The following is a 55,597-nucleotide window of genomic DNA, read 5'->3' on the forward strand; positions in this document are numbered from 1 at the left end:
CTTCGTAACCAATGAACGAAGTCGCCACATCAACCTTTACCAGGGTGTTGTAGTCCAGGCCAAAGGAGCTGGCGGAACGGGCACGGACGCGCTGGGCTTCCATCTCACGCTCAAACCCGGCCTCGTCGATGGTCAGCTCGCGTTCGCGGGCGATGTCGGCGGTCAGGTCCATCGGGAAACCGTAGGTGTCGTACAGCTTGAACACGACGTCGCCCGGCACCACGGTGCCCTTGAGCTCGACCAGGTCCTGCTCGAGGATCTTCAGGCCGTGCTCCAGAGTCTTGGAGAACTGCTCTTCTTCAGCCTTGAGCACGCGCTCGATGTTGGCTTGCTGCTGCTTGAGTTCCGGGAAGGCATCGCCCATCTCGGCCACCAGCGCGGCAACGATCTTGTAGAAGAAGCTGCCGGTGGCGCCCAGCTTGTTACCGTGACGGCAGGCGCGACGAATGATGCGGCGCAGCACATAGCCACGGCCTTCGTTCGACGGCAGCACGCCATCGGCGATCAGGAAGCCGCAGGAACGGATGTGATCCGACACCACCTTGAGCGACGACTGGTTGTCGTTGGCACAGCCAATGGCCGCGGCCGAAGCGCTCAGCAGGTTGGTGAACAGGTCGATCTCGTAGTTGGAGTGAACGTGCTGCATCACCGCACTGATCCGCTCCAGGCCCATGCCGGTGTCCACCGACGGCGCTGGCAACGGATGCAACACGCCATCGGCGGTGCGGTTGAACTGCATGAACACGTTGTTCCAGATCTCGATGTAGCGGTCGCCGTCTTCTTCCGGCGAGCCCGGTGGGCCACCCCAGATGTCGGCGCCGTGATCGTAGAAAATCTCGGTGCACGGGCCGCACGGGCCGGTATCGCCCATGGTCCAGAAGTTGTCGGACGCGTAAGGCGCGCCCTTGTTGTCGCCGATGCGAATCATGCGCTCGACTGGCACCCCGATTTGCTGGGTCCAGATGTCGTAGGCTTCGTCATCGGTGGCGTAGACGGTGACCCAGAGTTTTTCCTTCGGCAGCTTCAGCACGCCGGTCAGGAAGGTCCAGGCAAAGGTGATCGCGTCTTTCTTGAAATAGTCGCCGAAGCTGAAGTTACCCAGCATCTCGAAGAATGTGTGGTGGCGGGCGGTGTAGCCCACGTTTTCCAGGTCGCTGTTCTTGCCGCCGGCGCGTACGCACTTCTGGCTGCTGGTGGCGCGGGTGTAGGCGCGCTTTTCCTGGCCCAGGAAGCAGTCCTTGAACTGGTTCATCCCCGCGTTGGTGAACAGCAGGGTTGGGTCATTGCCTGGGATCAAGGAGCTGGAGGCGACACGGGTGTGACCTTGCTCTTCGAAGAAGCGAAGGAAGGCTTCACGGATTTCTGCGCTTTTCATTAGGTTCTTCCACGGAGGCTGCGGCCAAAGGCCAGTGCTAAACGTCATCAGACGGAGCGACGGCAAAGGGCCGCATTATATCGGCCCTTTGCCCGTGGTACAGCGTGTTTATGTGATAGAAACAGTCAATTAGACGGTCTGCACTGTCATTTCCGGGAAAACTCGACAAATGTCGCGAGCACTTGCTCGATCTGCGCCCGGCTGACGTCCAGGTGCGTGACCATGCGCAGGCGCGGTGCCGCGCTCAACTTGATCCCGCGTTCGGCAGCAAACGCCTTCAAGGCCTGGGCTCGATCACCGATGTCGACGTAGACCATATTGGTCTGCACCGGCTCCACCGTATAACCCGCCTTGCGCAGTTCATCCCCCAGCCATTGGGCATTGGCGTGGTCGTCGGCCAGGCGCTGCACCTGGTGATCCAGGGCGTACAGCCCCGCCGCCGCCAGCGAACCGGCCTGGCGCATGCCGCCACCGACCATCTTGCGCAAACGGCGGGCCTTGGCGATCAACGCGGTGGAGCCGCACAGCACCGAGCCGATCGGCGCGCCCAGGCCCTTGGACAGGCACACCGACACCGAATCGAAGTGCTGGGCAATTTCCCGCGCATCCACACCCAGCTTGACCGCCGCGTTGTAGAGCCGCGCGCCGTCCAGGTGCAAGGCCAGGCCGTGTTCCCGGGTAAAGGCTCGCGCGGCCGCCAGGTATTGCAGCGGCAGGACCTTGCCCTGCATGGTGTTTTCCAGCGCCAACAAGCGGGTACGGGCGAAGTGGAAGTCGTCCGGCTTGATCGCGGCCAGCACGTGCTCCAGGTTCAGGGAACCGTCGGCCTGCACTTCCAGGGGTTGTGGCTGGATCGAGCCGAGAACCGCCGCGCCGCCGCCTTCGTATTTGTAGGTGTGGGCCTGCTGACCGACAATGTATTCCTCGCCACGCTCACAGTGCGCCATCAACGCCAGCAGGTTGCTCATGGTGCCGGTGGGCACGAACAACGCGGCGGCAAAACCCAGGCGCTTGGCCAGTTCGGCTTCCAGGCGATTGACGCTCGGGTCCTCGCCGTAGACGTCGTCGCCGCTGGCGGCAGTGGCCATCGCCTCGAGCATGCCAGGGGTCGGTTGGGTCACTGTGTCGCTGCGCAGGTCAATCACGTTCATCAAACTAGCCTCTAGCGTAGGAGCGTTTCTTGTGTTGACGATTACTGCGGGCAAACCCGCGGAATATCAAGCCCCGTGCTTGCACAATCGAATACCAACCAAACAAACCGATATAGGTTATCGATAAACCAACCGTGCAGTTTCTGAAAAACCATGATAAAAACTCTCCGCCGCCAGGGTTCTGGCGGCAACGTTCTCAGGGCGGGGTGTAATTCCCCACCGGCGGTAATTGCACGCAATGTGCATAGCCCGCGAGCGCTTGGCGCCTCGAACTGCCTCGGCAGGACGGCGACAAGGTCAGCAGACCCGGTGTGATCCCGGGGCCGACGGTCATAGTCCGGATGAAGAGAGAACGGGATTGGCACCTAAGGGCCGCGCTGACGTCATGTTCACATGAGCCCGCTGTGCGTACCCTTAAATCCCATTCGATTCATAACGCCCTGTTTTTTTCTTAAACAGGAGTCAGAACATGCAACCCACCGCAATCGACAGCAAAAGCAAAAACCATCACGGCGAGCGCGTCGCGTTTATCCAGGCCTGCTGGCACAAGGATATTGTCGACCAATCCCGTAAAGGTTTCCTCGCCGAAATGATCGCCCAGGGCTACCAGGAATCGGACATCGATTTCTTCGAAGTCGGCGGCGCCTTTGAAATGCCCCTGCACGCCAAGCTGCTGGCCAAGTCCGGCCGTTATGCCGGTATCGTCGCGGCCGCCCTGGTGGTGGACGGCGGGATCTACCGTCACGAGTTCGTGGCCCAGTCCGTGGTCAGCGGCCTGATGCAGGTCCAGCTGGAAACCGAAGTGCCGGTGTTCTCGGTATCCCTGACCCCGCACCACTTCCACGCGGGCAGCGAGCACCATACGTTCTTCTATGAGCACTTCGTGCACAAGGGCCAGGAAGCGGCACGCACCTGCGCCGACACCCTGCACAAGGTTCGCGCACTGCGTCGCAATGAGCCACGGGCTCTCGCGGTTTAAGCAACACTGCAAAGCAAATGTGGGAGCGGGCTTGCTCGCGAAAGCGGAGTGTCAGTCAATACATGTCTGACTGATACACCGCCTTCGCGAGCAAGCCCGCTCCCACATTTGACCGAGTCAGTCTCGGGATTCAGGCCAGGCCGGCATCCGTGGTCGGCACAATCAATATCCCTGCTCGCAAGCCATTCTTGACCTTCGGGTTCGGGAAGATGATGCGTGCGCCCTCCTCCTCGATCACCCAGCGGGTCTTGGCAATGTCCTCGGCCAGCAGATAACCCTTCTCCAACTCCGAAAAGTTTTCCACGTCCGCCGGCAAATGCAGGACGAAGGTATCGCTGTGCTTGATCACTTCCCGGGAGACGCTGAACAGCTGCAGGCCATCCAGGCTCTCGGTGGCCGGCTCGTTGCCTTCGATGATCTGCGTGAGGCGGGTTTCCAGGCGCGATACGTCCACGCCCTGGTTCTGCCCGAACGGCCGGGCCTTGCCCAACTCCAGGGTGAAGGACTCGGCCTCCAGCTGCTCGTAGGTAAACGCCGTGAAGGTGATCGACGTCTTGTTCTGCAACAGCACCGCCTCCAGGCCAGCGGCTCGCAGGCGCGCCAGTTCACGACGTGAATGCTGGCGACCGTCCTTCCACGGGTACAGTGCGAACTGCTCGATCTTCGAGCCACGGATGGCGGTGTGCAGGTCGTAGTGCAAACGGCTACGCCCAGGCACGCTGAAGAAGGTGCGGGCCAACTGCTCAAGCTCGGCGGCGCGCATGGCTTCGGGGCCGATGTTTTGTTCGTGACGGCCATTGAACAGCCGGTTGACGTCCAGTTCGAGGTAACGCTCGCCGCGGCGCATGGCCTCGGGGTTGCCGAACAGGAACAGAATACGGGTACGGGGCTTGATCTCCCCACGGGCGATGCCCTGCAGCAAGCGGTCGGCCAATTCGATCGGCGCGGTTTCGTTGCCATGGATGCCGGACGACAGCAGTACGTCGCTGCCGTTGTCCCGCGCCTCAGGAGGCCGCACTTCCAGCGCGCCCTCACTGAGCCAGCGCAGTTGCACGCCGTCGACAGTCAGTTGAATTTTTTGCGCCGGTTCGCGACCGGCGAGGGTCAGTTCAAGCAGTTTGCCGAGGGCGAGCATACGCAGCTTCCTTAGTGGTTGCAGCCAGGACCGTGGACGTGATCGTCGTCATCACCTTCAACGTCGGCCGGTTCCATTTCCAGTTGCAGGCTCATCAGGTTGGTGGCCAATGGGCGCATCAGCAGGTTGGCGTATTCCGCGTCGCCTTCTTCCACGTCCACGCCGATCAGCAGTTGGCCACGGCCGTCGTGCTGGATCCAGATCTCCTTGCCCTGCCACACCACGGCGACGCGGGTGCAGGAGGTTTCCAGCTGGGTGCCGTCGGTATCTTCAAGGATCAGTTTCAGGGTGTCGGTGGTCATAAATAGTTCTCAGCCGTGCGGCGTTAATTGATCTGGAAAGGATAAACCGAGCCCAGTTTAAGGATTTGCGTCAGTTCATCCAGTGCCGTCCGGCACTCAAGCAGCAATTGCGGGTCAGCCAGGTCGGTTTCCCGCAGGCTGTCGCGGTAGTGCTTGTCGACCCATTGGGTCAGCGTGTCGTACAACGGCGCCGTCATGATAACCCCTGGGTTGACCGCCGCCAGTTCGGTTTCATTCAAGGCTACACGCAAGCGCAGGCACGCCGGGCCACCGCCGTTCTGCATGCTTTGCTTGAGGTCGAAGACTTTGACTTCACGGATCAGCCCGCCGGAGGACGTCAGGCCTTGCAGGTACTGCCAGACACGCTCGTTGGCGCGGCATTCTTCCGGCACGATCAGCAGCATCGAACCGTCGGCGCGGGTCAGCAGCTGGCTGTTGAACAGGTAGGAACGCACCGCGTCTTCAACACCCACCTGGGCCCGTGGCACGCAGATCGACTGGAAATTGCCACCGAGCTTGCCGAGCTTGCCCTGCAATTCACCGAGCATCTGATCGGTATTGAGGAACGCGTCCTCGTGATAGAACAGCACCTCGCCATTGCCCACCGCGATCACATCGTTGTGGAACACACCGGCATCGATCACCGCCGGGTTCTGCTGGGCGTAGACCACGCCGTCGTCCCGCAGGCCGTGCAGGCGCGCGACCGCCTGGGAGGCTTCGAGGGTCTGGCGTGCCGGGTACTTTTGCGGCGCCGGGTAGCGGGTGTCGAACGCGCTGCGGCCGAACACGAAAAACTCTACGCCCGCCTCGCCATAGTCCCGGCAGAAACGCGTGTGGTTGGCCGCGCCTTCGTCGCCGAACTGCGCCACCGCCGGCAGCGCGGCGTGGTGGGCGAAGTGCTTCGGGTCAGCGAACATCGACCCCAGCACGCGGCTGGTGGTCGGGTGTTCGATGCTGCGGTGGTATTTGCAGTTGAGGTTGGCGGCGGTGAAATGCACGCGACCGTCAAAGGTGTCGGCGCTCGGGCTGACGGTCGCGGCATTGGCCACCCACATGCTCGACGCCGAGCAACTGGCAACCAGCAGCGGCATGGCTTGCTTGGCGGCCTGCTGGATGACTTGTGCGTCGGTGCCGGCAAAACCGAGGTTGCGCAAGGCGGCCACATCCGGACGTTCCTGGGGCGCCAGCACACCTTGCACAAAGCCCATTTCCATCAGGGCCTTCATCTTCGCCAAGCCTTGCAGCGCAGCTTCCTTCGGGTTGGAGGACTGCTGGCTGTTGCTTTGGGACGCGACGTTGCCGTAGGACAAGCCGCCGTAGTTATGGGTCGGCCCCACTAGACCGTCAAAATTGACTTCACAGGATTTCATCGGCGAGGCTCCACGAACATCTGTATTTTTATAGGCATCAAATTACTTGAACACACCACAAATCAAGTGTGGGAGCGGGCTTGCTCGCGAAAGCGGTGGTTCAGTCGCCTGAAATGTTGAATGACACACCGCCTTCGCGAGCAAGCCCGCTCCCACATTTAGATCAGCGTCACACCCGGGGTTAACGTCGCCGGTAGCACCAGGCTCGGGGTCTCAAGGGAGGCCACCGGGTACGCGCAATAGTCCGCCGCGTAATAGGCGCTGGCGCGATGGTTGCCCGAAGCCCCTACCCCGCCAAATGGCGCGCTGCTCGCAGCACCCGTCAGCTGTTTGTTCCAGTTGACGATCCCGGCACGGCTTTCCAGCCAGAACTGCTGGTAACGCGCCTCGGAATCCGACAGCAACCCGGCCGCCAAGCCGTATTGAGTGTTGTTGGCCTCGGCAATCGCCGCCTCGAAATCAGCGTAGCGGATCACTTGCAGCAGTGGGCCGAACAGCTCTTCGTCAGCGCGTTCCGTAACCTCGGTCACATCGATAATCCCCGGCGTCAGCAACGCAGCCTGGGCCTGGGGTTGAGTCATTTCCAACAGCGCCACGGCGCCATTGGCCAACAGCAATTCCTGGGCATCCATCAACGCCTTGGCAGCACCGAGGGAAATCACCGAGCCCATGAACGGCGCCGGCGTTTGGTCAAATGCGCCGACTTCGATGGTCGAGCTCACCGCCACCAGGCGTGCGAGCAACGCATCGCCCCAGGCGCCTTCCGGCACCAGCAGGCGACGGGCGCAGGTGCAACGCTGGCCAGCGGAGATAAACGCCGACTGGATAATGGTGTACACGGCCGCATCCACATCGGCCACTTCGTCCACCACCAGCGGGTTGTTGCCGCCCATTTCCAGCGCGAGGATCTTGTCCGGGCGCCCGGCGAATTGCTGGTGCAGATGGTTGCCGGTGCGGCTGGAGCCGGTGAAGAACAGACCGTCGATGCCCGGATTCGCCGCCAGGGCGATCCCGGTTTCCCGTGCGCCTTGCAGCAGGTTCAACACGCCCGCCGGCAGGCCGGCGTCGATCCAGCATTGCACGGTCAACTCGGCGACTTTCGGGGTCAGTTCGCTCGGTTTGAACAGTACGGTGTTACCCGCCAGCAAGGCCGGTACGATGTGGCCGTTAGGCAGATGACCGGGGAAGTTGTAAGGGCCAAACACCGCCACCACACCGTGGGGCTTGTGGCGCAATACGGCAGTGGCGTCGCCCAACGGGCCGCTCTTTTCGCCGGTACGTTCGCGGTAGCTTTGCACCGAGATCGCGACCTTGTTGACCATGCTGGTGACTTCAGTCGCCGATTCCCACAAAGGCTTGCCGGTTTCCTCACCGATGCAGCGGGCGAGTTCGTCAGCACGACTCTTCAGGTTGGCGGCGAAGGCTTCCAGCACGCTCAGGCGCTCTTCCAACGAACGCTTGGCCCAGGCCGGAAACGCCTGGCGTGCGGCCTGGACGGCGGACTCGACCTGCTCGGCGGTGGCGCCATTACCCGACCACACCACCTGCTGGGTCACCGGGTTCAGCGACTCAAACACTTCACCCTGGCCAGCCAGCCATTCACCTGCGATGTATAGCGAATTCATTATTTCGACTCCCGGGCAGCGGACAACGGTACGGCACGCACTTGATCACCGGCGATCAGTTGCAGGCGCTTGGCGGTCTGTTGATCGACCACCAGGGTGCCCGCAGCCAACCGCGCCGGCGCGGCGGTGATACGGCAATCTTCACGTTTGCGGTTATGGATCAGGAACGGCGTGGCGTCGTCGCCCGGCGTACCAATCGCCAGCACCAGCGCTTCGCTGTCGCGCACGGCGCGGATCTTGGTGGTTTCACACTCCACCGCCGGGCCCGCGTCGAAGATGTCGACGTAGCCCTGGTAGCTGAAACCTTCGCTCTTGAGCATGCTCAGGGCCGGCTCGGTGTCGGTGTGGACCTTGCCGATCACGTTGCGCGCGTCTTCAGACAGGAAGCAGGTGTACAGCGGAAACTTCGGCATCAGCTCGGCGATAAACGCCTTGTTGCCCACGCCGGTGAGGTAGTCGGCCTGGCTGAATTCCATCTTGAAGAAGTGCCGGCCGAGGCTTTCCCAGAACGGCGAGCGCCCGGCTTCGTCGGACATGCCGCGCATCTCGGCGATGATCTTGTTGCCGAACAGCTGCGGGAATTCCGCGATAAACAGCATGCGCGCCTTGGCCAGCATGCGGCCGTTAAGGCCGTTGCGGTAATCGGCGTGCAGGAACAACGAGCACAGCTCGGAGTTGCCGGTCAGGTCGTTGGCCAGAAACAGCGTCGGGATTTCACGGTAGATGTTCAGCTCCTGGGAGGCGCTGACCGTCAGGCCGACCCGGAAGTTGTACCAGGGCTCGCGCAGACCGACTGCACCGGCGATGGCGGAAATCCCCACCACGCGACCTTCGTCGTTTTCCAGCACGAACAGGTAGTCCGCATCACCGCGCCCGGCTTCGCCGCGAAAGGTCTTTTCAGCCCAGCCGACCCGATGGGTCAGGCGCTCTTCGTTGGCCGGCAAGGTGGTGAGGCCGGTGCCGGTGCTGCGCGCCAGATCAATCAGGGCCGGTAAATCGCTGCTGCGTACGGGACGAACGATCATGCTATCTCCTCAAACGGGCCGCCTTGCAAGCCACCCGCGAAACTCATTCTTAAACCGCTACCAGTCGAACGCTGGCACCTTCGCCGACGCCCAGGGCTTCGGCGGTTTCCAGGTCCAGGGTCACTGGCTTGCCCGGCGCGTAGTCCAGCTCCAGCATCACCGCGCGGTAATCCTGCAACTGGCCGTTGCTCACCAGGTACTGGCGGCCGACACCCTTGACCATCTCACCGATCTTCACCGGCACCACACGGCTCTGGGCGATCGAGCGAATGCCCGAGACACGCGCATGCAGGGTTGGGCCGCCGTCGAAGATGTCGATGTAATGGTCGGTCTCGAAGCCTTCGCGCATCAGGATGTCGAAGGTGATCTGCGCCCGCGGGTGCACCTGGCCCATGGCTTCCTGGGCTTCGTCGGGCAACAGCGGCACGTAGATCGGATAATGCGGCATCAGTTCGGCGAGAAAGGTCCGGCTCTTCAACCCGCACAGGCGCTCGGCAGCGGCGTAGTTGAGGTCGAAGAAGTTGCGGCCGATGGCGTCCCAGAACGGCGAATCACCGTTCTCGTCGCTGTAGCCCACAATCTCGGTGACCACCGAATCGGCGAAGCGCTCCGGGTGGCCGGCCACGAACAGCAGGCGGCCACGGGAGTTGAGCTCCGACCACGGCGAACCCACCAGCTCCGGCACCACGTAGAAGCTGGTCAGCAGGCTGTTGCCGGTGAGGTCATGGCACTGCGAAAGCACATGGATCTTGTTGTGAATCTTCAGCTCGCGGGAAGCATGCACGAAGGTCTCGTTACGGAAGCTGTAGAACGGTTCCGAGTAGCCGGCCGAGGCAACGATGGCCGAACAGCCCACCAGCTTGCCGGCGTCGGTGTCTTCCAGGACGAAGAAATAGCTTTCTTCACCGTTGAAGCTGACCTCGGCGGCGAAGGACGCTTCGCTCGCAGCGATCTTGTCGCTCAGGCGTTCGACATCATCCGGCAAGGAGGTGACACCAATCGGGCTGTCCGCAGCCAGACGCTGTACCTCGCCCAGATCAGCCATTTGCGCGGGGCGCATCACCAGCATGGTGTCACTCCTTAACTCGAAAACTCACAGGAAAAAATGCCGGACACGATCTTGAAATCAGTGAGGTCAAGTGTGGGAGCGGGCTTGCTCGCGAAAGCGGTGTGTCATTCAACATTTCAGGTGACTGAGCCACTGCATTCGCGAGCAAGCCCGCTCCCACATTTGATCTTCACAGCTTCAACTAAAGAGTCCGGCATACAAAATTTGTGTTGGGCGCCCGACTCGCCGGGCACCCAACGGTCCATCAGGCTTGCGTCAGCTTTTTCACCGCACGTTCGAAGCGGTCCAGACCTTCCTGGATATCGGCATCTTCCACCACCAGGCTCGGGGCGAAGCGCACCACATCCGGGCCGGCTTGCAGGATCATCAAGCCTTCGCGCTCGGCGGCGTTGAAGATGTCCTTGGCCTTGCCTTTCCAGGCATCGCTCAGCACGCAACCGAGCAGCAGGCCCAGGCCACGCACTTCGGTGAAGATGCCGTATTGCTGGCCAATCTTCTCCAGACGGGAAACGAACAAGTCGTGCTTGGCGTTAACGCCGGCCAGCACTTCTGGCGTGTTGATCACGTCGATCACCGCTTCCGCCACCGCGCACGCCAGCGGGTTGCCGCCGTAGGTGGTGCCGTGGGTGCCGACCACCAAGTGCTTGGCCAGGTCTTCGCGAGTCAGCATGGCGGCGATCGGGAAACCGCCGCCCAGGCTCTTGGCGCTGGTGAGGATGTCCGGCACGACGCCGTAATGCTGATAGGCGAACAACTCGCCGCTGCGGCCCATGCCGGTTTGCACTTCGTCGAACACCAGCAGCGCGTTGTTCGCGTCGCACAGGTCGCGGGCACCTTGCAGGTACGACAGTTCTGCCGGCAGCACGCCGCCTTCGCCCTGGATCGGCTCCAGCACCACGGCGCAGGTCTTGTCCGAGACGGCGGCTTTCAGCGCCTCCAGATCGTTGTAAGGCACGTGGGTGATGCCGACGATCTTCGGACCGAAGCCGTCGGAGTACTTCGACTGGCCACCCACGTTCACGGTGAACAGGGTACGGCCGTGGAAGCTGTTCAGCGCGGCGATGATTTCGTATTTCTCGGTGCCGAAGCGGTCGAACGCGACACGACGGGCCAACTTGAAGGCGGCCTCGTTGGCTTCGGCGCCGGAGTTGCAGAAGAACACACGCTCGGCAAACGTGGCGTCGATCAGCTTATGGGCCAGGCGCAGGGCCGGCTCATTGGTGAAGACGTTGGACACGTGCCACAGCTTGTTGGCCTGTTCGGTCAGTGCACCGACCAGCGCCGGGTGGGCGTGGCCCAATACGTTGACCGCGATGCCGCCGGCAAAGTCGATCAGCTCTCGGCCCGCCTGGTCCCATACGCGCGAACCTGCGCCACGCACGGGGATGAAAGCGGCAGGTGCGTAGTTGGGAACCATGACCTGGTCGAAATCGGCACGTTGCACCGGGGCTTGCTCAACGGACATCGGAGTCTCCTGAAGAGGAACGCCTGCCTGAAACTGGCGGGCGATGCAGGGATTGTAAGGACAGTTTTCAGCGCGGCCTTGCCGCCAAGCGACAACTTCTTATAGCGCCAACCCGCGATTTTCGCGGGTTTACGCCAATGCGACAAATAGCATCGCAATGGCGCAGTTTAAACCGCCCGGGCCGGTTTTGGGCGGTCGGTGAGGCACAACTATCCAATGCCGTCGCCGATGGCCGTTTTGGTCTGCTGTTGATCTCATCCGCGCACAGGAACAGCGCCATCGCCTGGAGATGCCGGCCGAGCACTGATGCCTAGCCGCGCTCGGACGGCACCGACGACAATTCGAACGGGCTGCTGCTGCGGCGCTGGTTGCGGTCTTCACGAGGGGTGGCGCCGAAGAAGTTGCGGTAGGCGCTGGAGAAGTGCGGCCCCGAGGAGAAGCCGCAGGACAGGCCGATCTGGATGATCGACTTGCTGGTTTGCATGAGCATCTGGCGGGCCTTGTTCAGGCGCAGTTCCAGGTAGTACTGGCTGGGGACGCGATTGAGGTATTGCTTGAAGATCCGCTCGAGCTGTCGTCGGGACACGCACACATGCTGGGCGATTTCGTCGGTGGTCAGCGGCTCTTCGATGTTGGCCTCCATCAGCAACACCGCCTGGGTCAGCTTTGGATGGCTGGAACCCAGGCGGTTTTGCAGCGGAATGCGCTGGCGCTCGCCGCCTTCGCGGATGCGCTCCACCACCAGTTCTTCCGAGACTGCCCCGGCCAGTTCGGCGCCGTGGTCACGGGCCAGCACTGCCAGCAGCAGGTCGAGTACCGACATGCCACCGCAGGCGGTCAGGCGGTCACGGTCCCAGTCGAACAGATGGCTGGTGGCGATGACCTTGGGGAAACGCTCGGCGAAATCGTCCTGCCAGCGCCAGTGCACAGCGGCGCGGTAACCGTCGAGCAGACCGAGCTGGGCCAGCGGATACACACCGGCCGACAGGCCGCCGATCACACACCCGGCACGCACCAGTTGCTTGAGGGCGGTGCTGAGCTGGGAGGCGATGACGGTCGGTGGCTCATCGGCCAGCAGGAACAGCTTTTGGAAACCTTCCAGCTTGCCAGCCCAGGGCTCACCCGGCAGTTGCCAGGCGCCGTCGATTGGCGGTTCGGCCTGCAAAAACGAGAGTTCGTACACCACGTCCGGATGCACCCGCTGAGCAACGCGCAAGGCCTCCTCAGCCAGCGCAAGCGTCAGTGCTTTAGTGCTGGGCCAAATCAGGAAACCAATTCGATGGGCAGTCATGGAGTGCTATCCGAAGCGAGTAACAGTAATGAAGACAAAGGCCAATGCTAGCCCGTAAACCAACACAAATCTCTAAAGCGGGTGAAGATCCAAATGTGGGAGCGGGCTTGCTCGCGAATGCGGTGGATCAGTCACCGGATGTATCAACTGATACACCGCTTTCGCGAGCAAGCCCGCTCCCACAGGGGATTGGGCAACCTCAGGATTGTGAAGCTTGCACTAATTCAGTGCATAAAAGCAGTTCTGTTTACTTCAAGCTGCCGGAAAGAAACTGCTGCAAACGCTCGGACTGTGGGTTGACCAGCACTTCGCGCGGGTTGCCACGCTCTTCGACGATGCCCTTGTGCAGGAACACCAGTTGGTTGGAGACTTCACGGGCAAAGCCCATTTCGTGGGTCACCACCACCATGGTCCGGCCTTCCTGGGCCAGGTCCTGCATCACCTTGAGCACTTCGCCCACCAGCTCCGGGTCCAGCGCCGAAGTGGGTTCGTCGAACAGCATCACCTCAGGCTCCATCGCCAGCGCACGGGCAATCGCCACGCGCTGCTGCTCGCCGCCGGACATGTGGCCAGGGAACGCATCCTTGCGATGGCCCACGCCGACTTTGGCCAGGTAGTGCTCGGCCTTTTCCCGGGCGTCTTTTTTCGACATGCCCAAGACGTGCACCGGTGCTTCCATGACGTTTTCCAGCGCGGTCATGTGGGACCACAGGTTGAAATGCTGGAACACCATCGACAGTCGCGAACGCATGCGTTGCAGCTGTTTCGGGTCCGCGGCCTTCATGGCGCCGTCCTTGTTGGCCACCAGTTTCAGCTCTTCGTTATTGAGCAGAATCTTGCCGGCGTGGGGCTGCTCCAGCAGGTTGATGCAGCGCAAAAAGGTACTTTTGCCCGAGCCACTGGACCCGATGATGCTGATCACATCACCGGCCGCGGCGGCCAGGGAAACACCTTTGAGCACTTCATGACTGCCATAGCGTTTATGCAGGTCTTGGACTTCAAGTTTGTACATGCGGTCGGTTCTCACAAAAACAGTTGGTCAGTCGTTGAGCAAGCGCCCGTGCCGCAGCGCTTCGCGCCCCGCCACCTTGGCCAGCCAGAAACCCGCTTGGGCATAACGTAGCCGTTCAACGGCAAACAGCACCCCAGGCGTGCCCGCGCAAACAATGCTCACGCGGTCGGACAAGGGATCGATCACTTCAAATATCGGGTCGCCGGCTTCGACTACGTCACCGGCTTTACGCAGGTAGCTGATCACGCCGGCGTGGGGCGCGAACAACAACTCGGTGCCTTCGAAAGGCAGGCCTTCACAGGGTTCGTGCTGCGGCGCGGGCCATTCACCACGGATCAGGCCTTGCTCGGCGAGGAACGCCAGGATGCCTTCGGCGTGAAAAATCGCTTCGTCACGGCCAGTATCGGCCTGGCCACCCAGCTCCAGAGTCGTCGCCAGGCACGCCAGGGGAATCTGCGCCTCGGGGAACGCCCGGGACAGCCGCAGCCACGGTAGCGAGCAGGCTTCGTCAAACGAACTGCCGCCTGAATCTTCCGCCAGCAGGCCGACCTTCACATTCAGATGCGCCGACAGCGAACGCCACTGCGGCCAGTGCTGCGGCAGCGCGTACATGTGCAACGCGGCCTCGGCATCGCAATGCAGGTCGAGGACCACGTCGGCGGTGCAGGCATGGCTCAGCAACACCCGCTGCATGCCTTGCAACTGGCTGCTCGGCGCCGGCAACGCATTGAGCGCATCGCTCATGGCCTGGCGGATCAAGCGCACATTGGCGTGAGGATCATCCCCCAGCTTGCCGTTGAGCAACTCGGTAACCGGCTCGCTCAACTCAACGAAGTCGCGGTTGAAATTCTTGCCGCTGCCGATCTCGAAACGGCCCTGGTGACTGCCTTGCAGCAGTTGCCCCAGGCCCATCGGATTGGCGACGGGAACCAGCTCGATCACGCCGTTGAGGGCGCCTTGCTGTTCCAGTTCCGTCAGGCGTTTTTTCAGCTCCCAGGCGGCGCGCATGCCGGGCAATTCATCCGCGTGCAGGCTGGCCTGGATATAAGCCTTGCGCTCGCCGCTGCCGAAACGAAACACCGTCAGCTGGCGTTCGCAGCCCAGGTGACCCCAGGGCAACAGGTGATCGATACGTTCCATATCAATGCTTCCGTGGAGCCAGGTAGCTCAGCCAGCGGCCTTCGGCCAACTTGAACAGGCGCACCAGGATGAAGGTCAGGCACAGGTAGAACGCACCCGCAGTGATATAGGCTTCGAACGGCAAGTAGTACTGGGCGTTCACCGTGCGTGCGGCACCGGTGATGTCGATCAGGGTGACGATGGACGCAAGACTGGTGGTCTGGAGCATCATGATCACTTCGTTGCTGTATTGCGGCAGCGCCCGGCGCAGGGCCGATGGCAGCAGGATCCGGCGGTACAGCTTGTAGCGCGACATGCCCATGGCCTTGGCTGCCTCGATCTCGCCGTGGGGCGTGGCCTTGAGGCTGCCGGCGATGATCTCGGCGGTATAGGCGCTGGTGTTCACGGCAAACGCCAGGCACGCGCAGAAGGTCGCGCTGGACAGCAGTGGCCACATGAAGCTTTCGCGCACCGCTTCGAACTGGGCCAGGCCATAGTAGATCAAGAACAGCTGCACCAGCATCGGCGTGCCGCGAATCACATAGGTGTAGAGCCAGGCAACACCGTTGACGATCGGCTGCTTGGACACGCGCATCAGGCCCAGGGGCAAGGCCGCGAGCAAGCCGAAGAACAGCGAAATGGCCAGCAGTTTCAGGGTGGTCAGCAAGCCGCCGAGGTACAGCGGCATGGCCTCCCAGATGACGTTGTAGTCGAAGATCATAGATCAGCCGCCTTTACGCCTACCGAGTAGCGCTTCTCAAGATGACGCAGGGCCAGCAACGACACGCTGGTGATCACCAGGTACATCGCCGCCACTGCGAGGAAGAAGGTAAAAGGTTCGCGGGTGGCGTCTGCCGCCTGCTTGGCCTTGAACATCATGTCTTGCAGGCCCACCACCGAAATCAATGCGGTGGCCTTGGTCAGTACCAGCCAGTTGTTGGTAAACCCGGGGATCGCCAGCCGAATCATCTGCGGCACCATCACCCGGAAAAACACCTGGAACGGGCTCATGCCATACGCCAGGCCGGCTTCGGCCTGGCCCTTGGGAATGGCCATGAAGGCGCCACGGAAGGTTTCCGAAAGGTAGGCGCCAAAGATGAAACCCAGGGTGCCGATACCGGCGGCCAAGGGGTTCAAGTCAATGTAGTCGTTGTAGCCGAGCAACGGCGCAACGCGGTTAAGCAGGTCCTGACCGCCGTAGAAAATCAGCAGGATCAGCACCAGGTCGGGGATCCCGCGGATCACCGTGGAGTACAGGTCGCCCAGCCAGGCCAACCAGCGCACCGGCGAGAGGCGCAACGCGACCCCGATCAGACCCAGAACAATGGCCAGGGCCATGGACGACAAGGCGAGCTGAAGCGTCAACCATGCGCCATCGAGGATGACAGCCCCGTAGCCTTTCAACATGATTCAGGTCCTCGAAAAGGGGGATGAAAAAATGGCGCAAACTTCAGAGATCCTGGTGCTTGCGCCATTCTGGACAGACAGCTGCGACGGTTTACTTGGCTTCTGGGCCGTAAATGTCGAAGTTGAAGTACTTGTCCTGGATTGCCTTGTACTTGCCGTTGGCACGGATCGCAGCGATTGCAGCGTTGATGCGGTCCAGGTTTTCCTTGTCGCCTTTACGTACCGCGATGCCGATACCGTCGCCGAAGTACTTGGCGTCGGTGAAGGCCGGGCCGGTGAACGCGTAGCCTTTACCGGCTGGCGTGTCGAGGAAGCCTTCCTGCAACAGGGTGGCGTCGGCTACGGTGCCATCAAGGCGACCGGCTTCTACGTCCAGGTAGATTTCGTTCTGCGAGCTGTAAGGAACAATGGTGGCGCCTTTGGGAGCCAGCACTTCCTTGGCGAAACGGTCGTGGATCGAACCGCGCTGCACGCCGATTTTCTTGCCTTTCAATTCATCCAGGCTGTCGCTGACGGCAGTGCCTTCCTTCAATACCAGGCGAGCTGGGGTCAGGTAGTAGCGGTTGGTGAAGTCCACGGACTTCTTGCGATCGTCGGTGATGGACATCGAGGACAGGATGGCGTCGATCTTGCGCACTTTCAGCGCCGGGATCAGGCCGTCGAATTCCTGCTCGACCCAGGTGCACTTGACCTGCATCTGCTCACACAGGGCGTTGCCGATGTCGTAGTCAAAACCGACGATGCTGCCGTCCGGTGCCTTGGAGGCAAACGGAGGGTAAGCCGCTTCAATACCAATCTTCAGTGGCTTGCCTTCGGCGAAAGCCTGCATGGACAGCACGGACAGCGCCAGGGCGCCCAACAGCACGAGTTTCTTCATCTTGGGACTCCATCGGTATAGGGCAAAACAGCAGTATGAGCCAGGGCCCACGATGCGAATGAGTGAAACCGAATAGCGGTGCTGCGTCCTGCGCCAGTTCAGCATCGGCGACGACGAGCGAGTGATCGGCATTCTAACGACAGGCCGGAAGCCGATATTTCCTCAATGCGACAACAATTTACAGAAGCACCGAGAAAGCGGTTCCAGCACATTGACAGCCTCTTGATTTTATGCAGAGGCAAAAGATATTAAACCTGTTAACGCTGCAAGTTGCGGGCCTATTATTCGCAAACCCTTCTAGCACGGCAAGTGTAGCGTTGGATCTAATTTTTCAGGGCGTCTAAGACGCGGGTTTTCGGGGCAACGGCGTAGCACTTTGCCTCATGTTTGGGCGTGGGGTTACACATTTGCTAGGTTCGGTAACATTCAGAAACTTCCTACAACACAATCCGATATTTATTGGCCTTGTGTAAGTCGCGCCACTGAATGACCAATCTTGGAATGCAATCAAAATGTGGGAGCGGGCTTGCTCGCGAAGGCGGTGTGTCAGTGGGTGATGTGCTGGCTGACACGCCGCCTTCGCGAGCAAGCCCGCTCCCACAGGGGTTATAGGTCGCCTGTCCGATCGCACAAAAAAGCCCCACCCGGCCTACGCCGGATGGGGCTTTGTCCCACAAACCGCCTTACGCGACGTTCATGGTCTTGTGCGTTTCGATCAGATGCGCCACCACACTCGGATCCGCCAGGGTGGAGATATCGCCCAACCCGTCGTATTCAGCGGTGGCAATCTTGCGCAGGATCCGGCGCATGATTTTCCCCGAACGGGTCTTCGGCAAGCCCGGTGCCCACTGGATCACATCCGGTGAAGCAATCGGCCCGATCTCTTTACGCACCCAGTTTTTCAACTCCAGGCGCAACGCTTCATTCGGCTCTTCGCCGTTTTTCAGCGTGACATACACATAGATGCCCTGGCCCTTGATGTCATGAGGCACCCCCACCACCGCCGCTTCCGCGACTTTCGGGTGCGCAACCATGGCGCTCTCAATCTCGGCGGTGCCCATGCGGTGGCCGGAGACGTTCAGCACGTCATCCACCCGCCCGGTGATCCAGTAGTAGCCATCCTCGTCACGGCGCGCACCGTCACCGGTGAAGTACATGCCACGGAAGGTCTTGAAGTAGGTGTCCACAAACCGGTCATGGTCGCCATACAGCGTACGTGCCTGGCCCGGCCACGAATCCAGGATCACCAGGTTACCCTCGGCCACGCCTTCAATCAGGTTGCCGAGGTTATCCACCAGCGCCGGTACCACGCCAAAGAATGGGCGCGCCGCCGAACCCGGCTTGAGCGCATGGGCGCCCGGCAGCGGGCTCATCATGTTGCCGCCGGTCTCGGTCTGCCACCAGGTATCGACGATCGGGCAACGGGATTGGCCGACGTTCTTGTAGTACCAGTCCCACGCTTCCGGGTTAATCGGCTCACCCACCGAACCCAGCAGGCGCAAGCTGCTGCCATCGGCGCCTTCGCAGGCGGCGGTGCCGGAAGCCATCATGGCGCGGATCGCGGTCGGTGCGGTGTAGAGGATGTTCACTTTGTGCTTGTCGACGATCTTCGCCACCCGGGTGATGTCCGGATAGTTCGGCACGCCTTCGAACATCAGCGTGGTCGCGCCGTTGGCCAGTGGGCCATAGACGATATAGGTGTGGCCGGTGACCCAGCCGACGTCGGCGGTGCACCAGTAGATTTCGCCCGGGCGGTAGTCGAACACGCGCTCGTGGGTCAGGGCTGCGTACAACAGGTAGCCGCCGGTGGTGTGCTGCACGCCCTTCGGCTTGCCGGTGGAGCCGGAGGTGTAAAGGATGAACAGCGCTTCTTCGGCGCCCATCTCTTTCGGCGCACACACGGTGCCCGCCACTTTCATCAGGTCTTCGTACCAGATGTCGCGATGCTGGTTCCACTTGATGTTGCCACCGGTGCGCTTGCACACGATGACTTTCTGGATGCTGCTGGTTTCCGGGTTGGTCAGGGCGTCGTCGACGTTGGCCTTCAGGGAAATTTTCTTGCCGGCACGAATGCCTTCGTCGGCGGTGATCACCACCTTGGATTTGCAGTCGATGATCCGACCGGCCAGGGCCTCTGGCGAGAACCCGCCAAACACCACCGAGTGAATCGCACCGATCCGGGCACAGGCCAGCATGGCGACCGCGGCTTCGGGAATCATCGGCATATAGATAGTCACCACGTCGCCGCGGTGCACATCCTGGCCGCGCAGGGCGTTGGCGAACTTGCAGACTTCTTCATGCAGCTCGCGGTAGGTGATGGTGCGGCTTTCGGCAGGGTCGTCGCCCTCCCAGATGATTGCTGGCTGGTCGCCACGCTCGGCGAGGTGGCGGTCCAGGCAGTTGTAGGAAACGTTGAGGGTGCCGTCGGCAAACCATTTGATGTCGACATGGTGATCGTCGAAGGAGGTCTGCTTCACCGTGGTGAAAGGCTTGATCCAGTCAAGGCGCTTGGCTTGCTCGCGCCAGAAACCGTCGGGGTTGACCACCGACTGCTGGTACATGGCCTTGTAGGTCGCCTCATCGGTCAGCGTATTGGCTGCTACTTCGGGGCGAACGGGGTACAGAGAAGCCGCACTCATCTTTCTTACCTCGGTGACATAGTTGTTGTTGTATGGCCCTGTTGTAGCCGGGCCGGACCTATAGAACCATTCGACGATGGTAGTAACAAGCCCCTACAAATTGCCCACCTATCCCCTGGCAGCGCTCTGGCCCGCGGCCCGTGGCGCTTTGCAGGTTTCTGAAAAAACCTTCATTTCGGGATTGTTACAAAAACCACCAATAGTGTTTATCAAAAGCACGGGTATATGAATATAACTCGGACGCCTAAAATCAACCTCGCCATCAAGGCACTGTGATTAACAACGTAACAGCCCCCACGAAGGCAACGTTAATCCGAACTTCCCAATCAAGTTACACACGTGGCCTCACAAGGGCCCCGTGACCCCTTTCGACCGCCAAAAGGTAAATAGTCAAATGAAAGCGTTATTAGTTATGGCCCTTAGCAGCTTGTGCGCCACCGCCGCCCTGGCCGACGAAGCCCCGACTGACGTAGCCAGCCAGAGCACCCCGATTGTTGAGGATTACACTTACAGCACCCATCTGGACGTCGCCAAAGTAGTGTCCATGAGTGAAGTCCCGGATGTATGCCAAGTAGTACCGGTAAAGATGGAATATGAAGACTCACAAGGTCAGCGTCATATTCTTCAATATCAGGTCATGGGTAACGGTTGCTCTAACGGATAATAACTTCGTTAGTTTGAACTGAACCTGATCTTATTCGCCGCAAGAAATCGTTCTTGCGGCAAAGAGCCGGCTTATCCCCTACCGCTTGAATCGAATGCTACGATTGTGGCGCCGCCACCTCACCTGCAAGGCAGGATGCATTCATGCGAGCCAGTTTCGAAAAAATCCCCACCGAGGCGAACACCTCTTGGACCCTGCTGAACAGGCGTCTACCGGAAGCGATTCCGTTTGAATGGCATCACCATCCCGAATACGAACTGACCCTGACCCTCAACAGCCGCGGGCACCGCTATATCAGCAACGATGTGGCGCTGTACGATGACGGCGACCTGGTGCTGGTGGGCCCGAACGTGCCCCATAGCTGGTCTTCCGCCGAGCTGATCGACCCCGCCAAACCGCACATTGCCCTGGTCATCTGGTTTTCCGAGGCCTGGGCGGACTCGCTGGTGCAACTGTTTCCGGAGATGGGGTCGACGCGCGCGCTATTGGCTGCTGCGCGACAGGCGTTGAGTTTCAGTGATGCTACGTCCCGGGCGCTGCGCCCGGTGATCGAAGCCATGGTCGAGCAAGACGCTTCCCAGCGACTGATCTCGTTGCTTACCGTGCTCAACACATTGTCCCGGGATATCGCCGCGCAGCGCATCGCGACGGAAAACGCCGCCCCTCACATCGTTGAAGACGCGCGCATCCGCCGCGTCCTGGACTACCTGCACGGCCACTATGCGCAACCTGTCGGCATTCCCGAGCTGGCGCAAATGGCCTGCGTCAGCGTTTCAGCCTTCCATCGCATGTTCCGCAAACATACACGCTGCACGGCGCTGGACTACATCGTCCGGCTACGCATCGGACATGCCTGCGCTTTATTGATGCAGGGCAACCTGGCGGTCAGCGCGATTTCCGAACAGGTCGGCTATGCCTCCCAGGCGTTGTTCAATCGGCAGTTCAAGGCGCACAAGGGCATGACGCCGTCACAGTTTCGGCTTCAACACGGGCATCACTTTCAATAAGCCGATTCTTCTATACGCCTTACAACAAACGCCACAATCGTACTGCTCAACGCGCCAAATCAGGCTGCCGCCCAGGCGGGCCGGGGTGATTCCATACCTGTATGCACACAACAACAAGACAGGTCACCCCATGAGCAACTACCACGCCTTCGAATGCGCCGAGCTGCCGGACGACTACAAGCGCAGCATCGTCGCGATGAAAAAGGCCCTGCGCGCGCAGATCGGCGATGTGCCTACGCTGTTCGCCGAGGTCAGCGAGTTCATCAGTACTGAAATCGCCTCGATCAAGGCACAGCAGTCCGCCTGGCCCGAGCTTGACTTTGAAACCATCGCCAACGGCCAGGTCACCGAAGCACAACGGGCAATCATCAAGCGCAGGGGCTGCCTGGTGATCCGCAACCACTTCCCCAGGGAACAAGTGCTGGGGTGGGACAAGAGCCTGCTGGACTACCTCGACCACAACCATTTCGACGAGGTGTATCGCGGCCCGGCCGACAATTTCTTCGGTAACCTCGAAGCCTCGCGCCCGGAGATATTCCCGATCTATTGGTCCGACGCCCAGATGCAACTGCGCCAACACGAGCGCATGGGCGCCGCGCAGTCGTTCCTGAATCGCCTGTGGACCTACGATTCCCAAGGCCGGCAATGGTTCGACCCAGACATCAATGCGCTATACCCCGACCGCGTCCGCCGCCGCCCACCGGGCACCAGCTCCAAAGGGCTTGGCCCGCACACCGACTCGGGCGCCCTGGAACGCTGGCTGCACCCCGCCTACCTCAAGGTGTTCGACAAGATCTACCGCAACGACTTCAAGTCCTACGACCCCTGGGACGCCGCCCATCGCACCGAAGTCGATGAATACGCCTACAAGGACACGGTGAAATGCTCGGCCTTCCGCACCTTCCAGGGCTGGACCGCACTGTGCGACATGCAGGCCGACCAGGGCGTGCTGCATACCTTGCCGATCCCCAAGGCCATGGCCTACATGCTGCTGCGCCCGCTGCTGGACGATGTCCCCGAAGATGAGCTGTGCGGCGTTGCGCCGGGCAAGGTGCTGCCAGTTTCAGAGAAATGGCACCCGCTGCTGGTCCAGGGCATGACCCCGATTCCGGACGTGCAGGCCGGCGATTCGGTGTGGTGGCACTGCGACGTGATCCACAGCGTCGCCCCCGTCGAAAATCAACAGGGCTGGGGCAACGTGATGTACGTGCCCGCCGCGCCCATGTGCCCGAAAAACCTGCGGTACGCCAAGGATGTGCTCAGGGCGTTCGAGCAAGGGGCCTCACCGGATGATTTCGCCCGGGAGGACTACGAGAAAGAGTGGAAAGACCGCTTCATGACGCCGCAACTGAACACCCTCGGCCGCAAAGGGCTGGGGCTGGAATAAGCACCGCTCCCCAAAACAACAAAAAGGGTTATCCCACATGAAAATCCCCCATCGCCTTGCCGTTGCCATCTCCCTCGCCAGCCTTTGCACGTTCGCCGCTCACGCAGCCGACAGCAAAGGCACTGTTGAAGTCGTCCACTACTGGACCTCGGGCGGGGAAGCCAAGTCTGTGCAGGTGCTGCAACAACTGATCGAGAAAGACGGCTTCACCTGGCAAAACAGTGCCGTGGCCGGCGGCGGTGGCGCTGCTGCCATGACCGTCCTCAAGAGCCGCGCCGTCTCCGGCAACCCGCCCTCTGCCGCGCAGATCAAAGCTCCGGACATTCAGGAGTGGGGCAAGCTGGGCCTGCTGACCAGCGTCGACGACGTCGCCAAGGCCAATCACTGGGACAGCCTGCTGCCCGAAAGCATTGCGCAACTGATGAAATTCGACGGCCACTACGTCGCCGTACCGCTCAACATCCACCGCATCAACTGGTTATGGATCAACCCCGAGGTGCTCAAGAAAGCCGGCGTGTCCAAAGCCCCGGCCACCCTGGAAGAACTCTACGCCGCCGGCGACAAACTCAAGGCCGCCGGCTATATCGCCATCGCCCACGGCGGCCAACCCTGGCAGGACACCACCGTATTTGAAGGCCTGGTGCTCAGCATCCTGGGCGCCGATGGCTTCCAGAAAGCCTTTATCGACAACGACGAAGCCACCTTCACCGGCCCCAAAATGACCGAAGTCTTCGTCGCGCTGCGCAAGCTGAAGACCTACATGGACCCCAACGGCGCAGGCCAGGACTGGAACATGGAAACCGCCAAAGTCATCAATGGCCAGGCCGGCATGCAAATCATGGGGGACTGGGCCAAGAGTGAGTGGACCGCGGCGGGTAAAAAAGCCGGGGCCGATTATGAATGCGTGCCCTTCCCCGGCTCACAAGGCATTTATAGCTACACCATCGACTCACTGGCCATGTTCAAACCGTCCAGTAAAAATGATACGCCGGGCAACAACGCGGCTCGCGACGACCTGGCCAAGATCGCCCTGGAGTCGCAATTCCAGAGCGTGTTCAACCAGAACAAAGGCTCCATCCCGGTGATCAAGGGCCTGGACATGAGCCAGTTCGACAGCTGTGCCCAGGCTTCCGCCAAGGACTTCGCCGAAGCCGAGAACGCCGGCACGCTGGAGCCGAGCATGGCCTTCAACATGTCCACGTCCCAGGCGGTGCAAGGGGCGGTGTTTGATGTGGTCAGCAACTTCATGAGCAATAAAGACGCGGACCCCGCCAAGGCTGGCAAGCAGATGTTTGCCAGCATCAAAGCCGCAGCCCAGTAACCCCCCGCGACCCGTTCTTGCGCCAAACGGCGCAAGAACTTCCAGACCGAATCTGCCCCAGTTCGGCGCGCTGAAACAAACGCCTACCGCCCGTCAAAAAAATCCAAGCCAGGCAAAGCCTTGTAAACCCGGACCTTGGCTGCAAACACCACCATTTTGGCCGCTCACCGAGACCATCCGCCGCAACACAAAGTCGAATTTTTCCCTATAATGCGCGGGTAAATCGGGCCTGCAATATCCCTTTACACTGGGACGAAGAGCCAGACCTGAGGCCCCCGCTGGAGCCAGTAAGCATTGCTCCGCCCCTCAAGCCTCAAGCAGAACACCCGTAACCCTGATTCCGTTTAATGCGTGCGTTAGCTGCAACAAACGATTCCTTAAGATCCACCGCGGCCTTTGGGCCGTGTGAACACCCCACCATCCGGTTTCACACGGGCACCTTAGAGCCCTCACGCAGGAGACGACACGTCATGCTGAGCTGGGACGAATTCGACAAAGAAGAAGACGGCGAAGTAGTTGCCAAAGGCGCCAACGCCGGCCACGCCACCGAAGCCAACATGGACCGCCTCGACGGTGCCGGCGCTGCTGCCGCCATCGAAGCCCGCGCCGTCACCGCCAATGACTCCGCCGCGATCATCCGGGCCAAGGCCGCCCTCGACAAACTCGACGTCGCCGAAGGCCTAGCCGAACTCGAAGGCTCCGCCGCCCGCGTCGCCGTTGACGAAAAGCGCATGATCAACTGCCGCGCCGACCTCAACCAACTCGTACCTTTCAAGTACGACTGGGCCTGGCAGAAATACCTCGACGGCTGCGCCAACCACTGGATGCCGCAAGAGGTCAACATGACCGCCGACATCGCCCTGTGGAAAAATCCGGAAGGCCTGACCGACGACGAACGTCGCATCGTGATGCGCAACCTCGGCTTCTTCTCCACTGCGGATTCGTTGGTCGCGAACAACCTGGTACTGGCCGTGTACCGCCTGATCACCAACCCGGAGTGCCGCCAGTACATCCTGCGCCAGGCCTTCGAAGAAGCGATCCACACCCACGCCTACCAGTACTGCATCGAATCGCTGGCCATGGATGAAGGCGAGATCTTCAACATGTACCACGAGATTCCATCGGTCGCCAAAAAGGCTGCCTGGGGCTTGAAGTACACCCGTTCGATCTCCGATCCGAAGTTCGAAACCGGTACCGTTGAGACTGACAAAGAGCTGCTGCGCAACCTGGTGGCCTACTACTGCGTACTGGAAGGCATCTTCTTCTACTGCGGCTTTACCCAGATTTTGTCCATGGGCCGTCGCAACAAAATGACCGGCGTGGCCGAGCAGTTCCAGTACATCCTGCGGGATGAGTCGATGCACCTGAACTTCGGTATCGATGTGATCAACCAGATCAAAATCGAAAACCCGCACCTGTGGGATGCCGAGATGAAGGAAGAAGCGACCCAGATGATCCTGCAAGGGACTCAGCTGGAGATCGAATACGCGCGTGACACCATGCCGCGTGGGGTGCTGGGGATGAACGCGGCGATGATGGAGGACTACCTCAAGTTCATCGCTAACCGTCGTCTGTCGCAGATTGGATTGAAGGAAGAGTATCCAGGCACCACCAACCCGTTCCCGTGGATGAGCGAGATCATGGACTTGAAGAAAGAGAAGAATTTCTTTGAGACTCGTGTGATCGAGTATCAGACTGGTGGTGCGCTTAGCTGGGATTGATTCCTTAGCCAACTGAATAGCCCTGACTTGTTCAGGGCTTTTTTGTATTTGCAGAGTGCCAAATCCTACAGTCTCGTAGGAAATTTCGTAGACGTGCTAGTGGCCACTCAGTATCGTCCGAGGACTTTCTACCCTCGGCGACTGTATGGATATTACAAAAGACAGCATCGACTGGAGCGACGAGGAATTAGCCGCGGCAGTCGAGACCTACTTGAAGATGTTGGCGTTGGAGAAGAGCGGCCAACCCTTTAATAAAGCCCATGAAAACCGATTGCTACGTCAGGGACCAATCGCAGGTCGTACAGAAGGCTCCATCGAGTTTCGCATGCAGAATATCTCTGCGGTTCTGGTCCAAATGGGCCTGTATCGGATCAAGGGGTACAAACCTGCAAATAACGTGGGCTCGGGAGTAGAACAACAGATTCGCAAAGCCCTCACTGCCCTTCGTATATTTGAATCAGATGAAACAGCGCAAACTGCAGATGAACAAACCCTCGTCCGCCGAGCATCCAAGCTACTGCAGCAGCCCATCGAGAAGGTGCCGGACGGAATTGCGAAGCCACAGAAAGTGTCCATTGTCGGTACGGCTTTTGTTCGCGATCCCAAAGTACGCGCTTGGGTATTGAATGAGGCCAATGGCATTTGCGAAGGCTGCGGTTCAAACGCTCCCTTCGAAGTGGATGGCTTGCCATTTCTTGAAGTACATCACGTCAAGCACCTCGCCCAGAAGGGTTCGGATCGCATCACCAATGCTGTAGCCTTGTGCCCGAATTGCCATCAGCGTTGTCACCGATCAAGTGACCGCGGTGACTTCACCAAAGGGCTTTACTCGAAAATCGAAAGATTGAAAGAAGAGTAAACTTCTGTGGTCACAACTGATGTATTACCAAAATTACGAGATAGGACCGAGACCCGCCCGTGAACCCAGACATGCTCGAATCCGGCCCCTTGGATGCCAAAGTACTCTCCGTCTTTGACTTCGACGGCACCCTGACCCACCACGACAGCTTCGTGCCGTTCCTGAAGTTCGCCTTTGGTAAAGGCGAGTTCGTGCGCAGGATGGTGAAGCTGGCGGTGCCTGGCGCGCAGTTTCTGTTGCGCGTCATTAGCCGTGATGAGCTCAAGGCGCAGTTGATCCGCACCTTTATGACCGGCGTGGACAAGGCGTGGGTTCAGCAGAAAGCGGAAGCGTATTGCCAGGCGTATTGGAACAAGCTGATGCGCCCAACCGGGCTGCAATCGGTGGCCGATGAGGTGAAGTCCGGGGCGGTGGTGACGCTGTGTTCGGCATCGCCGGCGTTGGTGTTGCAGCCGTTTGCGGATCGGCTTGGGATCCGGTTGATCGGCACTGAGCTTGAGGTGGTTGACGGAGTATTGACGGGCAGGCTCACCGGGAATAATTGCCGGTGTGAGAATAAGGTGCTTCGGCTTGAGGCGGTTTATGGGGATCTGGGGGAGTATCGGCTCAGGGCCTGGGGTGATACGCGCGGGGATCGGGAGTTGTTGGCGGCGGCGCAGGATGCGCATTTTCGGCATTTTCATGCGAAGAAGAAACGAATCAAGCAACGCTGAATCGCCTGGACGACCTATCTGTGTGCGCTGGATTGACTGCCTTAGGCGGCGATCCAGTTTTCCACGATCAAGCCATTCACTCGCTTGAACTCACCTTCGTTGTTAGTCACCAAGACCAATCCTGAGCTTCTGGCGTGGCCCGCGATATGCAGGTCATTTACGCCGATTGGAGTGCCCTTCTTTTCGAGATCGGAGCGGATCGAGCCGTAGTGAAAAGCGGCCTTGTCATCGTAGTGAATGACGTCAAGCCGGGAGATGAAGTCCTCCACCGCCCGAGTATTTTTCTCAACAAACTGGCTTTTTTCGGCCCCGTGCATCAATTCCGCAAGGGTGATCGAAGAGATCACCATACGACCTACATTCGCATTAAATTTTTCCAGTATTTCCATAGGCCGACGCTTGATGATGTAGATCACGATGTTCGTATCAAGCATGTACTTAATCATCAAAGGACTCTCGCTCTTGCTGGGTTTGGTCGGCGCGCTCCTCCATAAAATCATCAGATACCGATTCGCTTGCAAGGAAAAAGCTGTCCCAAGTGTTTTCAACCGGCGAAATAATCAGTTCGCGCCCCACGGCACGCACCTCTACAGTTTTCACCCCAGCGGGAAAACGCATGTCAGCAGGGATGCGGATATTTTGTGTACGGTTATTGGTGAAGATCGTTCCAGTAGACATAAGGAACACCTCTCTAGGCATGGGAAGACAGGTAAGAATGATAGTTTGCAGGTGCTCTATTGCATAGCTCTATAGCAGCTACCCGACGAGCGTAGCCGAACAGGTAGCTGTTGGTAGCGGCGCAGGAAGCGCATTTTCATGCGAAGAAGAAGTTGGGCAAGTTGCGGCGGTGATGCGGGTGGATAGGGTCTGCGGGTAGACCGAGTTGATCCCATCGCAGCCTCGCTGGGGCTCGACAGCTCCCACAGGGGATCTCTGTAGGTTCTAAGGGTGGTGTGAATTCGTTAGATTGGCGCTTTGAGGTCCACGCCGAGTGCCGTTGCGAAGGCTTTGACCAGCGGGCTTCGTGGGGCGTTGTGGCGCAGGATGAGGTTGAACGGTGTGCTCAGGTGGATCTGCTCCGGGCATAACACGCGCAGGCGCCCTTCTCTCACCAGCGGCGCGGCGTAATGTTCGGGGAGGAAGCCCAGGAAGCGGCCGGTGAGGATGAGGATGGCGACGGCTTCTACCTGTGAGGCCGAGGCGGACTGGCTGTCGTAGCTGACGAAGTTGGCCTTGTCGCTGTGGATCGCGTAACGATGGTTGACCACTTCATGCTGGCGCAACACATCTGCGTTGATGTCACTCGCTTCAAACAGCGGATGTCCGACGGCGCAGTACGCGTGGGACTTTTCTTCGTACAGCGGGAAATAATCGAATTCTTCCCGCCGCTGGTACACCGGGACGATGCCGACAATCAGCCGCCCTTCCACCACGCCCCGCTCAACTTCGTCCAGTTGCGAGGCATGCAGGCGTAATCTTATTTTTGGCGACTCTGTATGTAATCTTCCCAGCGCATTAATCAGCGGTGAATTAACGTCGGAGACGGTGTTATCAATAACGCCCACACTAAGGTCGCCGATCAGTTCGTTCTGTGCTGAACTAAGCTTGTCTCTGAAACTGTCTACCGAGGCAAATAATTCAATGGACGCTTGATAGACTAATTTGCCTTCTTCGGTCAGGCCAAACCCTTCCCGCCCTCGCGTACACAGGCGCATGCCGATGCGAATTTCCAGGTCGGAAATCTGCTTGCTGATCGCCGCCAGGCCCACATTCAGCTCGTTCTGCGCCGCGCTGAAGCCGCCCGCTTCGACCACAGCCTTGAACACCCGCAGCAATTTGAAGTCCAGGCCGCTGAGTTGCAGGGGCGGTCTTGTGCCGGGTTTTGGCGGTATGTTTCCAGAATTGGAAAGTGGGGTTTCCATAATACGTGTTGACCTCAAGTGCCATATTCAACAGGCTTTGACCTACTCCATGAACATCGCCGGGCGGCAATAATGAACATACTTAACCGCCCTTGGCAACCTTGAATATAGCGGGTTGAACAGCTTTTACCGGCTGATTTAACGCCCCTAAAAACCTGACACTTCGATCAGGACTTTTCGTTTTGCTACTGCCCTCCGAATCCATAAGGCCAAGCCACGTCCATCGGGCTTGTCACTTCTAAAAACAAGCGTGAGGAACACCATGTCTCAGCCCACCGATCGCCTATGGGGTGCTCGTTTCAAGTCCGGCCCGTCTGCTGCTTTGGCGGCGCTGTCCCGTTGCCCCGAGCGCTATTTTCGCCTGACGCCCTACGACCTGGCCGGCTCCCGGGCCCATGCCCGTGAGTTGCAGCGCGCCGGGTTGCTGGATGAGTCGGAAACCTTGCGCACCCTGGAAGCGCTGGACCGCATCGGTGAGGACTTTGCCGCTGGCCGCCTGCACCCGACGCTGGATGACGAGGATGTGCACACCTTCATCGAGCGGGTGTTGACCGAGCGTTTGGGCGCCCTAGGTGGCAAGTTGCGCGCCGGGCGTTCGCGTAATGACCAGACGGCCAACGATTTGCGCCTGTTCCTGCGGGACCACGCGCGCACCATCACCACCGAGGTGCTGGGGTTGCAGCAGGCGCTGGTGGACCAAGCAGAGCAGCATATCGAGAGCATCTGCCCGGGTTTCACCCACTTGCAGCAGGCGCAGCCGATTGTGTTCGCCCATCACTTGCTGGCTCATGCGCAGTCAATGCTGCGGGACGTGCAGCGCCTGGTGGATTGGGATGCGCGTACGGCGTTGTCGCCGCTGGGTGCTGCAGCGATGGCGGGCTCGGCAATTGCTCGCCAGCCGGAGCATTCGGCCAAGGAGATGGGTTACACCGGGCCGTGCGAAAACTCGATTGATGCTGTAGCCAGTCGTGACCACGTGGCGGAGTTTCTGTTTGTGGCAGGCATGCTCGGGGTGAATATTTCGCGGCTGTCGGAGGAGTTTTGCCTGTGGTCGTCGCGGCAGTTTCGCTGGGTGCAGTTGGACGATGCCTACGCCACCGGTAGCTCGATCATGCCGCAGAAGAAGAACCCGGACATTGCCGAATTGGCGCGGGGTAAAGCGGGGCGGTTGATTGGCAACCTGACCGGGCTGATGTCCACGCTCAAGTCGTTGCCGCTGTCGTACAACCGCGATTTGAGTGAAGACAAGCACAGTGTGTTGGACAGCGTGGATACCTTGCTGCTGGTGCTGCCGGCGATGGCCGGGATGGTCGCGACGATGAAGGTGCAGGTGGAAGAGCTGCGGCGTCAGGCGCCGATGGGTTTCACATTGGCAACTGAGGTGGCGGATTGGCTGGCAACTCGTGGTGTGCCGTTCAAGGAGGCCCATGAGATTACCGGTGCCTTGGTGCAGGCCTGTGAGAAGCATGAAATTGAATTGTGGGAAGCCTCGCCGGCGTTGTTGGCAGAGGTGGATACGCGGCTGACGCCGCAAGTGCGTGAGTGCCTGACCCTGGAAGCGGCGATTGCGGCGCGCAGTGGTTGGGGTGGTACGGCGCCGGAGCGGGTGCGGGAGCAGATTGGGCGGTTGAAGGTGGCCCTGGCTGCGCAACAGAAGTGGGCAGAAAACTACACCGGCTTTCGAATTTAAAGATCGTTCCCACGCTCTGCGTGGGAATGCCTCTTGTGATGCTCCGCGTCACGCTTTTGGGACGCAGAGCATCCCTTGCTGCATTCCCACGCAGAGCGTGGGAACGATCAGTGTATTCAGTTGTTTTGGAGAGTCACCATGAAGCAAACCCCGGCAGAGCGCTTGCAAGCCGAGCGCCAGCAGACCGAGAACCAGTTCGATATCACCCAGTACGAGCACGTGCCCCGTCGCTATTACGGGCGGATGTTTTTTGCCACGTTGATCGTGATCGCACTGGCTGCCTTGCTGCGTGCATTCGCCAACGGTCAGATCGAATGGTCCTACATCGGTCAGTTCCTCACGTCCGAGGCGATCATCTGGGGCCTGGTGAACACCATCATCATGTCGATCCTGGCCATGGCGCTGGGCGTGGTGATCGGGGTGATCACGGCGATCATGCGCATGTCGGCCAACCCGATCCTGCGCTACGTGGCCATCACCTACACCTGGCTGTTCCGGGGTACGCCGCTGATTCTGCAACTGCTGTTGTGGTTCAACCTGGCGCTGATTTTCCCGGTGATCGCGATTCCCGGGCTGTTCAGCATCGACACCGTGGACCTGATGACACCGTTCGTGGCCGCCCTCCTCGGCCTGAGCATCAACCAGGGTGCCTACACCGCTGAGGTGGTGCGCGCCGGCCTGTTGTCGGTGGACACCGGCCAGTACGAAGCCGCCAAGTCGATTGGCATGCCGAGCCTTCAGGCGCTGCGTAGGGTGATTCTGCCCCAGGCGATGCGGGTGATTATTCCGCCTGTGGGCAACGAGTTCATCAGCATGGTGAAAATGACCAGCCTGGCGAGTGTGATCCAGTACTCGGAGCTGCTGCACAACGCGCAAAACATCTACTACGCCAACGCCCGGGTCATGGAGCTGCTGATTGTTGCAGGCATCTGGTACCTCGCGGTGGTGACTGTTCTTTCATTCGGTCAGAGCCGCCTTGAGCGTCGTTTTGCCCGCGGCGCCGGCAAGCGTTCGTAAGCCCTGACTGAGGAGATTTGCCCCATGAGAAGCATCGTCAAGGCCGTGAACCTGAACAAGTATTACGACCAGTATCACGCGTTGCAGGACATCAACCTGGAAGTCGAACAAGGCGAAGTGCTGTGCATCATCGGCCCGTCCGGTTCCGGCAAAAGTACCCTGCTGCGCTGCGTCAATCAGCTGGAAAAAATCGACAAGGGCGGCCTGTGGGTCGACGGCGAACTGGTGGGTTACCGGGTCGTCGGCAACAAGCTGCACGAATTGAATGAATCACAGATCGCCCGTCAGCGGTTGGCCACCGGCATGGTGTTTCAGCGCTTCAATCTGTTCCCGCACATGACCGTGTTGCAGAACATCATCGAGGGCCCGTGCCAGGTGCTCAAGCGCTCGCCCAAGGAAGCCACCGAGGATGCGTTGGAGTTGTTGGCCCGCGTCGGCCTGGCGGACAAGCGCAATGCCTACCCGGTGGAGTTGTCCGGCGGCCAGCAACAACGTGTGGCAATTGCCCGTGCGCTGGCGATGCGCCCCAAGCTGATGTTGTTTGACGAACCCACGTCAGCCCTCGACCCGGAGCTGGTAGGAGAAGTGCTGTCGGTGATGCGCGATTTGGCCACCACCGGCATGACCATGATTGTGGTCACCCATGAGTTGGGCTTCGCCCGCGAAGTGTCCAACCGCATGGTGTTTATGGATGCCGGCCAGATTGTGGAAGCCGGCAGCCCGGAAGAAATTCTAATAAGCCCACAAAACCCGCGTACCCAAAGCTTTATTTCTGCCGTTCGCACTTAACTAAAAAACTAACGAGAACGCCCCCATGAAAAATCTGTTTCTTCCAAGTTTGCTCGTAGGCCTGATGGCCTCCACTTCGGTTTTGGCGGCATTGCCGGCAGCGATCAAGGACAAGGGTGAGATCAGCGCGGCCATCGTGCCGAACTACCCGCCGATGGATTTCAAGGACACCGCCACCAACAAGCTCACCGGCCTGGACTTTGACCTGGGCAACGCCCTGGCCGAGCGTTTGGGGGTGAAGATCAAGTGGCAGGAAACCGGCTTCGAACAAATGCTCAGCGGCCTGACCACCAAGCGCGTGGACATTGTGCTGTCGGGCATGACCGACACTGCCGAGCGTCAGAAGGCGGTGACCTTTATCGACTACTTCACCAGCGGCCCGCAGCTGTACACCCTGGCCAAGCGTGAAGACCTCAAGGAATTGACTGACCTGTGCGGTAAAAAAGTCGGCACCAGCCGACGTACGACCTGGCCGTCGGAAATTGCCGCATGGAGCAAGAAAAACTGCGAGAAGGCCGGTAAGCCAGCCATCGTGGTGATTGGTACCGAGGGCTCGGCGGATGCGCGGGCTCAGTTGCAGCAGAACCGTCTGGATGCGGCGATGCAGGGCAGTGAAACCATTCCTTACCTGATGTCGCTGGACAAGGGTAAGTACAAGCCAGTGGGCCTGGCGATTTCCAAGCAGTTCACCGGGCTTGGGATTGAGAAGAGCAATACCGAGTTGGTCACGGCCATCAGTGAGGCGTTGCAGGGCATGATTGATGATGGGACGTATGGCAAGATTCTGCAGAAGTGGGATCTGGAGCAAGGTGCGGTGGAAAAAATCAGCATCAATGCCGGCCAGTAACTCGATCTAAATGTGGGAGCGGGCTTGCTCGCGAATGCGGTGGATCAGCCAGTACAGTTGGCACTGACACACCGCATTCGCAAGCAAGCCCGCTCCCACACTGGATCTTCATCGCCTTGAAAAAAGAATAAGGACATCCGCCCCACCGTGGCCACGTACTCCCTGGTAATCCGCCGCCTGATGATCTGCTCGGTGACCATCGTCGTCAGCCGCGCCATGACCAGCCCGTTGCTCGCGCTGTTGCTGAGCACCCGCCTGGGCCTCAACCAGCAAGACATCGGCTTGCTGATGGGCATCGCCGTGTTCATCGCAACGCTGCTGGGCCTCTACGGTGGCTACATCATCGACCGCCTGGAAAAGCGCAAGCTGCTGATCCTGGCGATGCTTTCCAGTTCCATCGGTTTTCTGTTGCTGACCTTCGCCAGCAACCTGTACCTGACCACCCTGACCCTGGTGATCACCGAAGCCGCTTCGGCACTGTTCCTGATCGGCTCCAAGGCGATCATCAGCGAGAATCTGCCGGTGGGCCAGCGGGCCAAGGTGTTTTCCCTGCGCTACACCCTGACCAATGTCGGCTACGCCACCGGCCCGATGCTCGGCGTGGTGATTGCCGGGCAGATGCCCCTGGCACCGTTCCTGATCGCCAGCGCGATTGCCTTTGGCAGCCTGTTCCTGATGATCGGCATCCCACCGACCCAGCGCGACGACAGCAACAAACCCTTAAGTTTTCTCAGCACCCTGAGGACCCTGCGCAGCGATCGCACCTTGATCCTGTTCACCAGCGGCAGCCTGTTGAGCACCATTGTCCACGGGCGCTACACCCTGTATCTGTCGCAGTTTCTGCTGGTGGCCTACAAGCCGGAGAACGCGCTGAAAATCCTCTCTGCGGTGCTGGCGTGCAACGCGATCACGGTGATCCTGATGCAGTACCAGATCGGCCGCTTCCTCAAGCGTGAACAACTGCGCTACTGGATCGTGCTCGGCACCTCACTGTTTATTGCCGGGTTGATCGGCTTCAGCATGGCGGACGGCCTGGTGTCGTGGTGTGTCGCGATGTTTGTGTTCACCCTCGGGGAGATGATCATCTACCCGTCCGAGTTCCTGTTTATCGACACCATCGCCCCGGACGCCCTGCGCGGCAGTTATTACGGCGCACAAAACCTGGCGGCATTTGGCGGCGCCTTGAGCCCGGTAATCTGCGGCTACCTGCTGATCAATGCATCCCCCGCCTCTATGTTCTATGTACTCAGCGGGCTGACGGCGGTGGGTGGCACCTTGTGTTTCCTGAGTGGCCGGCGTGTGGTGGTCCGTGCGTAATTTCTACTGATATTTGCTCGATATCCCGCTATTAATAGCGAAATCTCTCACGGACCCGAGCCCCATGAAATTCGACACGGCCTACAGCCTGAGTCTCGACGACAAGCTGTCGATCTATGACGTGCGCGACCTGAATTTCGACGAAACCGCCGCCTTCGATTCCGACAAGGACAGTTTCCTGTGCCCCAACGACGAATGCCGGGCGGCGTTTGCGGCGGGCAATGTGTTGGGCACGTTCAATGCAAAAAACGTCAATTACCTGCGCACGCCCCACTTCAAGAACATCCCCAGCACCCGGCATATTGAAGGTTGCCGGTACGCCAGTCGCCCTGCCGGAAAAGGCGAATCTGAGGATGGGCCGGAGGAAAACTTCCCGTCGGAATTTGTCCTGACGCGGCGCCAGTACGAACGCAAAACGCCGGTCATCGGTGCTGAGGGTGGCACCGCACAAGAGCCGCCGAAAACGCCGGCAACCCGCAACGCCTTGTCTCACAGCTCAAGCGACACCACCCCGGACAAGACCAGCGTCTTTGCCCACCCGGTGGAATGCTACGTGTCCAATATCGGCGACAAGGACAAGCTCAAAAGCATGCCCTTGAAGATCGGCGAGCACACCGCGACCTACTGGACGTTTTTCAAGAAGATCGAATACCTGCAAGACAATAAAGGCCTGATCTACTGGGGCAGGATCAAGGAGATCAAGGACTACACCAGCAGCTTTCGCATCGACTTCGAAAAGAAAGCCTGGCTCGACAAAAAGCCCTATTCCATCAACGTTTACCTGAGCAAAAAACTGATCGAGAACTACCGCAAGCGCAAGGCGTTCCTGGAGCAGATCAAGGCCGCGGTGGACAGTGATCGAGCGCTGTATTGCTTCTTCTACGGGGTAACGCCGGAGCTGAAACAGGTGCCAAGCAAGAAAAACCCCGAGCAGACGTTCGGGGTATTCAGTGCCAATATCGAGAACCTCGATCACCTGATTATTCGCGAGGCGCCGGGGTTGGGAGAACGGTAATGCGATTCCAGGTCAGGCCCTTCGGCTGAATAAACGGTACTTTTCACGTGCAAGTGCGGCGCCCGCAGGATCCAAGCCGCCTACCGTGACCAACCAGTGAATCAGCATTTCCTCATCCGGTAAATGAAGCCCCTTCACATCTTTCAAGCTTCGAGGCGTATGGTTGATTCGAGCGTCGTAATGCAGAGCGCTCCAAGGCATTGCAACAAGATCCACGCCTTCTGCGTCCATCTCAAAACTCCGCAATATTTCGTTGATTTGAGTCTGCGCACTCCGATCACCCCGCTGCTGTAGAGAGTACGACTCGACCAAACTGACGAATTGCTGCTCAGGCACAGACGGGTCAACCAAATCCAAAACATCAGACTTCAAGGCGAGATCCAAAACACCACTCATCCACCGATTAATAAAGGTGCGCACGAAGCCATCGGCGTCGGCTTTTTTCATATCAAAAAACAGCATGCAATAGCGGGTTTTCAGATGTATCGCCAACAGCACATGTTTACGTTGCACCGTCGCGGCATGGACCAGCCACTGATGAGGGTCGGCGTACAGGTCATCGCCCTGGCGCTCTTGTGTCGGCGTTTTTTGAACCGGGGTAATTTTTTTGCCTTTGTGAACCCGACTAAAAAAATTACCAGCCGCCTGCGTACAATTAAAACTAAGCATCAAGATATTTCCTGAACATTCTGACTGAAGTCTAAGACAAGACTCAGTCGCCTTGTACGTGTGCAGCAACCCACTCGATTTCGTAACGCTGCCTGACCGCGTAGCCGATAGCGCTCAATGTCTCTTCGCTTAATACCGACAACTCTGAATCACTCAACAAATCATGCCTGATCATTTGCGCAAGGCTCTCGCGGGCTTTCGAACGACTGTAGAGATCAAACATTCGGACGACATCGTTATCGCGATCCCTGGTGAGGCTATACAGCGTCCTGTACCGAGCCTCGGCAGAAAGCGTTTCGCGCTCGCTGATGGTCTTTGCATCAGCCAGTACGCCTAGGTAAAAGCGTTCAAGCGCCAATGCCCTGAGGACTTTGAACTTCTGCCAATCGCTTTCGGAAATGGACATGACATTCCCCCGGTCACTTTCTTTTGAATAGAGAAGTAACCCTAGCCTGCGGCTAAAAGAACGCAAAATCCACTTGCGTCAGACCAGCATGCTCACCATCACCACGCCCAACAACCCGATATACACCCGCGCATGCAGTGCATCCGGGATGCGGCCGATCCACGGTGTGGCCAGGCGAATGCCCAGCAGCGAACCCAGGGTGAGGATGGCAAACGCCAGCAAATCGACATAGCCGACAAACCACGCGCCCAATTGCACCTTGGCGAATCCCGCCATGAGCATGTAGGTAAATGTACCGGCCAGCGCCACCGGCACGCTCAGCGGATTAGCCATGGACGTGGACTGGGACATGCTCAAGCCACAACGGCGTAACAGCGGCACGGTCATCACGCTGCCGCCCACCCCCAGGAAGGTCGCGATCAGGCCAATGGCGATGCCGCCGCCCGTCACTTCCATGCCGCTCAGGCGTCGTGGCTGGAGTGTGTCGTCCTGGCTGAGAAAGCCCCTGCGCAACAGACAATCGACGATGGTGATGGCCAGGTAGGCGATAAAGGCGTACCGCATGAAATCGCCGCTGGCGAACATTGCAGCCCCTGCCCCCAGCACGGCGCCAACCCCGATGTACCCGCCCAACGGCCACAGGTAGTGGAGAATCAGATTACCTTTGCGACGGTGTTTTCCAGTGGCGATCAGCGCGTTGACGATCATCACGCAGGTCGAGGTGGCGACCGCGATATGCATCGCTGATTCACTCACGCCCGCGTCGTGGCTGAGCTTGAGCATGCCGTACAGCAACGGCACCACCACGAACCCGCCACCGAAGCCGAACAGCACAGCGGTCACGCCGGTCATGCAGCCGAACAGTGCCAGTAATAGATAGAACATCGAGAATCGCCTTCAGTATCAGGGAGAGCTGTCGACGATAGAGATTCAAGGCTTGGCCCGCTTGCGCATGTCGGCCAATAATGTGCGAGATATTGCCACTTCCGGAATCAGCTCCATGCGCAACGTTTCCATCGCTCAGCTCGACCTGACCCCGCGAACGGTCGTGGCAATCGGCACCGACTATCCCCACGGCTATCTGCTCAAGCGCCACAGCCATCGGCGCGGCCAGTTGTTGTATGGCGCCACCGGGGTGATGCAAGTCAGCACCCAGCAAGGCAACTGGGTTGTGCCGCCCCAGCGCGCGGTGTGGATTCCCGCCCAAGTGCCCCATGAAGTGCTGATGCTCGGCGTGTCGACGCGCAGCCTGTATATCGAACCGCACGCCGTCACCGACTTGGGCACCGACTGCCACGTCATCAACGTTTCCCCCCTGATGCGCCAGCTGCTGATGGAGGCGGTGGAGCTGCCGCTGGAATACGACGAGGCCGGGCGCGACGGTGCGCTGGTCAGCCTGCTGTTGCATGAACTGGCACGCGCCACGCACTTGCCCCTGCATATCCCGCTGCCGGAGGAACCACGGCTGCTTGAGCTGTGCCTGACGTTTCTGCAGCGGCCGGACGTGCACCAGTCACCGGTTCAATGGGCGCAACAATCGCACCTGAGCCTGCGCACCTTCAGCCGGCATTTCCGCCAACAAACCGGCCTGAGCTTCGTGCAGTGGCGCCAGCGAGCCTGTGTTGTGCAGGCCTTGGCGCGGTTGGCCAGCGGTGCAAGCGTCACCCGGATCGCCCTGGACCTGGGCTATGAAAACCCGGCGGCATTTTCCAGCATGTTCCGCCGGGTGCTTGGGCAGTCACCGAGCACCTACCTGGAAGGGGCGAAATAGAGCGGCGGCAGCGCTATCGGAAAATCCAGTTGATGAGCGGTCAAAACAACTGTACAAAAACACAGTATAGTTTGCCCTCCCCCGTCGAACCTGGAGAAAGTCCATGTCCTCTCTGGCAATGAGCAGCACTGTAGAACAGCAGATCGTCCTTCATCAATTCACCCCACGGCACAGCGTCCAGGCCCGCCTGATGCTGGGCTGGAGCCGGGAAGACCTGGCCCGGGAAGCGGATGTGGAAGTGGACGCCCTTCAACGTTTTGAAAGCCATGGCGACGTGGACGATGCTGTCCGCCTGAGTGTGGCGTTTCGCCTGGAGGCTGAAGGGTTGGTGTTTTTCCCGGGCTTTGCGCCGGGTTGGGGGATGAATGTGCGGGGCTCTTTGCCACTGTCGTCAGAGCATTCAGTGCTTGAAACGGTTGAGTAAGATTTCTCTTCGCGCTGACGCTTATCCCTATTTAGGTATATCCTCTCATGAGTTCATGGAAGCCACTCCTCTGGGTGGGCGGTAGCAAGAAAGATCTGCAGCAAATGCCTGGGCCTGTTCAAGATGTGTTTGGCTTTGCGCTCCACCTCGCCCAAGGAGGAGGCAAGCACTCACAGACCAAGGCATTGAAAGGGTTTGGCGGTAACGCGGTACTTGAGGTGGTGGAGGATTTCGACAGCAACACTTATCGTGGCGTGTATACCGTCCGTTTCGACTCAGCTGTTTATGTCCTTCATTGCTTCCAGAAAAAGTCGACGAAAGGCATCGCTACAGCACAGCACGACATACAACTGATCAAACAGCGACTCAAGGCGGCGCAGGATCATGCACAAGCATCACAACGCGATTGAGATCGAAGAAAGCACCGGCAATGTCTATGAAGACATCGGGCAGCCCGACGCCAGTGAAATGCAGGTCAAGGCACAGCTGGCGACGAAGATTGGTGAGATTCTCAAGGCACGTAGCCTCACTCAGGCACAAGCCTCCGTCATTCTCGGTTTATCCCAACCCAAGGTGTCTGAAATGCTGCGTGGCAGGTTTCGGGGTATCAGTGAAGCCAAAATGCTTGAGTGTTTGTCGCGCCTGGGGCGCGATGTGCAAATCGTTATTACGGCTGCGCCAGCTTCACGTACTCAAGGACGTATTGAAGTGCTATTCGCCTGAGTTGCCCTAGGTTCTGGCTCCCGCAAGTTCACGCCTGCAACTGCAACGCCCGACGGATCATTTGTGGCGGTTGGCCAAACGCTCGCAGGAAGGCTCGACGCATGCGCTCCGGGTCACCGAAGCCCGTCTCCCGGGCGACAACGTCGATGGAGTGGCTGCCGGATTCGAGCATCAACCTCGCCGCTTCAATGCGCAGGTGTTCTACCGCCTTGGCCGGCGATTGCCCGGTTTCGGCGCGGAACAGTCGGCTGAACTGACGCGGGCTGAGGTGTGCCGCTTGCGCCAGTTGCTCTACCGAGAGGTCCTCGTGCAAGTGCCCTTTGGCCCACGCCAGGGCGGTTTGTACGCGGTCGGACTTTGGGTCCAGTTCCAGCAACGCCGAGAACTGTGACTGGCCACCGGCACGGCGATGGTAAACCACCAGTTTTTTCGCCACGTCGCGGGCCACTTCCACGCCCAAATCGTGCTCGACCAGGGCCAGGGCCAGGTCGATGCAGGCGGTCATCCCGGCAGAGGTCCAGAGCGGGCCATCGACGGTGAAGATCCGGTCTTCCTCCAGCTTCACGTTGGGGTAGCGCTGGCGAAACGTCATGGCGTGGTACCAGTGGGTGGTTGCCTTGCGCCCTTCCAACAGGCCGGCCGCTGCCAGGTGGAACGAACCGGTGCAGGCCGATGTAACCCGGCGCGACGCCGTCAACGACGCTTGCAGGTACTCCACCATGCCAGGAGTGGGCTTAAGTAGTTCGTTGTCCCCCAGCACCAGGATCGTGTCGTAGACCTGCTGCCCGAACGCCAGGCTATCAATGGCAAAGCCCATGGAGCTTTTTATCGGCCCGCCATGCTCCGACAACAAGTCCACGCGGTAGAACGGTCGCCCCACCACGAAGTTGGCAAACTCGAACACGCTGCTGGTGGACAGGCTGAGCACCTGGAAACCGGGAAAAAGCAGGATACCGACGGACACCATGGCCAAACCTCATGTCTCTAAAGGAGGGATATACGACATTGCAGCCACCACATTACACCCATAATCTTGGTTCCAACAAGGCCGACCCCCTCCCCGGCCCATTTGGAGCAACTGCCATGTCGCAACACAAAGGTTATGCCCTGATTACCGGTGCCTCGTCAGGAATTGGTGCGGTGTATGCCGACCGCCTGGCCCGTGCCGGCTACGATCTGATTCTGGTGGCCCGCAACCAGCAACGTCTGGAGCAGTTGGCAACACGCTTGAAAGCCAATACCCAGCGTGACGTGCAGGTGATAGCGGCCGATCTCAATCTGCCAGCCGACTTGGCGCGAATCGCCCGGATCGCGCACGAAGACAGCCGTATCAGCCTGCTGGTGAATAACGCCGGTGTGGGCGCCACGGCTTCGCTGCTGGAGTCGGATGCCGACAAAATGGACGCGATGATTCTGCTGAACGTGCTGGCGCTGACCCGCCTGGCCAAAGCCGCGGCAACCAACTTTGTCGCCCAAGGGCGTGGCACGATTATCAATATCGGCTCGATTGTCGCTCTCGCTCCCAAAGTGCTGAACGGCGTGTATGGCGGTACCAAAGCGTTCGTGCAGGCGTTCAGCGAATCGCTGCAGCATGAGCTGAGTGACAAGGGCGTAGTGGTCCAGGTGGTGCTGCCAGGCGCTACCGCCACGGAGTTCTGGGACATCGCCGGCCTGCCTGTGAACAACCTGCCGGAAGCCATGGTGATGACCACCGAAAACCTGGTGGACGCCGCCCTGGCAGGCCTCGCCCAAGGCGAAGCCGTGACGATTCCGTCCCTGCCGGACAGCGCCGATTGGGACACCTACGAAAGCGCACGGCTGGCCCTGGGCCCGAACCTGTCGCACCGTGAACCCGCCGCTCGTTATGGGTTGAAGTAATCCGGACTAGCGCAGGCCGGGTGTAAACGCAGGCTTCCTGATTGCATGGGAGGCCTGCTCATACCCGTAGGCGACCGACAGCAACGTGGCTTCGCTCAAATTTGCCCCATAAAAGTGAACGGCCGTTGGCATCCCTTCATCGTCCATTCCCGATGGCATGGAGATACCGGGATAACCGGCCACTGCCGAGTAGTAGTAACTGTACGAGTGAAAATTGGACACTATTGCATCAAGCTTATGCTCGGCCAGTGGCTTATCGATGGTGCTTTTGAAAATCGGGCCGATGGCAGCCCATAACTCATTGCGCGCCTCATCACTGATATCCATCCCGTTGATCATGGTGAGCATCTGTTGATCCGGCACACCCGGACCGCTGTTGCGCTCGTTGAATTCAATCAGCTCAGCCAGCGACTTCACCGGCAAGCCTGCCCGTCCGGCCAGGTAGGCTTCAAGCTGGTGTTTAACGTCCGATAACAACGCGTCGTTATATTGTTCATGGGTTTCGTACGGGACGCCCTCACCCAGTTGACCCACGGGTACCAATGTCGCGCCCTTGCCCCGCAGCAACGTAATGGCATCCTCGAAGTGCTGCCTGTCGGCTATTTTCGCCGGGTCGTTGGCATCTTCTGCTGATAACTCAGGCAACGGCGTATAGCCGATGCGCTTGCCCACCAAGGCGTCAGGCTTGATTCCCTGGGTGTAGCGGTTGGTATCCGTCATCGCATCCAGTGCTTGCGCCGCATCACGCACGTTACGGGTGAAGGTGCCCACCGTGTCCTGGCGGGAACTGGTCATCACCCCTTCGGTACTCACTAATCCTTCGGTCGGTTTGAAACCAATAACACCGTTGTAAGCCGCCGGCGTAATGATTGAACCATTGGTTTCGACCCCCAATGCCAAGGGCACAATCCCTTGAGCAACGGCTACCGCAGAGCCCGTACTCGATCCCGCCGCCTGGCCATCCAGCCGATGCGGGTTGAGGGTCAAGCCGCCCCTGGAGCTCCAGCCATCAACCGGCGCCTCAGAGCGAAAATTGGACAATTCGCTCATGTTGGTTTTTCCAATAATCACAACGCCAGCCTTCAGCAGGTTGTCCACCACCTTGGCGTTCCTTGAAGCGGGCCTGCCCACCAGCGCCATGGAGCCACCGCTGGTCTGCATCTTGTCGCCGGTTTCGAACACATCCTTGAGCGCTATCGGAACGCCATGCAAAGGCCCGCGCACTTTGCCTTCGGCCCGTTCCAGATCCAGCGCACGGGCGTTCACACGAGCGTCAGGATTGATTTCAATGAACGCATTGCCGCCCTGCAAGCCCTTGTCCATGGTGGCGATCAGCTTCAGCGAGTCCCTCACCACCGAATCGGAACTGGCCCCATTGGGCCGGGTCATGGCCGCCGCCAAATCGTCGGCACTCCTGTAGGCCTGTGGCGGGTTCACCACTGCATCGAAAAGCCCCGCTGCCCATCCCGCGCCCAAACCTGGTCCGATCATAAATACTCCCCGCCTGCCTGAATGTTGGGAATACCGTTGATATCCCTGCCTCAGTCTAAGAAGCGAAATACTCGATGACTCGGGGGCAACTCTTACCGCGGCGTACGATCACTCTTCCCATGGCGTAGGCCCTTAAAGCCGCCCTAGAACCTGCTGACAACCTCGCACCAACGCCGCCAGACGATCTCTGGACCAGTGCGCACCATAGAACCAGACGACCCTCGACACTCCGTCGACGTCGGTGCCCGCGGGCACGCTGAAGCGTGGGTTATCGGCAGTCGCTGCTTTGTGGAAAGCAACACCTTGCGCATCCGCCACCACCCCATCCAGGCGGTTTTCCGTGACCCGGTCGTTAATCTCATTGCCGGGGTCCAGGGTGAAGTGACGTGTGTCATCGGTCACCCGCGCCGTCACAGGCACCAATTGCGCACCGGCTGCACGCAGTACGTCCAGTACCCGGGCAAAGTGCGAGCTGTGTTTGGCGGGTTTGCGCACATCACCGGTAACGTACTCGCTGGCAAAACCAATACGGCTGCCAGCCAGGGGCGGTGTGTTGATCAGATGACCCGGATCAGCGACGGGTGGAATCTCCATCATCACCCGCCCCTCGGGGTCGACGCCGCTGAGGGCAATCAGTGATAACGCGGGATCGCGCACGCTGTGCATCATGGGGCCAGGGAGGTCGAGCCTGGGGCCGTAACCGCCCGTGGAGCCAAACTCCAGGCCGCCCTGGTGAGTGGCCGAATTGACGATCGTACCGGCCGCATGACTGCCAAACACGACGCCCTGGCTGGCAGTGGGGGCGCAAGGCTGGGGAGTACAACTGTCCACCGATCCTGAAGGCTTGAACAGGCAGCGCACGCCCGGCCCCGTGACCTTCCTACTCTTATCGTCCATACACTCCCACGCCCCGGAATAAAGTTTCGAGGCGTGATTGCATCCCTTAAGCGAGGTGGATGTCTGTCGGAAATGGCTGGTTATGGCTCGTTCAAAATCCCTGAGCGCGCGATCAGACGGTGATTATCCGCTGACGTGCGCTTCACTGCCCTGATGCTCGACTTCCAGCCACCAGGCCTGCCCGCGCTCCGGCTGGTTGAGCATGAACGCCTGCCCCATCGCCGGTGTGGTGATCGACACGTTACGCTCCCATGCCAGCGCCATGATGCGGTCGAAGGGTTCGTGCCATGCATGAAACGCCAGGTCGAACGTGCCGTTATGGATCGGCAGCAGCCAGCGGCCCTTCAAGTCGATGTGCGCCTGCAGGGTTTCTTCCGGTTGCATGTGCACGTGGGGCCAGTCGACGTTGTAGGCACCCGTCTCCATCAGGGTCAGGTCAAACGGGCCGTACTGCTCGCCGATACGCTTGAAGCCCTCGAAATAGCCGGTATCGCCGCTGAAGAAAATTCGCCGTGAGCCGTCGATCATCACCCACGAACACCACAGCGTCTGGTTGCCATCGAACAGGCCGCGCCCGGAAAAGTGCTGGGCCGGCGTGGACACAAAACGAATCCCGTCCACTTCAGTGCCCTGCCACCAATCCAGCTGCCGCACCTTGCTGGCATCCACGCCCCACTTGACCAGCGTATCGCCCACACCCAGCGGCGCGAGGAAATAGCGGGTCTTGTCCGCCAGTTGCACCACCGCCTTGTGGTCCAGATGGTCGTAGTGGTTGTGGGAAAGAATCACCGCCTCGATCGGTGGCAGGTCCTCAAGGCTGATCGGCGGCTGATGGAAACGCTTGGGGCCCGCCCAACTGAACGGCGAAGCACGCTCGGCGAACACCGGGTCGGTCAGCCAGAACTTGCCGCGCATTTTCAGCAGAACAGTGGAATGGCCGAGGCGGAAAACGCTATGGTCCGGGGCGGCAAACAGTTGCTCGCGAGTCAGCGGCTGCACCGGGATCTCACCCACCGGGCGCGTGCTGCGGGGCTTCTGGAAGAGCATCTTCCACATGATGCCCAGGGTCTTGCCCAAGCCGCCATGCTGGATGGGCTTCTGATTGGTGAAGTGACCTTGATGCTGTTCGGAAGACTTGGGCGCTGTAGAAGAACTGTCGAGACGGGTTGAGATCGTGGCCATTACCGAGGAACTCCTGCAGACTGCTCTAAAAATTACACTGCACAGTGTAGTTTCTAGATTGCAACAAAACCGGGAGCAAGTAAACTACCGAGTGTAAGTTTCCCTTCAGAGCCGAACTCCCACCATGACTGTACCCCTGCGCCTCACCGACCGTAAACGCGAAGCCATCGTGGCAGCCGCCATTGCCGAGTTTCGTGACAACGGGTTCGAGGTCACCAGCATGGACAAGATTGCCGCCACGGCGGGGGTTTCCAAGCGCACGGTGTACAACCACTTCCCGAGCAAGGAAGAGCTGTTTGCCGAGATCCTGCATCAACTGTGGGCCAGCAGTGTTGCGCAACTGGACGTCAGCTACGCCAGCGACCGCCCGCTGCGAGAGCAACTGCGCGGGTTGCTGCAGGCCAAGATGACGATGATGTCGGACGCCAACTTCCTCGACCTGGCCCGGGTCGCGATTGCCGCCACCATCCACTCGCCGGAACGTGCCCAGGACATGGTCAACCGCCTGAGCAAGCGTGAAGAAGGCTTCACACAATGGGTGCGCGCCGCCCAGGAAGACGGCCGGCTGAGCTGCACCGACCCATGCTTCGCCGCCCACCAGGTGCAAAGCCTGCTCAAGGCCTTTGCCTTCTGGCCACAGATCACCCTCGGCCAGCCGACCCTGGACGCCGACGCCCAAGCGAACGTCATCGAGTCGGCCATCGACCTGTTCCTCGCAGGCTATGAGGTCGTGCCGCAGCACTGACCTGTTGCAGGAACGACATCCAAGGTCGTTTTTATCTGATTCGCCGCGTGTCCTTTGCAAATGGCCTGGAAGGACACTGATTATTCCCACGCGAATAACTGACAATATTCACACGTATTATCCGACCAGTGGTTTTCCCGATCACGTGTGCCGTCGTACCTGCAAAAAAAGAATCGACCCAGGAATCTATGGAAAACCAACGAGGCAAAGGGCTGTCATTTGCCAGACGTATCTACAGGCCAAGGATCATCGGCCTGGGCATCGGCTGCATCAGCGTCATCGCCGCGCTCTACCCACTGCAAATGCCAGGCTGGGTCTGGGCGTTGCTGCTGTTCAATGGTTTTGGCTGGGCGCACCTGGCCTATCAACTTTCGACCCGCTCCGATTTCCCCTACAAGGCGGAACGGCGAAACCTGCTCTACGACTCGCTGCTCGGCGGGTTCTGGGCGGCGACTACACAGTTCACACCACTGACGGCCGTGACCATCCTGTCGATGATGACCATGAACAACGTAGCCGCCGGCGGCAAACGCCTGTTCCTCCACGGCATCGTGGCGCAACTGGCAGGTATCGGCGTGTCCTGGCTGCTGTTTGGCATCCACTTCAATCCCGACGTCAGCCTGGTCCAGGTCTACGCCTGCCTGCCGATGCTGACCCTGTATCCCATGGCGCTGGGCATGGTCTGCTACCGCCTGGCGATCAAATTGTCGGAACACAAACGCGCCCTGAGCGCCTTGAGCCGCACCGACAGCCTCACCGGCCTGCTCAACCACGGTTCGTGGAAAGACCTGCTGCACCTGAAGTTTCACAAGTGCCAGCAACAACATGGGAACGCCACCATCGCACTGATCGACATCGACCATTTCAAGCAGATCAACGACAGCTATGGGCACATCATCGGTGACCAGGTTCTGCGCCAACTAAGCCTGGAACTTCGACGCAACCTGCGGGCAAACGACCTGGCCGGGCGATACGGCGGCGACGAGTTCTGTGTGATTCTTCCGGACATGCCCATGGAACAGGCCGCGCAAGTCATGGAACGCATGCGCGAGGTGTTCAGCAATTACCGCAACCCGGAAATCCCCGAACTGCGGGTCAGCCTGAGCATTGGCCTGGCGTCTTTCCAGAGCACCTTCACCGACGCGGCCATGTGGCTCAACGCAGCGGACCGCGCGCTGTACGCGGCCAAGGACACCGGCCGTAACCGAGTCAATATCAGCGACTACGTGGTCGCCCATTCCGCCTGAATCCCGCCCTCTGCATCTCGTCTGAATTAAACGCGCCCGTCGCCGACCGATAGCATAATGCCGCCATTGGTCGACTGGCGTAGAACTTCTTGCCGGCCATACGACTCAGAACCCGCTGTTCCACCCCGCTGCCAGCACAAGGAAGCTGGCAATGAGCACGTTTGCCGTATGGCCAGGCCTTACGGTGGCAGGCGACCCCATGGATACCCCCGACGCTTGCTTCCCCCGAGCACACGACCATGCTATTCAACGCCCATAAAAAAACCATCAGTACCCTGCAAGCCACCCTTGCCCAGCAAGCCAGCCTTCTCGACGCCATCGACCGCTCCATGGCGGTGATTGAATTTGATCTGCAAGGCACGGTCCTGCGGGCCAACGAGAATTTCCTCAAGGCCATGGGCTACACCGCCGACCAAGTCGTGGGCCAGTCCCACCGCCTGTTCTGCACCCCGGCCTTTGCCCGCAGCGCCGAGTACGGCCAACTGTGGACGCAATTGCGCAACGGCCAATTCCAGTCCGGGACCTTCGAACGGGTGACCAGCGGCGGCCAGCCGATCTGGCTGGAGGCCAGCTACAACCCGGTGCGCGACGAGTCCGGCAGCGTGGTGAAAGTGGTGAAGTACGCCATGGACGTCACCCCGAAAATGCAGGCCGAGAGTGAAGCCAACGCCAAGTTGCAGGCCATCGACCGCGCCATGGCGGTGATCGAGTTCAACCTCGACGGCACCATCATCAGCGCCAACCAGAATTTCCTGCAGCGCATGGGCTACAACCTGGCGCAGGTGCAGGGCAAGCATCACCGCATGTTCTGCACACCGGAGCTGGCCAACAGCAGCGCCTACAGCGATTTCTGGCGACGGCTGAACCAGGGTGAGCTGTTCAACGGCCAGTTCGAACGCATCGACAAAAACGGCCAGGTGGTGTGGCTGGAGGCCAACTACAACCCGGTGTACGACGCCAGCGGGCGCCTGTGCAAGGTGGTGAAATACGCCTCCGACGTCACGGCCATGGTGGAGAAACACGCGGCCGACGCGCAAAGCGCCACCCAGGCTTATCACATCTCGCTGCAAACCCGGGACATCGCCGAAAAAGGCGCCGAGGTGATCCAGCAGACCGCCACCGGCATGCGTGAGATTGCCGCCAATATCGACGGTTCTTCCGCGCTGATCGCCAAGCTGGGCGAGCGTTCGCAGCAGATCACCGCCATCGTCAACACCATTCGCGGGATTGCCGACCAGACCAACCTGCTGGCATTGAACGCTGCCATCGAAGCCGCACGCGCCGGCGAACAAGGGCGTGGCTTTGCGGTGGTGGCCGATGAAGTGCGGCAATTGGCGGCGCGCACCAGCGGTTCAACGGCCGAGATTTCGTCGATGATCGAGATGATCCAGACCGAAACCCGCCAGGCCATCGACAGCATGGACGGTACCCGCGACCGCGCCGCCCAAGGCGTGGACCTGGCCAACCAGGCCGGCACGGTGATCCTGCAGATTCGCGAAGGCGCCAGCGAGGCGGTGCAGGCTGTGAGTGCGTTTGCCAATGAACGGGGCAACAGGTAAGCGACAGGGTTCTTCATGTGCCAGGCCGAGGGCTCGGTCTATAGTGGTGGCTTGTCTTACGCCACGGATTCGAGCCCGCCATGACCCCGGATAAACCTGAAGCCAACGTTGACCACCTGCGCTTTCATCGTAAACACGCCCATCTCGCGCCGACCTTTGGCAACGACACCTTTGCGTTGAAAGCCGAAGCCTTCGCGCGCTTCTTTGGCACCCCGACGTTCCTGGGGGCGCAAACGGCAATCGTGATTCTGTGGGTCGTGCTCAACATGACCGGCATCACGCACTTTGACGTCTACCCGTTCATCCTCTTGAACCTGGCGTTCAGCCTGCAATCGGCCTATGCCGCCCCCTTGATTTTGCTCGCCCAGACCCGCCAGGCCGCACGGGACAAGGCCCAATCCGACGCCGACGCCCAGCACCGCGAAGCCCTGGCCGTGGCCAACACCGAACGCCAGGCCCAGGCGGCGCAGACCACCAAGCAACTGCTGGAACTGTTGGAGCAGAACACCAAGCTCACCGAGATGACCAAACAACTGACCGAACGCATCGAAGGGCTGACCAGCGAAATGCACGACCAATTCGTGCGCAAGACCTGACCCTCCCACGCATCCCGTGTGGGAGCCGGCTTGCCTGCGATAGCATCTGCGCGGTATGCCTGATGCACCACAGCGCCTGTATCGCAGGCAAGCCAGCTCCCACAGTTATCTCACCGGCAAGCGCACATGCTGGCTCAACTGATCAAATAACGTCACCACCGAGCGCAAGGCCCGGCAATCGGGGCGCGTCAGCAGCCACAGGGCGGTGTCGTGCCCCACCAGCGGCGGGCTCAACGGTTCCAGACCCGCGCCCAGCAGGTAATCCGGCAACGCGGCCACGCCGAGTCCCGCGCGCACCAGCTCGGTTACCGAAACCATGCTGTTGCAGCGATAGGCTGGCATCACTCCCGGCAAGTGCTGGCGCCGCCAGGTGACGGTGGGGTGATCCGGCAGGAAGTCATCCGGCGCGATCCAGTTCAGGGCCGCCAGTTCCTCCCCCGCATGCTGGCGGGAATAGTCGGCACTGGCGCACACCCGATACGACACCGTGCCCAGGCAACGTCCTACCAGATGCTCGGGCGGTGCCTTGGTCAGGCGCAGGGCGATATCCGCATCGCGGCGGCTGAGGTTGGCGAAGTCATTGGACGTGCTCAGCTCCAGGGTCAACGCCGGGTAGCCCGGCATGAACTGCGCCAGGGCCGGCAGCAACAGTGACTGCAATACCGAGTCCGTGCACGTCAGGCGCACCGTACCGCTGATCACTTCACCGCCCTGCTCCACTCCCACCCGTGCTGCCTCCAGCGCCTGTTCGGCACGTTCGGCCTGCTCGGCGAGGGTGGTGGCCAAGGTGGTGGGCAGGTAGCCGGCGCGGCTCTTTTCGAACAGCGTCTGGCCCAGCGCCGTCTCCAGCCGCCGCACCGCGCGAAACACCGTAGACACGTCCACCCGCAGCAACGCCGCCGCCCGCGCGAGCGTGCCGCCGCGCACCAGGGCGAGGATCAGGGAAAGGTCGGGGTAGTCGATCTGATAGTGCACCGCTGCATTGAACATGTGTGTTAACGCCAATATTGATTGCGTGAGCGCCAATCTATAGTGAGCGCCAGGACTCAACAAGCCACGGATACCCTCGATGAATAAAACCACCCTGCACCTGGCCCTGATCGGCGACTACGATGCCCAAGTTACCGCCCACCAGGCCATTCCCCTGGCGTTGCAACAGGCCGGCGCGGCGCTGGGCCTGACGGTGCGGTTCGACTGGCTGGCCACCGACACGATCAAATCCACCGAACAACTGCAGCACTACGACGGCTTCTGGTGCGTCCCCGCCAGCCCTTACCGTGATCTGGACGGCGCCCTGCTGGCCATCCGTTATGCCCGTGAACAGCGGCGCCCTTTCCTCGGCACCTGCGGCGGTTTTCAACACGCTGTGCTGGAATATGCCCGCAACGTGCTGGGCTGGGCCGACGCAGAACACGGCGAACTGGCTCCCGATTCGCCCCGTGCAGTACTCACGCCCCTGACCTGTGCGCTGGTGGAAGCGACCGACACCATCCGCTTGATGGCCTATACCCGCATCGCCGAGGCCTACGCCACCCTGGATATCCATGAAGGCTACCGTTGCCGCTATGGCATCAATCCAGACTTCGAAAGCGCATTGCTGGAAGCCGACCTGATTGCCAGCGGCCATGACTCGGCGGGTGACCTGCGGGCGGTGGAGTTGCTGGGCCATCCGTTTTTTGTCGCCACCCTGTTCCAGCCGGAACGTGCGGCGCTTAAAGACGTCACCCCGCCGCTGGCCATTGCGCTGCTGAAGGCCTGCGCATGATCGCCAAGACACCCAAACCGCCGTACTACGCCGTGGTGTTCAGTTCATTGCGCACTGAAGGTGACAACGGTTACGGGCAAGCCGCCGACCGCATGCTGGAACTGGCCCGGCAACAACCCGGTTTTCTCGGCGTGGAATCGGCGCGCGGGGACGACGGGCTGGGTATCACGGTGTCCTACTGGAGCAGCGAAGCCGCGATCCTGGCCTGGAAGCAGCACGCCGAACACACTGAGGTGCGCGAACAGGGCCGCGCCACCTGGTACTCGGCGTGCCATACGCGGGTGTGCAAGGTGGAGCGGTCTTACGCGTTCGAGCGCTGAAACCTCAGCCCGTGTAAAACACTTAATGTGGACAAGGGAGGCTCTGTGGTGAGGGCGCTTGCTGTAGTGAGGGAGCTTGTGTGGCGAGGGAGCTTGCTCCCGCTGGGCTGCGAAGCGGCCCCAAAATCTTGGGAGCGCTGCGCACTCCAGCGGGAGCAAGCTCCCAAGCCACAGCAAGCTCCCAAGCCACAAAAAGCGCTCCAGCCGCAGGGCTATGCGGCACTCAACTGACCAGACTGCGCACCGCACTGATCTGTGGAATCTCCACCCGACGCATGTACACCCGCAGCGGTTCCGTGATGTTGATGCGATCGTCGATGTTCTGGTCCAGCAACAACTGGATCCGCTCGCGGGACAAGGTCATGGCCTGCCCGTCGACCGGCAGCCAGACAAACTCGGCGGTTGGGATGATGCCGTCATCGGCCACGTCCATGCCGAAGGAGTCTTCGCTGAAACGGACGATGTACTGGCCAGTCTTGCGGTTCAGGCCGACAAAACCCTGGAGTTGGTCGGCGGCCTGGCAGATAAGCTCGGAGGTGATGCGCATGGTAAACCTCACTGAAAAGTCCTACTTGGACTGGAAAGATGGTTTACACGCGTGGCAGGAAAATCTGCCCTCTGATGGGGCAATTCAAGGCAAGAGTACTGCATCGCACCGCACAAAAGTGCAGAAAAATGGCCGGTGAACACGTTAATGTCGGTTTGGTGATAGCGCCATTCGCAAGCAATTGTTAAAAAGGAGCCCTTCTCAAAGTTACCTCCACGAAAGGACTTCGCATATGCCTGTCACGTTTACCAAGAGTGCCCTGCTGCTGGCCCTGATGCTGGGCCTTGGCCACGCACAGGCGGCAAGCCCGATCAGCCCTACCGAACTCGCGGCCAACGAAGGCATCCCGCACCCTGCCGTGATTGCCCACCGTGGCGCCTCCTTCGATGCACCGGAATCCACCGCCGCCGCCTACAAAGTCGCGCGCGACCTGGGTGCCGACTACCTGGAAATGGACCTGCAACGCAGCAAGGACGGCGTGCTATTCGCCCTGCATGACAACAACCTGCAACGCACCACCGACGTCGCCACCAAGTTCCCGGAGCGCAAGGATAGCCCGGCCAACGAATTCACCTGGGCCGAGCTTAAAACCCTGGACGCCGGCAGCTGGTTCAACGCCGCCTACCCGGACCGTGCCCGCCCGGGCTTCGTCGGCCTGAAAATTCTCAGCCTGGACGAAATCATCAAGATCGCCGAAGGCAACCCGCAGCACAAACCCGGCCTGTACATCGAAACCAAGGAGCCGAAGCAATTCCCGGGCATCGAGGCCGACCTGAAGAACAAACTGCTGGATAAAGGCTGGTTGAGCTCCACCGGCTCCAACCAGGCCCAGAAAAACATCGGCGTCGGCCAGGGCAAGGGCCGCGTGGTGCTGCAAACCTTTGAGAAAGACAGCCTGAAAGAACTGCAAAAAGAGATGCCCAACACCCCGAAAATCCTGCTGTTGTGGGTAGGTGAAGGCAGCATCGAACCGAAATCCAAGGTGCCCTTCGCCGAGTCCGGCGAGCCGAGCAAAGCCGCCTACTACGCCAAGCAGGAGCCGAAGGACGCCGCCGAGTTCGAAAAATGGATCGACGAGGCCAAGAGCCTGGGCGCCATCGGTACCGGCCCTTCGGCACAACTGACCAACCTCGGCGACCAGAGCTACTCCGACCTGGTCAAACCCGAGATGAACCAGTTGACCCACGACAAGGGCTTGCTGGTGCACGTGTACACCGTGGATGAACCGGTGGACTTCGACAAGGTCATGAAAGCCGGCGTCGATGGCATCTTCACCAACCGCGCTGCCGAACTGCTGAAGTACTACAAGCGCTGGCCATCCTCGAGTGTGGCCGACCTGCTGCAGGACAACGGTTACTGAGTGAGCCCCGAATGGTCAGGTCGCCTGTGGCTGGGGCCTGACTACGGGCTGATCCAGGGCATACCGGGGCGCACCGCGCCCCACGCACACTATGCCCATCAGCTGATGTTCTCCGCGGGCGGGCCGGTCACGGCCAGCCTCGATGGCTGTGCCATCACGGCCCATCGCCTGTTTATCCCGTCCAGAATGCCCCACGCCATCCTCCACTCCCACGGTGAGGTGTTGATGGTGTATGCCGAACCCGGCGCCTTTGACTTCGACGCTTTGCAGGCCGCCCTGGCCGACAGTGAACGGTCCCTGGAAGCACTCGAGCGCACGCTGCGCCAATTGCCGAGACGCGCACTGGAAGATGCCAGGGTGGAGCGCGCGCTGTCGGCGCTGGATCAGCAACTGAGTGGCAAGGTCTCGGCCCACGCCCTGGCACAGGCGGCGCACGTTTCGTTGAGCCAGCTGGAACGTTTGTTCGCCAACCAACTGGGTTTGCCCGTGCGTCGCCTGGTGTTGTGGCGGCGCTTGCGAGTGGCGCTGGGACTGGCGCTCGGCGGCAGCACCCTGACCGAGGCTGCCCATGGCGCCGGGTTCGCCGATTCGGCGCACTTTTCCCGGACCATGAAGCAACTATTCGGCGTCACGGCCGGGGCGTCGTTGCGCAACCTGCACGTACGAATCCTGGACTAGACCCGCGGGAACCGGCGGCTCCTTGCTCAAGCGCACCGTCCTGAACGGGTCGCGCAACTGCGCCACATACTCCCGCGGAAAATCCGGCCGGCTGCCAATCCCCAAGTCGCCCTGCCCCATTCGATAGTCATGGCTGTAAAACGCCGTACCCAAGAGCCAATCCCACAGATTGAAAAACAAGCCGAAATTCACATCCCCAGCCCGGCCATATTTCATGTGATGAAAACGATGCACCGGCGCCCAGGCGAACACCCAGCGCAGCGGCCCCAGGCGCATGTCGACATTGGAATGCTGCAACAGCAACTGCACGGCAATCGCCAGGGCCAGCAGCAGCGCCACCTCCGTGGGAATGCCCAGCAGGATCAACGGCGCCAACCCGGCCGTGGCTTCCAGCATCTGGTGCAACGGATGCTTCATCAAGCCATTGAAGCCATACAGCCGTTGCACGCTGTGGTGCACCGCGTGCAGGCGCCACAAGGCAGCGACTCGGTGGCTGGCGTAATGCATCAGGGTGATGCCCGCATCGGCAATGAAGATCGCCAGCAGCAATTGCGCCCAGAGCGGCCACGCCCGCGGCCATACACCGTCGACGGCCAACAGCGCGGTCAGCACCGGCAAGATCAACAAGCCCGCCGCATTGAGGCCCTCATTGACCAACGCGTGAATCAAGTCGCGACGACGATCACCCTGGTTGCGATTCCACTGCGGCTCATAGGGCAACCACCACTCGGCGATAAACGACACCGCCACCGCCAGAACAAATACCAGCCCCAGCCACTGCAGCGCATCCCTCTGCACCAGCCACAGCGCCCACCCGATAAACCCCGCCCAGAACAAGGGCGCATACACCCAGGCCATTAACTGTTTCATCTGTGCCTCCCGTAAGTGAGACGCCAGCATGAAACCCCGCACTCGCCGCCGATTGAACAAACGGCGCAATCTTAAGGGTGAGTTAAGTTGCGCTGGTTAACCTGATCCCACTTAAACAGCTCACCCCAAAGGATCACACCATGAAAAACCTGACCGCTCTGTTCGCTGCTGCCGCCTTGACCCTTACCGCCGGTTTGGCCCAGGCCGATGTTCGCCCGGACCAGATTCCGAGCCTGCTCAAGTCCGGTGCCGTGATGGATTTTGAAAAGCTCAACGCCAAGGCCGTGGCCCAGCACAAAGGCGCCACCATCGTTGACACCGAACTGGAAGACAAAGCCGGCCGCCTGGTCTACGAGACC

The 55,597-nt window shown here is 60.0% G+C and carries 57 protein-coding genes and 1 riboswitch (2 of these 58 cut by a window edge); of the genes, 28 read left to right on the forward strand and 29 right to left on the reverse strand.

Translation table 11 applies throughout. From position 1 onward, the window contains the following. On the reverse strand, positions 1–1,375 hold the 5' portion of the coding sequence (gene alaS, locus HX873_RS15660; RefSeq protein WP_003214310.1) for an alanine--tRNA ligase. It extends 1,244 nt beyond the left edge of the window; the window shows 1,375 of its 2,619 coding nt (coding positions 1–1,375); its start codon is at positions 1,373–1,375; its stop codon lies beyond the left edge, outside the window. 146 nt (positions 1,376–1,521) lie between these two features. Then, positions 1,522–2,526, reverse strand: coding sequence for a low-specificity L-threonine aldolase (ltaE, locus tag HX873_RS15665; protein ID WP_003214311.1), 1,005 nt, complete (start codon positions 2,524–2,526; stop codon positions 1,522–1,524). A 188-nt stretch (positions 2,527–2,714) separates the two neighbouring features. Further along, a riboswitch (FMN riboswitch) is annotated at positions 2,715–2,884 on the forward strand. 111 nt (positions 2,885–2,995) lie between these two features. On the opposite strand from ltaE, the gene HX873_RS15670 reads away from it, so the two are divergent. Next, on the forward strand, positions 2,996–3,505 hold the full coding sequence (locus tag HX873_RS15670; RefSeq protein ID WP_003214313.1) for a 6,7-dimethyl-8-ribityllumazine synthase: 510 nt from the start codon (positions 2,996–2,998) through the stop codon (positions 3,503–3,505). 130 nt (positions 3,506–3,635) lie between these two features. On the opposite strand, the gene astE is transcribed toward HX873_RS15670, so the two are convergent. From astE to acs, 14 genes are all read right to left on the reverse strand, one after another. Further along, entirely contained in the window at positions 3,636–4,640 is a 1,005-nt protein-coding gene (astE, locus tag HX873_RS15675; protein WP_003214315.1) for a succinylglutamate desuccinylase, read from the reverse strand. 11 nt (positions 4,641–4,651) lie between these two features. Continuing rightward, positions 4,652–4,942, reverse strand: coding sequence for a hypothetical protein (locus tag HX873_RS15680; protein ID WP_003214319.1), 291 nt, complete (start codon positions 4,940–4,942; stop codon positions 4,652–4,654). A gap of 23 nt (positions 4,943–4,965) precedes the next feature. Next, a complete protein-coding gene (gene astB, locus HX873_RS15685) occupies positions 4,966–6,312 on the reverse strand; it encodes an N-succinylarginine dihydrolase (RefSeq protein ID WP_177008429.1) in 1,347 nt (448 codons plus the stop codon). Positions 6,313–6,470: 158 nt separating this feature from the next. After that, a complete protein-coding gene (astD, locus tag HX873_RS15690) occupies positions 6,471–7,940 on the reverse strand; it encodes a succinylglutamate-semialdehyde dehydrogenase (RefSeq protein WP_168197533.1) in 1,470 nt (489 codons plus the stop codon). Further along, positions 7,937–8,962 carry an arginine N-succinyltransferase gene (gene astA, locus HX873_RS15695; protein ID WP_003214325.1) on the reverse strand — a complete coding sequence of 342 codons (1,026 nt, stop codon included), beginning with the start codon at positions 8,960–8,962 and terminating at the stop codon, positions 7,937–7,939. The genes astD and astA overlap by 4 nt, the downstream gene beginning before the upstream one ends. 49 nt (positions 8,963–9,011) lie before the next feature. After that, entirely contained in the window at positions 9,012–10,031 is a 1,020-nt protein-coding gene (gene aruF / locus HX873_RS15700; RefSeq protein WP_003214328.1) for an arginine/ornithine succinyltransferase subunit alpha, read from the reverse strand. Positions 10,032–10,275: 244 nt separating this feature from the next. Further along, on the reverse strand, positions 10,276–11,496 hold the full coding sequence (locus HX873_RS15705; protein ID WP_003214332.1) for an aspartate aminotransferase family protein: 1,221 nt from the start codon (positions 11,494–11,496) through the stop codon (positions 10,276–10,278). Between the two features lie 310 nt (positions 11,497–11,806). Beyond that, on the reverse strand, positions 11,807–12,787 hold the full coding sequence (locus HX873_RS15710; RefSeq protein ID WP_003214334.1) for a GlxA family transcriptional regulator: 981 nt from the start codon (positions 12,785–12,787) through the stop codon (positions 11,807–11,809). Positions 12,788–13,034: 247 nt separating this feature from the next. Then, positions 13,035–13,799 carry an ABC transporter ATP-binding protein gene (locus HX873_RS15715; protein ID WP_003214336.1) on the reverse strand — a complete coding sequence of 255 codons (765 nt, stop codon included), beginning with the start codon at positions 13,797–13,799 and terminating at the stop codon, positions 13,035–13,037. A gap of 27 nt (positions 13,800–13,826) precedes the next feature. Then, complete coding sequence (locus HX873_RS15720) at positions 13,827–14,939, reverse strand: succinylglutamate desuccinylase/aspartoacylase family protein (RefSeq protein WP_008435255.1); 1,113 nt, start codon at positions 14,937–14,939, stop codon at positions 13,827–13,829. 1 nt (position 14,940) lies between these two features. After that, positions 14,941–15,639 (reverse strand): ABC transporter permease, encoded by a 699-nt coding sequence (locus HX873_RS15725; protein ID WP_008435252.1) that lies wholly within the window; start codon positions 15,637–15,639, stop codon positions 14,941–14,943. After that, on the reverse strand, positions 15,636–16,325 hold the full coding sequence (locus HX873_RS15730; protein WP_003214341.1) for an ABC transporter permease: 690 nt from the start codon (positions 16,323–16,325) through the stop codon (positions 15,636–15,638). The genes HX873_RS15725 and HX873_RS15730 overlap by 4 nt, the downstream gene beginning before the upstream one ends. 91 nt (positions 16,326–16,416) lie before the next feature. Continuing rightward, positions 16,417–17,202: an ABC transporter substrate-binding protein gene (locus HX873_RS15735; RefSeq protein ID WP_003214343.1), complete on the reverse strand. Its 786-nt coding sequence runs from the start codon at positions 17,200–17,202 to the stop codon at positions 16,417–16,419. 683 nt (positions 17,203–17,885) lie between these two features. Beyond that, on the reverse strand, positions 17,886–19,841 hold the full coding sequence (gene acs, locus HX873_RS15740) for an acetate--CoA ligase (protein ID WP_003214346.1): 1,956 nt from the start codon (positions 19,839–19,841) through the stop codon (positions 17,886–17,888). Between the two features lie 394 nt (positions 19,842–20,235). Here acs and HX873_RS15745 point away from each other — a divergent pair, with 394 nt between their 5' ends. From HX873_RS15745 to HX873_RS15775, 7 genes are all read left to right on the forward strand, one after another. Then, complete coding sequence (locus HX873_RS15745) at positions 20,236–20,505, forward strand: DUF2790 domain-containing protein (RefSeq protein WP_003214348.1); 270 nt, start codon at positions 20,236–20,238, stop codon at positions 20,503–20,505. 143 nt (positions 20,506–20,648) lie between these two features. Continuing rightward, positions 20,649–21,512, forward strand: a complete 864-nt coding sequence (locus tag HX873_RS15750; protein ID WP_003214350.1) for an AraC family transcriptional regulator — start codon at positions 20,649–20,651, stop codon at positions 21,510–21,512. A gap of 130 nt (positions 21,513–21,642) precedes the next feature. Continuing rightward, positions 21,643–22,899 carry a DUF1479 domain-containing protein gene (locus HX873_RS15755; RefSeq protein ID WP_003214353.1) on the forward strand — a complete coding sequence of 419 codons (1,257 nt, stop codon included), beginning with the start codon at positions 21,643–21,645 and terminating at the stop codon, positions 22,897–22,899. A gap of 37 nt (positions 22,900–22,936) precedes the next feature. Further along, complete coding sequence (locus HX873_RS15760; RefSeq protein ID WP_177122875.1) at positions 22,937–24,220, forward strand: ABC transporter substrate-binding protein; 1,284 nt, start codon at positions 22,937–22,939, stop codon at positions 24,218–24,220. 470 nt (positions 24,221–24,690) lie between these two features. Then, positions 24,691–25,941, forward strand: a complete 1,251-nt coding sequence (locus HX873_RS15765) for a ribonucleotide-diphosphate reductase subunit beta (RefSeq protein WP_102651166.1) — start codon at positions 24,691–24,693, stop codon at positions 25,939–25,941. A 145-nt stretch (positions 25,942–26,086) separates the two neighbouring features. Then, entirely contained in the window at positions 26,087–26,800 is a 714-nt protein-coding gene (locus tag HX873_RS15770) for an HNH endonuclease (RefSeq protein WP_177054593.1), read from the forward strand. Between the two features lie 71 nt (positions 26,801–26,871). Then, a complete protein-coding gene (locus tag HX873_RS15775; RefSeq protein WP_177122876.1) occupies positions 26,872–27,513 on the forward strand; it encodes an HAD-IB family hydrolase in 642 nt (213 codons plus the stop codon). 41 nt (positions 27,514–27,554) lie between these two features. On the opposite strand, the gene HX873_RS15780 is transcribed toward HX873_RS15775, so the two are convergent. The 3 genes from HX873_RS15780 to HX873_RS15790 form a co-directional block, all read right to left on the reverse strand. Beyond that, positions 27,555–27,959, reverse strand: a complete 405-nt coding sequence (locus HX873_RS15780) for a type II toxin-antitoxin system VapC family toxin (protein ID WP_026077784.1) — start codon at positions 27,957–27,959, stop codon at positions 27,555–27,557. Further along, the gene (gene vapB / locus HX873_RS15785) at positions 27,952–28,191 is read right to left on the reverse strand and encodes a type II toxin-antitoxin system VapB family antitoxin (protein WP_008432930.1); all 240 of its coding nucleotides are present in this window, start codon (positions 28,189–28,191) and stop codon (positions 27,952–27,954) included. Before vapB ends, HX873_RS15780 begins: the two co-directional genes overlap by 8 nt. A gap of 284 nt (positions 28,192–28,475) precedes the next feature. Continuing rightward, positions 28,476–29,435: a LysR family transcriptional regulator gene (locus HX873_RS15790; RefSeq protein ID WP_102369727.1), complete on the reverse strand. Its 960-nt coding sequence runs from the start codon at positions 29,433–29,435 to the stop codon at positions 28,476–28,478. Between the two features lie 262 nt (positions 29,436–29,697). Here HX873_RS15790 and argH point away from each other — a divergent pair, with 262 nt between their 5' ends. The 6 genes from argH (at position 29,698) to HX873_RS15820 (ending at position 36,110) form a co-directional block, all read left to right on the forward strand. Continuing rightward, on the forward strand, positions 29,698–31,125 hold the full coding sequence (gene argH, locus HX873_RS15795) for an argininosuccinate lyase (RefSeq protein ID WP_003211505.1): 1,428 nt from the start codon (positions 29,698–29,700) through the stop codon (positions 31,123–31,125). A 138-nt stretch (positions 31,126–31,263) separates the two neighbouring features. Next, positions 31,264–32,142, forward strand: coding sequence for an amino acid ABC transporter permease (locus HX873_RS15800; protein ID WP_003211504.1), 879 nt, complete (start codon positions 31,264–31,266; stop codon positions 32,140–32,142). Positions 32,143–32,166: 24 nt separating this feature from the next. After that, a complete protein-coding gene (locus HX873_RS15805; protein ID WP_003211502.1) occupies positions 32,167–32,931 on the forward strand; it encodes an amino acid ABC transporter ATP-binding protein in 765 nt (254 codons plus the stop codon). A 25-nt stretch (positions 32,932–32,956) separates the two neighbouring features. Then, positions 32,957–33,778: an ABC transporter substrate-binding protein gene (locus HX873_RS15810; RefSeq protein WP_177122877.1), complete on the forward strand. Its 822-nt coding sequence runs from the start codon at positions 32,957–32,959 to the stop codon at positions 33,776–33,778. A gap of 147 nt (positions 33,779–33,925) precedes the next feature. Further along, positions 33,926–35,095, forward strand: a complete 1,170-nt coding sequence (locus tag HX873_RS15815; protein WP_003211499.1) for an MFS transporter — start codon at positions 33,926–33,928, stop codon at positions 35,093–35,095. Between the two features lie 64 nt (positions 35,096–35,159). Next, entirely contained in the window at positions 35,160–36,110 is a 951-nt protein-coding gene (locus HX873_RS15820; protein WP_003211498.1) for a hypothetical protein, read from the forward strand. Between the two features lie 12 nt (positions 36,111–36,122). Here HX873_RS15820 and HX873_RS15825 read toward each other — a convergent pair whose 3' ends face one another. The 3 genes from HX873_RS15825 to HX873_RS15835 form a co-directional block, all read right to left on the reverse strand. Then, entirely contained in the window at positions 36,123–36,779 is a 657-nt protein-coding gene (locus tag HX873_RS15825) for a hypothetical protein (protein WP_087693112.1), read from the reverse strand. A gap of 43 nt (positions 36,780–36,822) precedes the next feature. After that, positions 36,823–37,185 (reverse strand): hypothetical protein, encoded by a 363-nt coding sequence (locus tag HX873_RS15830; protein WP_003211495.1) that lies wholly within the window; start codon positions 37,183–37,185, stop codon positions 36,823–36,825. A gap of 78 nt (positions 37,186–37,263) precedes the next feature. Then, positions 37,264–38,070: a sulfite exporter TauE/SafE family protein gene (locus tag HX873_RS15835; RefSeq protein ID WP_177122878.1), complete on the reverse strand. Its 807-nt coding sequence runs from the start codon at positions 38,068–38,070 to the stop codon at positions 37,264–37,266. 115 nt (positions 38,071–38,185) lie between these two features. Between HX873_RS15835 and HX873_RS15840 the strand changes: the two genes are divergently transcribed. The 4 genes from HX873_RS15840 (at position 38,186) to HX873_RS15855 (ending at position 40,103) form a co-directional block, all read left to right on the forward strand. After that, on the forward strand, positions 38,186–38,956 hold the full coding sequence (locus HX873_RS15840) for a helix-turn-helix transcriptional regulator (RefSeq protein WP_177067317.1): 771 nt from the start codon (positions 38,186–38,188) through the stop codon (positions 38,954–38,956). A 103-nt stretch (positions 38,957–39,059) separates the two neighbouring features. Then, positions 39,060–39,380: a helix-turn-helix transcriptional regulator gene (locus tag HX873_RS15845; RefSeq protein WP_023659239.1), complete on the forward strand. Its 321-nt coding sequence runs from the start codon at positions 39,060–39,062 to the stop codon at positions 39,378–39,380. A 47-nt stretch (positions 39,381–39,427) separates the two neighbouring features. Continuing rightward, positions 39,428–39,790 (forward strand): type II toxin-antitoxin system RelE/ParE family toxin, encoded by a 363-nt coding sequence (locus HX873_RS15850; protein ID WP_003211487.1) that lies wholly within the window; start codon positions 39,428–39,430, stop codon positions 39,788–39,790. Next, positions 39,765–40,103 carry a helix-turn-helix domain-containing protein gene (locus HX873_RS15855; RefSeq protein WP_003211485.1) on the forward strand — a complete coding sequence of 113 codons (339 nt, stop codon included), beginning with the start codon at positions 39,765–39,767 and terminating at the stop codon, positions 40,101–40,103. Before HX873_RS15850 ends, HX873_RS15855 begins: the two co-directional genes overlap by 26 nt. A 28-nt stretch (positions 40,104–40,131) precedes the next feature. Here the strand turns inward: HX873_RS15855 and HX873_RS15860 are convergent, their stop codons facing one another. Next, a complete protein-coding gene (locus HX873_RS15860) occupies positions 40,132–41,070 on the reverse strand; it encodes a GlxA family transcriptional regulator (RefSeq protein ID WP_102369732.1) in 939 nt (312 codons plus the stop codon). 116 nt (positions 41,071–41,186) lie between these two features. Here HX873_RS15860 and HX873_RS15865 point away from each other — a divergent pair, with 116 nt between their 5' ends. Then, positions 41,187–41,981: an SDR family oxidoreductase gene (locus tag HX873_RS15865; protein ID WP_008432939.1), complete on the forward strand. Its 795-nt coding sequence runs from the start codon at positions 41,187–41,189 to the stop codon at positions 41,979–41,981. Positions 41,982–41,987: 6 nt separating this feature from the next. Here the strand turns inward: HX873_RS15865 and HX873_RS15870 are convergent, their stop codons facing one another. The 3 genes from HX873_RS15870 to HX873_RS15880 all read right to left on the reverse strand — a co-directional run bounded on the left by HX873_RS15870 (position 41,988) and on the right by HX873_RS15880 (position 45,551). Beyond that, positions 41,988–43,370 (reverse strand): amidase family protein, encoded by a 1,383-nt coding sequence (locus HX873_RS15870; RefSeq protein ID WP_256349637.1) that lies wholly within the window; start codon positions 43,368–43,370, stop codon positions 41,988–41,990. Between the two features lie 234 nt (positions 43,371–43,604). After that, positions 43,605–44,369: a hypothetical protein gene (locus tag HX873_RS15875; RefSeq protein ID WP_177122879.1), complete on the reverse strand. Its 765-nt coding sequence runs from the start codon at positions 44,367–44,369 to the stop codon at positions 43,605–43,607. A 123-nt stretch (positions 44,370–44,492) separates the two neighbouring features. Next, positions 44,493–45,551 carry an MBL fold metallo-hydrolase gene (locus HX873_RS15880; protein ID WP_003211475.1) on the reverse strand — a complete coding sequence of 353 codons (1,059 nt, stop codon included), beginning with the start codon at positions 45,549–45,551 and terminating at the stop codon, positions 44,493–44,495. Between the two features lie 124 nt (positions 45,552–45,675). Here HX873_RS15880 and HX873_RS15885 point away from each other — a divergent pair, with 124 nt between their 5' ends. The 4 genes from HX873_RS15885 (at position 45,676) to HX873_RS15900 (ending at position 49,698) form a co-directional block, all read left to right on the forward strand. After that, positions 45,676–46,296: a TetR/AcrR family transcriptional regulator gene (locus HX873_RS15885; protein ID WP_003211473.1), complete on the forward strand. Its 621-nt coding sequence runs from the start codon at positions 45,676–45,678 to the stop codon at positions 46,294–46,296. A 188-nt stretch (positions 46,297–46,484) separates the two neighbouring features. Beyond that, the gene (locus tag HX873_RS15890) at positions 46,485–47,543 is read left to right on the forward strand and encodes a diguanylate cyclase (protein ID WP_003211472.1); all 1,059 of its coding nucleotides are present in this window, start codon (positions 46,485–46,487) and stop codon (positions 47,541–47,543) included. Between the two features lie 239 nt (positions 47,544–47,782). Beyond that, the gene (locus tag HX873_RS15895) at positions 47,783–49,102 is read left to right on the forward strand and encodes a PAS domain-containing methyl-accepting chemotaxis protein (protein ID WP_177008446.1); all 1,320 of its coding nucleotides are present in this window, start codon (positions 47,783–47,785) and stop codon (positions 49,100–49,102) included. Positions 49,103–49,182: 80 nt separating this feature from the next. Next, positions 49,183–49,698, forward strand: a complete 516-nt coding sequence (locus HX873_RS15900; protein ID WP_003211469.1) for a DUF1003 domain-containing protein — start codon at positions 49,183–49,185, stop codon at positions 49,696–49,698. A 105-nt stretch (positions 49,699–49,803) separates the two neighbouring features. On the opposite strand, the gene HX873_RS15905 is transcribed toward HX873_RS15900, so the two are convergent. Next, a complete protein-coding gene (locus HX873_RS15905; RefSeq protein ID WP_177122880.1) occupies positions 49,804–50,688 on the reverse strand; it encodes a LysR family transcriptional regulator in 885 nt (294 codons plus the stop codon). Positions 50,689–50,767: 79 nt separating this feature from the next. On the opposite strand from HX873_RS15905, the gene HX873_RS15910 reads away from it, so the two are divergent. Together HX873_RS15910 and HX873_RS15915 are read left to right on the forward strand one after the other, a co-directional pair. Beyond that, a complete protein-coding gene (locus tag HX873_RS15910) occupies positions 50,768–51,463 on the forward strand; it encodes a CTP synthase (protein ID WP_102369737.1) in 696 nt (231 codons plus the stop codon). Continuing rightward, positions 51,460–51,783 (forward strand): antibiotic biosynthesis monooxygenase, encoded by a 324-nt coding sequence (locus HX873_RS15915; protein ID WP_003211463.1) that lies wholly within the window; start codon positions 51,460–51,462, stop codon positions 51,781–51,783. Before HX873_RS15910 ends, HX873_RS15915 begins: the two co-directional genes overlap by 4 nt. A gap of 223 nt (positions 51,784–52,006) precedes the next feature. On the opposite strand, the gene HX873_RS15920 is transcribed toward HX873_RS15915, so the two are convergent. Next, the gene (locus HX873_RS15920) at positions 52,007–52,330 is read right to left on the reverse strand and encodes a DUF2025 family protein (RefSeq protein WP_008432956.1); all 324 of its coding nucleotides are present in this window, start codon (positions 52,328–52,330) and stop codon (positions 52,007–52,009) included. 232 nt (positions 52,331–52,562) lie between these two features. Here HX873_RS15920 and HX873_RS15925 point away from each other — a divergent pair, with 232 nt between their 5' ends. Together HX873_RS15925 and HX873_RS15930 are read left to right on the forward strand one after the other, a co-directional pair. Next, positions 52,563–53,690: a glycerophosphodiester phosphodiesterase gene (locus HX873_RS15925; RefSeq protein ID WP_177022222.1), complete on the forward strand. Its 1,128-nt coding sequence runs from the start codon at positions 52,563–52,565 to the stop codon at positions 53,688–53,690. Then, positions 53,691–54,368, forward strand: coding sequence for a helix-turn-helix domain-containing protein (locus HX873_RS15930; RefSeq protein WP_177122881.1), 678 nt, complete (start codon positions 53,691–53,693; stop codon positions 54,366–54,368). Here HX873_RS15930 and HX873_RS15935 read toward each other — a convergent pair. Then, a complete protein-coding gene (locus tag HX873_RS15935; RefSeq protein WP_177122882.1) occupies positions 54,309–55,238 on the reverse strand; it encodes a sterol desaturase family protein in 930 nt (309 codons plus the stop codon). The genes HX873_RS15930 and HX873_RS15935 overlap by 60 nt on opposite strands. 140 nt (positions 55,239–55,378) lie before the next feature. On the opposite strand from HX873_RS15935, the gene HX873_RS15940 reads away from it, so the two are divergent. Continuing rightward, positions 55,379–55,597: the 5' portion of a PepSY domain-containing protein gene (locus HX873_RS15940; RefSeq protein WP_003211453.1), read on the forward strand. It continues 87 nt past the right edge of the window; only the first 219 of its 306 coding nucleotides appear in the window; the start codon lies at positions 55,379–55,381; the stop codon falls past the right edge of the window.

The organism is Pseudomonas sp. P7758 (assembly GCF_013386485.1).
GTDB lineage: Bacteria > Pseudomonadota > Gammaproteobacteria > Pseudomonadales > Pseudomonadaceae > Aquipseudomonas.

Excerpts from the sequence above, each read along its gene's own strand:
- ltaE (WP_003214311.1), bottom strand. The coding sequence starts at position 2,526 with ATGAACGTGATTGACCTGCGCAGCGACACAGTGACCCAACCGACCCCT.
- HX873_RS15670 (WP_003214313.1), top strand. The coding sequence starts at position 2,996 with ATGCAACCCACCGCAATCGACAGCAAAAGCAAAAACCATCACGGCGAG.
- astE (WP_003214315.1), bottom strand. The coding sequence starts at position 4,640 with ATGCTCGCCCTCGGCAAACTGCTTGAACTGACCCTCGCCGGTCGCGAA.
- HX873_RS15680 (WP_003214319.1), bottom strand. The coding sequence starts at position 4,942 with ATGACCACCGACACCCTGAAACTGATCCTTGAAGATACCGACGGCACC.
- astB (WP_177008429.1), bottom strand. The coding sequence starts at position 6,312 with ATGAAATCCTGTGAAGTCAATTTTGACGGTCTAGTGGGGCCGACCCAT.
- astA (WP_003214325.1), bottom strand. The coding sequence starts at position 8,962 with ATGATCGTTCGTCCCGTACGCAGCAGCGATTTACCGGCCCTGATTGAT.
- aruF (WP_003214328.1), bottom strand. The coding sequence starts at position 10,031 with ATGCTGGTGATGCGCCCCGCGCAAATGGCTGATCTGGGCGAGGTACAG.
- HX873_RS15705 (WP_003214332.1), bottom strand. The coding sequence starts at position 11,496 with ATGTCCGTTGAGCAAGCCCCGGTGCAACGTGCCGATTTCGACCAGGTC.
- HX873_RS15710 (WP_003214334.1), bottom strand. The coding sequence starts at position 12,787 with ATGACTGCCCATCGAATTGGTTTCCTGATTTGGCCCAGCACTAAAGCA.
- HX873_RS15715 (WP_003214336.1), bottom strand. The coding sequence starts at position 13,799 with ATGTACAAACTTGAAGTCCAAGACCTGCATAAACGCTATGGCAGTCAT.
- HX873_RS15720 (WP_008435255.1), bottom strand. The coding sequence starts at position 14,939 with ATGGAACGTATCGATCACCTGTTGCCCTGGGGTCACCTGGGCTGCGAA.
- HX873_RS15725 (WP_008435252.1), bottom strand. The coding sequence starts at position 15,639 with ATGATCTTCGACTACAACGTCATCTGGGAGGCCATGCCGCTGTACCTC.
- HX873_RS15730 (WP_003214341.1), bottom strand. The coding sequence starts at position 16,325 with ATGTTGAAAGGCTACGGGGCTGTCATCCTCGATGGCGCATGGTTGACG.
- HX873_RS15735 (WP_003214343.1), bottom strand. The coding sequence starts at position 17,202 with ATGAAGAAACTCGTGCTGTTGGGCGCCCTGGCGCTGTCCGTGCTGTCC.
- acs (WP_003214346.1), bottom strand. The coding sequence starts at position 19,841 with ATGAGTGCGGCTTCTCTGTACCCCGTTCGCCCCGAAGTAGCAGCCAAT.
- HX873_RS15745 (WP_003214348.1), top strand. The coding sequence starts at position 20,236 with ATGAAAGCGTTATTAGTTATGGCCCTTAGCAGCTTGTGCGCCACCGCC.
- HX873_RS15750 (WP_003214350.1), top strand. The coding sequence starts at position 20,649 with ATGCGAGCCAGTTTCGAAAAAATCCCCACCGAGGCGAACACCTCTTGG.
- HX873_RS15755 (WP_003214353.1), top strand. The coding sequence starts at position 21,643 with ATGAGCAACTACCACGCCTTCGAATGCGCCGAGCTGCCGGACGACTAC.
- HX873_RS15760 (WP_177122875.1), top strand. The coding sequence starts at position 22,937 with ATGAAAATCCCCCATCGCCTTGCCGTTGCCATCTCCCTCGCCAGCCTT.
- HX873_RS15765 (WP_102651166.1), top strand. The coding sequence starts at position 24,691 with ATGCTGAGCTGGGACGAATTCGACAAAGAAGAAGACGGCGAAGTAGTT.
- HX873_RS15770 (WP_177054593.1), top strand. The coding sequence starts at position 26,087 with ATGGATATTACAAAAGACAGCATCGACTGGAGCGACGAGGAATTAGCC.
- HX873_RS15775 (WP_177122876.1), top strand. The coding sequence starts at position 26,872 with ATGCTCGAATCCGGCCCCTTGGATGCCAAAGTACTCTCCGTCTTTGAC.
- HX873_RS15780 (WP_026077784.1), bottom strand. The coding sequence starts at position 27,959 with ATGATTAAGTACATGCTTGATACGAACATCGTGATCTACATCATCAAG.
- vapB (WP_008432930.1), bottom strand. The coding sequence starts at position 28,191 with ATGTCTACTGGAACGATCTTCACCAATAACCGTACACAAAATATCCGC.
- HX873_RS15790 (WP_102369727.1), bottom strand. The coding sequence starts at position 29,435 with ATGGAAACCCCACTTTCCAATTCTGGAAACATACCGCCAAAACCCGGC.
- argH (WP_003211505.1), top strand. The coding sequence starts at position 29,698 with ATGTCTCAGCCCACCGATCGCCTATGGGGTGCTCGTTTCAAGTCCGGC.
- HX873_RS15800 (WP_003211504.1), top strand. The coding sequence starts at position 31,264 with ATGAAGCAAACCCCGGCAGAGCGCTTGCAAGCCGAGCGCCAGCAGACC.
- HX873_RS15805 (WP_003211502.1), top strand. The coding sequence starts at position 32,167 with ATGAGAAGCATCGTCAAGGCCGTGAACCTGAACAAGTATTACGACCAG.
- HX873_RS15810 (WP_177122877.1), top strand. The coding sequence starts at position 32,957 with ATGAAAAATCTGTTTCTTCCAAGTTTGCTCGTAGGCCTGATGGCCTCC.
- HX873_RS15820 (WP_003211498.1), top strand. The coding sequence starts at position 35,160 with ATGAAATTCGACACGGCCTACAGCCTGAGTCTCGACGACAAGCTGTCG.
- HX873_RS15825 (WP_087693112.1), bottom strand. The coding sequence starts at position 36,779 with ATGCTTAGTTTTAATTGTACGCAGGCGGCTGGTAATTTTTTTAGTCGG.
- HX873_RS15830 (WP_003211495.1), bottom strand. The coding sequence starts at position 37,185 with ATGTCCATTTCCGAAAGCGATTGGCAGAAGTTCAAAGTCCTCAGGGCA.
- HX873_RS15835 (WP_177122878.1), bottom strand. The coding sequence starts at position 38,070 with ATGTTCTATCTATTACTGGCACTGTTCGGCTGCATGACCGGCGTGACC.
- HX873_RS15840 (WP_177067317.1), top strand. The coding sequence starts at position 38,186 with ATGCGCAACGTTTCCATCGCTCAGCTCGACCTGACCCCGCGAACGGTC.
- HX873_RS15845 (WP_023659239.1), top strand. The coding sequence starts at position 39,060 with ATGTCCTCTCTGGCAATGAGCAGCACTGTAGAACAGCAGATCGTCCTT.
- HX873_RS15850 (WP_003211487.1), top strand. The coding sequence starts at position 39,428 with ATGAGTTCATGGAAGCCACTCCTCTGGGTGGGCGGTAGCAAGAAAGAT.
- HX873_RS15855 (WP_003211485.1), top strand. The coding sequence starts at position 39,765 with ATGCACAAGCATCACAACGCGATTGAGATCGAAGAAAGCACCGGCAAT.
- HX873_RS15860 (WP_102369732.1), bottom strand. The coding sequence starts at position 41,070 with ATGGTGTCCGTCGGTATCCTGCTTTTTCCCGGTTTCCAGGTGCTCAGC.
- HX873_RS15865 (WP_008432939.1), top strand. The coding sequence starts at position 41,187 with ATGTCGCAACACAAAGGTTATGCCCTGATTACCGGTGCCTCGTCAGGA.
- HX873_RS15870 (WP_256349637.1), bottom strand. The coding sequence starts at position 43,370 with ATGACCCGGCCCAATGGGGCCAGTTCCGATTCGGTGGTGAGGGACTCG.
- HX873_RS15875 (WP_177122879.1), bottom strand. The coding sequence starts at position 44,369 with ATGGACGATAAGAGTAGGAAGGTCACGGGGCCGGGCGTGCGCTGCCTG.
- HX873_RS15880 (WP_003211475.1), bottom strand. The coding sequence starts at position 45,551 with ATGGCCACGATCTCAACCCGTCTCGACAGTTCTTCTACAGCGCCCAAG.
- HX873_RS15885 (WP_003211473.1), top strand. The coding sequence starts at position 45,676 with ATGACTGTACCCCTGCGCCTCACCGACCGTAAACGCGAAGCCATCGTG.
- HX873_RS15890 (WP_003211472.1), top strand. The coding sequence starts at position 46,485 with ATGGAAAACCAACGAGGCAAAGGGCTGTCATTTGCCAGACGTATCTAC.
- HX873_RS15895 (WP_177008446.1), top strand. The coding sequence starts at position 47,783 with ATGCTATTCAACGCCCATAAAAAAACCATCAGTACCCTGCAAGCCACC.
- HX873_RS15900 (WP_003211469.1), top strand. The coding sequence starts at position 49,183 with ATGACCCCGGATAAACCTGAAGCCAACGTTGACCACCTGCGCTTTCAT.
- HX873_RS15905 (WP_177122880.1), bottom strand. The coding sequence starts at position 50,688 with ATGTTCAATGCAGCGGTGCACTATCAGATCGACTACCCCGACCTTTCC.
- HX873_RS15910 (WP_102369737.1), top strand. The coding sequence starts at position 50,768 with ATGAATAAAACCACCCTGCACCTGGCCCTGATCGGCGACTACGATGCC.
- HX873_RS15915 (WP_003211463.1), top strand. The coding sequence starts at position 51,460 with ATGATCGCCAAGACACCCAAACCGCCGTACTACGCCGTGGTGTTCAGT.
- HX873_RS15920 (WP_008432956.1), bottom strand. The coding sequence starts at position 52,330 with ATGCGCATCACCTCCGAGCTTATCTGCCAGGCCGCCGACCAACTCCAG.
- HX873_RS15925 (WP_177022222.1), top strand. The coding sequence starts at position 52,563 with ATGCCTGTCACGTTTACCAAGAGTGCCCTGCTGCTGGCCCTGATGCTG.
- HX873_RS15935 (WP_177122882.1), bottom strand. The coding sequence starts at position 55,238 with ATGAAACAGTTAATGGCCTGGGTGTATGCGCCCTTGTTCTGGGCGGGG.